This is a genomic window from Candidatus Kuenenia sp. (assembly GCF_027493735.1).
In the GTDB taxonomy this organism is placed as follows: Bacteria; Planctomycetota; Brocadiia; order Brocadiales; family Brocadiaceae; genus Kuenenia; species Kuenenia stuttgartiensis_A.
This window is the reverse complement of the sequence record NZ_JAOSKF010000006.1, coordinates 212,534-270,204: the sequence shown is the minus strand read 5'-3', so window position 1 is coordinate 270,204 and position 57,671 is coordinate 212,534. Positions and strand designations below refer to the sequence as shown.

40 protein-coding genes and 2 pseudogenes (1 of these 42 cut by a window edge) are annotated in these 57,671 nt (G+C 41.7%); 30 read left to right on the top strand and 12 right to left on the bottom strand.

Going from position 1 to position 57,671, the window contains the following annotated elements:
* The 6 genes and pseudogenes from zwf to cysC all read left to right on the top strand — a co-directional run.
* Window positions 1-128: the final stretch of a glucose-6-phosphate dehydrogenase gene (gene zwf, locus M5U24_RS05470; protein ID WP_099326833.1), read on the top strand. Its footprint begins 1,402 nt before the window's first position; only the last 128 of its 1,530 coding nucleotides appear in the window; its start codon lies off the left edge, out of view; its stop codon occupies window positions 126-128.
* A gap of 378 nt (window positions 129-506) precedes the next feature.
* Window positions 507-731, top strand: a pseudogene (locus tag M5U24_RS05465) (6-phosphogluconolactonase); the annotation flags it as partial.
* Entirely contained in the window at window positions 728-1,120 is a 393-nt protein-coding gene (locus M5U24_RS05460; protein ID WP_099326830.1) for a hypothetical protein, read from the top strand. The pseudogene M5U24_RS05465 and the gene M5U24_RS05460, both read left to right, overlap by 4 nt.
* Before the next feature lie 415 nt (window positions 1,121-1,535).
* Window positions 1,536-2,215, top strand: a pseudogene (locus tag M5U24_RS05455) (transposase); the annotation flags it as partial.
* Between the two features lie 752 nt (window positions 2,216-2,967).
* A complete protein-coding gene (locus M5U24_RS05450; protein ID WP_099326828.1) occupies window positions 2,968-4,356 on the top strand; it encodes an alkaline phosphatase family protein in 1,389 nt (462 codons plus the stop codon).
* Between the two features lie 39 nt (window positions 4,357-4,395).
* Window positions 4,396-4,953 carry an adenylyl-sulfate kinase gene (gene cysC / locus M5U24_RS05445; RefSeq protein WP_099326827.1) on the top strand — a complete coding sequence of 186 codons (558 nt, stop codon included), beginning with the start codon at window positions 4,396-4,398 and terminating at the stop codon, window positions 4,951-4,953.
* 78 nt (window positions 4,954-5,031) lie between these two features.
* On the opposite strand, the gene M5U24_RS05440 is transcribed toward cysC, so the two are convergent.
* Window positions 5,032-7,527, bottom strand: a complete 2,496-nt coding sequence (locus tag M5U24_RS05440) for a glycogen/starch/alpha-glucan phosphorylase (RefSeq protein WP_164995001.1) — start codon at window positions 7,525-7,527, stop codon at window positions 5,032-5,034.
* A 188-nt stretch (window positions 7,528-7,715) separates the two neighbouring features.
* On the opposite strand from M5U24_RS05440, the gene M5U24_RS05435 reads away from it, so the two are divergent.
* The 5 genes from M5U24_RS05435 (at window position 7,716) to M5U24_RS05415 (ending at window position 12,129) form a co-directional block, all read left to right on the top strand.
* Complete coding sequence (locus tag M5U24_RS05435; protein WP_164995002.1) at window positions 7,716-8,540, top strand: adenosylcobinamide-GDP ribazoletransferase; 825 nt, start codon at window positions 7,716-7,718, stop codon at window positions 8,538-8,540.
* A 134-nt stretch (window positions 8,541-8,674) separates the two neighbouring features.
* The gene (gene cobU / locus M5U24_RS05430; protein WP_099326825.1) at window positions 8,675-9,196 is read left to right on the top strand and encodes a bifunctional adenosylcobinamide kinase/adenosylcobinamide-phosphate guanylyltransferase; all 522 of its coding nucleotides are present in this window, start codon (window positions 8,675-8,677) and stop codon (window positions 9,194-9,196) included.
* Window positions 9,196-10,188, top strand: coding sequence for a DNA polymerase III subunit delta (holA, locus tag M5U24_RS05425; protein ID WP_164995003.1), 993 nt, complete (start codon window positions 9,196-9,198; stop codon window positions 10,186-10,188). The genes cobU and holA overlap by 1 nt, the downstream gene beginning before the upstream one ends.
* Window positions 10,189-10,250: 62 nt before the next feature.
* The gene (gene fsa / locus M5U24_RS05420; protein ID WP_099326823.1) at window positions 10,251-10,898 is read left to right on the top strand and encodes a fructose-6-phosphate aldolase; all 648 of its coding nucleotides are present in this window, start codon (window positions 10,251-10,253) and stop codon (window positions 10,896-10,898) included.
* A gap of 208 nt (window positions 10,899-11,106) precedes the next feature.
* Window positions 11,107-12,129, top strand: coding sequence for a cache domain-containing protein (locus tag M5U24_RS05415; protein WP_099326822.1), 1,023 nt, complete (start codon window positions 11,107-11,109; stop codon window positions 12,127-12,129).
* Here M5U24_RS05415 and M5U24_RS05410 read toward each other — a convergent pair.
* Window positions 12,126-12,314 carry a hypothetical protein gene (locus tag M5U24_RS05410; RefSeq protein WP_099326821.1) on the bottom strand — a complete coding sequence of 63 codons (189 nt, stop codon included), beginning with the start codon at window positions 12,312-12,314 and terminating at the stop codon, window positions 12,126-12,128. The genes M5U24_RS05415 and M5U24_RS05410 overlap by 4 nt on opposite strands.
* Before the next feature lie 410 nt (window positions 12,315-12,724).
* Here M5U24_RS05410 and M5U24_RS05405 point away from each other — a divergent pair, with 410 nt between their 5' ends.
* Complete coding sequence (locus M5U24_RS05405) at window positions 12,725-14,143, top strand: replication-associated recombination protein A (protein WP_230405652.1); 1,419 nt, start codon at window positions 12,725-12,727, stop codon at window positions 14,141-14,143.
* A gap of 1 nt (window position 14,144) precedes the next feature.
* Here M5U24_RS05405 and M5U24_RS05400 read toward each other — a convergent pair whose 3' ends face one another.
* From M5U24_RS05400 to M5U24_RS05380, 5 genes are all read right to left on the bottom strand, one after another.
* Window positions 14,145-15,719, bottom strand: coding sequence for a DEAD/DEAH box helicase (locus tag M5U24_RS05400; RefSeq protein ID WP_164995004.1), 1,575 nt, complete (start codon window positions 15,717-15,719; stop codon window positions 14,145-14,147).
* Window positions 15,720-16,952: 1,233 nt separating this feature from the next.
* Window positions 16,953-17,831: a hypothetical protein gene (locus M5U24_RS05395; RefSeq protein WP_099326820.1), complete on the bottom strand. Its 879-nt coding sequence runs from the start codon at window positions 17,829-17,831 to the stop codon at window positions 16,953-16,955.
* 5 nt (window positions 17,832-17,836) lie between these two features.
* A complete protein-coding gene (locus M5U24_RS05390) occupies window positions 17,837-18,556 on the bottom strand; it encodes a metallophosphoesterase family protein (RefSeq protein ID WP_099326819.1) in 720 nt (239 codons plus the stop codon).
* A 778-nt stretch (window positions 18,557-19,334) separates the two neighbouring features.
* Entirely contained in the window at window positions 19,335-19,589 is a 255-nt protein-coding gene (locus M5U24_RS05385; protein ID WP_197705273.1) for a hypothetical protein, read from the bottom strand.
* Between the two features lie 731 nt (window positions 19,590-20,320).
* Window positions 20,321-20,698, bottom strand: coding sequence for a hypothetical protein (locus M5U24_RS05380; RefSeq protein WP_164995005.1), 378 nt, complete (start codon window positions 20,696-20,698; stop codon window positions 20,321-20,323).
* A gap of 805 nt (window positions 20,699-21,503) precedes the next feature.
* Here M5U24_RS05380 and M5U24_RS05375 point away from each other — a divergent pair.
* A complete protein-coding gene (locus M5U24_RS05375; RefSeq protein ID WP_298201784.1) occupies window positions 21,504-23,510 on the top strand; it encodes an FAD-dependent oxidoreductase in 2,007 nt (668 codons plus the stop codon).
* A gap of 161 nt (window positions 23,511-23,671) precedes the next feature.
* The gene (locus M5U24_RS05370; RefSeq protein WP_099326815.1) at window positions 23,672-24,478 is read left to right on the top strand and encodes an enoyl-CoA hydratase/isomerase family protein; all 807 of its coding nucleotides are present in this window, start codon (window positions 23,672-23,674) and stop codon (window positions 24,476-24,478) included.
* Between the two features lie 108 nt (window positions 24,479-24,586).
* Here M5U24_RS05370 and M5U24_RS05365 read toward each other — a convergent pair whose 3' ends face one another.
* The 3 genes from M5U24_RS05365 to M5U24_RS05355 form a co-directional block, all read right to left on the bottom strand.
* Window positions 24,587-24,796, bottom strand: a complete 210-nt coding sequence (locus M5U24_RS05365) for a twin-arginine translocase TatA/TatE family subunit (RefSeq protein ID WP_099326814.1) — start codon at window positions 24,794-24,796, stop codon at window positions 24,587-24,589.
* Window positions 24,797-24,817: 21 nt separating this feature from the next.
* On the bottom strand, window positions 24,818-25,789 hold the full coding sequence (locus M5U24_RS05360) for a polyprenyl synthetase family protein (protein ID WP_099326813.1): 972 nt from the start codon (window positions 25,787-25,789) through the stop codon (window positions 24,818-24,820).
* Window positions 25,790-25,857: 68 nt separating this feature from the next.
* Window positions 25,858-26,952 (bottom strand): glycosyltransferase family 9 protein, encoded by a 1,095-nt coding sequence (locus M5U24_RS05355; protein WP_157820756.1) that lies wholly within the window; start codon window positions 26,950-26,952, stop codon window positions 25,858-25,860.
* A 379-nt stretch (window positions 26,953-27,331) separates the two neighbouring features.
* Here M5U24_RS05355 and M5U24_RS05350 point away from each other — a divergent pair, with 379 nt between their 5' ends.
* From M5U24_RS05350 to M5U24_RS05310, 9 genes are all read left to right on the top strand, one after another.
* A complete protein-coding gene (locus M5U24_RS05350; RefSeq protein ID WP_157820754.1) occupies window positions 27,332-28,180 on the top strand; it encodes a lipopolysaccharide kinase InaA family protein in 849 nt (282 codons plus the stop codon).
* A gap of 31 nt (window positions 28,181-28,211) precedes the next feature.
* Window positions 28,212-28,832: a glycerol-3-phosphate 1-O-acyltransferase PlsY gene (gene plsY, locus M5U24_RS05345; RefSeq protein ID WP_197705272.1), complete on the top strand. Its 621-nt coding sequence runs from the start codon at window positions 28,212-28,214 to the stop codon at window positions 28,830-28,832.
* Window positions 28,833-29,110: 278 nt separating this feature from the next.
* Entirely contained in the window at window positions 29,111-29,368 is a 258-nt protein-coding gene (locus M5U24_RS05340) for a type II toxin-antitoxin system HicB family antitoxin (protein WP_099326809.1), read from the top strand.
* A gap of 366 nt (window positions 29,369-29,734) precedes the next feature.
* The gene (locus tag M5U24_RS05335) at window positions 29,735-32,992 is read left to right on the top strand and encodes a BTAD domain-containing putative transcriptional regulator (RefSeq protein WP_157820752.1); all 3,258 of its coding nucleotides are present in this window, start codon (window positions 29,735-29,737) and stop codon (window positions 32,990-32,992) included.
* Window positions 32,993-33,254: 262 nt separating this feature from the next.
* Entirely contained in the window at window positions 33,255-39,521 is a 6,267-nt protein-coding gene (locus M5U24_RS05330) for an RHS repeat-associated core domain-containing protein (protein WP_099326807.1), read from the top strand.
* Between the two features lie 423 nt (window positions 39,522-39,944).
* Entirely contained in the window at window positions 39,945-41,126 is a 1,182-nt protein-coding gene (locus M5U24_RS05325) for an ATP-binding protein (RefSeq protein WP_172953504.1), read from the top strand.
* Window positions 41,127-41,486: 360 nt separating this feature from the next.
* Entirely contained in the window at window positions 41,487-41,726 is a 240-nt protein-coding gene (locus M5U24_RS05320) for a hypothetical protein (RefSeq protein WP_157820750.1), read from the top strand.
* A gap of 416 nt (window positions 41,727-42,142) precedes the next feature.
* Complete coding sequence (locus M5U24_RS05315) at window positions 42,143-42,448, top strand: hypothetical protein (RefSeq protein WP_157820748.1); 306 nt, start codon at window positions 42,143-42,145, stop codon at window positions 42,446-42,448.
* 86 nt (window positions 42,449-42,534) lie between these two features.
* Window positions 42,535-44,100 carry a M12 family metallo-peptidase gene (locus M5U24_RS05310; RefSeq protein ID WP_099326803.1) on the top strand — a complete coding sequence of 522 codons (1,566 nt, stop codon included), beginning with the start codon at window positions 42,535-42,537 and terminating at the stop codon, window positions 44,098-44,100.
* Between the two features lie 354 nt (window positions 44,101-44,454).
* Here the strand turns inward: M5U24_RS05310 and M5U24_RS05305 are convergent, their stop codons facing one another.
* Both M5U24_RS05305 and dsbD read right to left on the bottom strand, forming a co-directional pair.
* Entirely contained in the window at window positions 44,455-44,649 is a 195-nt protein-coding gene (locus tag M5U24_RS05305; RefSeq protein WP_197705271.1) for a DUF4926 domain-containing protein, read from the bottom strand.
* Window positions 44,650-45,159: 510 nt separating this feature from the next.
* Window positions 45,160-46,989, bottom strand: coding sequence for a protein-disulfide reductase DsbD (gene dsbD / locus M5U24_RS05300; protein ID WP_298201778.1), 1,830 nt, complete (start codon window positions 46,987-46,989; stop codon window positions 45,160-45,162).
* Window positions 46,990-47,288: 299 nt separating this feature from the next.
* Between dsbD and hemC the strand changes: the two genes are divergently transcribed.
* The 7 genes from hemC (at window position 47,289) to M5U24_RS05265 (ending at window position 57,280) form a co-directional block, all read left to right on the top strand.
* Window positions 47,289-48,239 (top strand): hydroxymethylbilane synthase, encoded by a 951-nt coding sequence (gene hemC / locus M5U24_RS05295; RefSeq protein ID WP_099326801.1) that lies wholly within the window; start codon window positions 47,289-47,291, stop codon window positions 48,237-48,239.
* Between the two features lie 653 nt (window positions 48,240-48,892).
* Window positions 48,893-49,996 carry an IS4-like element ISCku3 family transposase gene (locus M5U24_RS05290; RefSeq protein ID WP_099323887.1) on the top strand — a complete coding sequence of 368 codons (1,104 nt, stop codon included), beginning with the start codon at window positions 48,893-48,895 and terminating at the stop codon, window positions 49,994-49,996.
* Between the two features lie 491 nt (window positions 49,997-50,487).
* Window positions 50,488-51,816, top strand: coding sequence for a dicarboxylate/amino acid:cation symporter (locus M5U24_RS05285; RefSeq protein WP_298201775.1), 1,329 nt, complete (start codon window positions 50,488-50,490; stop codon window positions 51,814-51,816).
* 38 nt (window positions 51,817-51,854) lie between these two features.
* Complete coding sequence (locus M5U24_RS05280; protein ID WP_099326799.1) at window positions 51,855-52,919, top strand: DUF362 domain-containing protein; 1,065 nt, start codon at window positions 51,855-51,857, stop codon at window positions 52,917-52,919.
* 385 nt (window positions 52,920-53,304) lie between these two features.
* Window positions 53,305-56,388 carry an SBBP repeat-containing protein gene (locus tag M5U24_RS05275; RefSeq protein WP_298201773.1) on the top strand — a complete coding sequence of 1,028 codons (3,084 nt, stop codon included), beginning with the start codon at window positions 53,305-53,307 and terminating at the stop codon, window positions 56,386-56,388.
* A gap of 160 nt (window positions 56,389-56,548) precedes the next feature.
* On the top strand, window positions 56,549-56,782 hold the full coding sequence (locus tag M5U24_RS05270; protein WP_099326797.1) for a DUF433 domain-containing protein: 234 nt from the start codon (window positions 56,549-56,551) through the stop codon (window positions 56,780-56,782).
* 252 nt (window positions 56,783-57,034) lie between these two features.
* Window positions 57,035-57,280 (top strand): hypothetical protein, encoded by a 246-nt coding sequence (locus tag M5U24_RS05265; RefSeq protein ID WP_164995010.1) that lies wholly within the window; start codon window positions 57,035-57,037, stop codon window positions 57,278-57,280.
* The last annotated feature ends 391 nt before the right edge of the window (window positions 57,281-57,671 follow it).

Genomic DNA, 57,671 nt, shown 5'->3' with positions numbered 1-57,671 from the left:
CTCCTAATTTCCCAACCTATGATGCCGGGTCACACGGGCCACAGGATGCAGACGCATTGATAGCGGTAGACGGCCACAATTGGATCACAATACCTTTTGAAAAAAATGAAATTGCATCAACAAAATAATATAAGCGTTTTTCAGACTTCAGCGGCATTGGCACAGGCAGCCGCTGATTTAATGATTAAAATTTCGAAACAGGCCATCGAAAGTCGTGGAAAGTTTGTTTTGTCCTTATCGGGAGGCACTACCCCCTGAATGTCTGTATTCTCTTTTAGCAAAACCACCTTACCGGGATCAAATCCTCTGGAACAAAACCTTTGTTTTTTGGGGTGATGAGCGTTTTGTACCCTTTAATAATAAACTAAACAATGTCAATATGGCAAAAGCTTTATTGCTGGAGCACATTATATCCCATCAATAAATATTAACCCAATTCCTGTTGATTTAGAGCCGGACGAGGCTGCAAAAAAATATGAAGACGTCATTACAAAGGAAAAGAGACTCCTCGCTTTGATCTCATTTTTCTTGGCCTTGGCGAAAATGGCCATACGGCGTCATTGTTTCCCGGAAGTGATGTTGTTTTTGAAAACACACGGCTGGTAAGCGAGGTGTATGTAGCGGAACAACGGATGTATCGCATTACTATAACGCCACCTTTAATTAATAAAGCACATATAATTGATAAAGCACATAATATTGTTTTTCTTGTAAAAGGAATACCGCTATGACTACACTCCGGACAACGCTCGCCGAGATGGTGAACCGGACGGTTGAGCGCCTCTCCGGAGAAAAGAAGATATTCAGGGATACGCTGATAGGGAATATCAGGGAGTTTATTGATAACTTCGGTACGATGAATATCAACGACGATGCCGCGCTTGCCGCGGCGGTAGAGAAATGCAACAGGGCATTGAACGGCGTCTCTGTGGAAGCCATACGCAGCGACGATCAGTTCCGGCACAGCATAGCAAATAGTATGAAGACGGTGCAGGGGCAACTGGCGGGTATGATGATAGGTGCGCCGATAAGGAGATTAAGGAAGGTGGGGTCGTCCATAATTGATAATTACAGAAACAAAAAAATGACACCGGCGTTTAGCGAATGTCCTTTTTTTTAGCTATTACCAATTAACAATTTCGTTTGTTAATAAAGCAATTAGTTTTGGGGTAGTAAAGGAAGGAGAGGCATTAGTAGTAGACATAAAGCCGAGGGTAAATGCCAAGCCTGAATGTTTAGTGTGCGGGAAGAGAGTACCTGGGTATGATACACAGCCGTCCCGGTTATACGAGTATCCGTCAATATGGGGGGTTTCGAGTATTTTTCCGATATTCTCATCCCGACGCACTACCTGTCCTGTTGACGGCATCCATGTAGAACTAGTATAGCGTTTCGGTAAAACATCGACATATTGTTTTCCATTATGAACAAAGACTGAACAGTCTTAAATCTTGTATTTACAAGGGATTGAATTTTAGATGCCCTCATAGTAATGATGCTATTTTATTTGTATATTTTAATGAAACGTCATACTAGTTCCCTGGTCAGAGGGTAAGGATCAGATGACCACCACCTATAAGGTATTCCTGTCCCGATGGGCGAAACGCCTGAGCTGAAAAGAGACAGCCGAGATATTCAAGTCCAGTTGGGACAGCGTATATCGAGCCGTGCAGTTTGTGGTTGCCTACGGCCTCTTGCCAGCAGGGACTTGGAGAATGTAACAGAAATAGAAATTGACGAGATACAAGTCTGGAGTGGTCGCAAGTATTTAACCCTTGTATATCAGCTTGATTCATATGCCAAAAGGCTTTTATGGAGTGGTCATGAGCGGAAGGCCAAGACCCTGCTGAAATTTCTCAATGAGTTGGGTAAAGAACGCTGTCTGAGAATCAAATTAGTTTGCAGCGACATGTGGGCGCCGTACCTGAAGATGATAGCGAAGAAAGCACCCCAGGCGCTTAATATTCTTGACTGTTTTCACATCATGAAGAAATTCAACGATGCCATAGACCAGATACGGAAGGAAGAGGTCAAAAAGCTCAAGGAGGAAGGCGCTGATAATGTTCTGGAAAAGAGCTGTTGGTTACTGTTGAAAAGTCCCGAGAACTTGACGGAAAAGCAAACGGTACGGTTGAGCCGGATAGTTAAGATCAACCTGAGTTCCGTAAAGTCATATTTAATGCGTGAAGATTTTCAGCGTTTTTGGGAGTATAAGTATCTGGTATGTGCAGATAACCCAACTTAGACAGGCAGAAATAGTATCTCTTTTAATATCAATGCAATACGACTTTAGCCCTTTATTTTTCGGCAATACATCTTTGAGTTTTCATGTTTTATATCTCAAAGATTCAATATTTTGTGTTAAATTACTGTATAGTTTTTGTATAGTTCCCAAGAAATAACAAGGGATAACACCGTTTAGGATGTTATCCCTTTTCGTTTTCCCCACTGTAGTCAAAACGTAGTCAAAACGTAGTCAACTCCATCGGAATGGACAGGAATCTACAGGAATCAACAGGAAATTAATTTGCGATGCAACTTGTTTTGTGGTAAATTATTACAGTCATAAAAGACACACTTTTAGTCACTTATAAAAAATGGCAAAAAACTCAAAAATATCATTCATATCGCGGGCTTTTTATACACACAAAGGCGTATCAGGAAGCTTATGTTTACTTGCTATAATGCCTTGAGGGCGCTAAGCCTGCATAGCCAGAACAAAACAAGCACGAGATAAAAAATCTTACGAAGCACGAAGCACGGAACAAATTCCAAAATACAAAATCCCAATGAAAACCACCCGGGTTTTGAACATTAATACTTTCGCTCCCAAGCTGGATCTTGTGAACAAGTGTTTATTGTCCCTTCTACAGTCAGCAGTCTGCAACTGACTAATGACCAATATATTTTTTGTTAAGAAGTGATTAATTTTTTAAACGGTTAGAAGATTAACAATGCAATAATGCCATGGTTATTAATAAAAAAAAGGTGTTTGTTTTAGGTTTGGACTCAATACCACCGGAATTGCTTTTTGACCGGTGGCTGAATCAATTGCCCAATATTAAAAGATTGGTCTCTGAGGGGCTCTATGGGGGATTGGAAAGCACCATTCCCGCTATTACATGTCCGGCGTGGCCGTCAATGATGACAAGCGCCAACCCCGGAAGGCTTGGTTTGTACGGTTTCCGAAATCGTTCAAACTACAATTATGACGGATTATGTTTCGCAAGTTCAAAAACAATTAAAATTGATACTGTCTGGGATATTTTATCCCGGATAGGGAAGAAAGTTGTTTTGATAGGCATTCCCATGACCTATCCTCCAAAACCCGTAAACGGCTGTATGGTTACTTGTTTTATGACTCCGGACACAAAGAGTCAGTACACATACCCTGCCGGATTAAAGGCTGAGGTGGAGGGTATAACAAACGGATATATACTTGATGTTGATGAATTCAGGAGTGAAAAGAAAGAGTATATATTGAAAAAAATATATGATATGACCGAAAAGAGATTTAAGCTGACAAAAAAATATATCCATTCCAGGGAATGGGATTTTTTTATGATGGTTGAAATGGGGCCTGATAGGATACATCACGCATTTTGGAAATATTTTGATGAAACACATCCGAAACATCCGTCGGGTTCTGAGTATAAAGATGCTATTTTAAATTATTATAAATACCTGGATAAGGAAATCGGGGAAACACTTGCGCTTTTAGATGAAAATACAATGGTGCTTATAGTATCCGACCATGGCTCAAAAAAGATGGTTGGCGGTATTTGTATTAATGAATGGCTTATACAAAACGGTTATATGAAACTGGTTGAGTATCCGAAAACAACAACTCCCTTCAATAAACTTATGGTTGACTGGAAGAATACCTCGGTGTGGGGAGAGGGGGGCTATTACGGCAGGGTATTTCTGAACGTACAAGGCCGCGAACCACATGGTGTAATCCCCAAACATAATTATGAAAATTTCAGAAATGAATTAATACGAAAACTTGAAGATTTGCGGGACGAAAACGGAAACAATATAAATACAAGAGTATTTAAACCTGAGGAGATTTACTCTGAATGTGCAGGTGTTCCGCCTGATTTAATTGTCTATTATGGCAACCTTGATTGGCGGTCAATTGGCAGTGTTGGTAGCGGTTCCATTTGGGCAGATGAGAATGATACCGGCCCGGATGATGCGAACCACTCTCAACAGGGTATTTTTATTTTGAAAAAAAATGGGCATTTGGGTGGCATCAGAAAAAATGGCACTACCCTCTATGATGTTTCTCCGACGATTTTACAATATTTGGACGTTAAAATACCTGAAAATATGGAAGGACGGGTTATCGCATAATCAATGCCACAGCATCGGATTATTCAGAGGAGTATTCGGGTGAATAAAGGCTTTACCGTATGGCTTACCGGTTTGCCTGGGGCTGGCAAGGCAACAATAGCTCATTTGCTGAAAAATAGGTTAAGTGAAAATTATCAAATAAATGTTGAAGTACTTACAAGTGAATTAATCAGAGCAAACCTGTGCTCTAACCTTAAACATGCCAGGCACGACCGGAAAATCAATATCCACTGCGCTATTTTTATCTGCAAATTATTGTCACGGAATGGAATCGCGGTGATCTCTTCATTAGCATCCCCCCATCGGACATCAAGGGAAAAGGCTCGCAGGGAAACAGGCAATTTCATTGAAGTTTATGTCAAATGTCCCCTTGAATTATGTGTAGCAAGAGACGTGGAAGGTATCTATCAAAGAGCCTTAAATGGCAATATACTGCATTTCATGGGAGAATCTGATCCCTATGAAGAACCATTAAATCCCGATCTTGTCGTGGAAACAGACAAAGAAACCGCTGAAGAATCAACCGGTAAAATATTGAAAAAACTGTTGGAATTACAGTATATAGTCAAACAAATAGAATTTCCGAAAGGTGAATAATAAGATTCATTGTAAGGGTGGAATTATCCTGATAAAAAATTTAAAGACTTCCCCGCTTTTTACCTAATCAGCCATCAGCTACGTTTGCTTGCCATTTAACCGAATAGGAACAGATTTTACATTCCAAATATCCTCGGCATACTCATGAATGGTTCTATCACTGGAAAATTTTCCAATACGGGCGACATTAATGATTGATTTCTTTGTCCATTCATCCTGGTCACGATATAACTTGCTTACCAACCCCTGACAGTTGACATAACTGGCAAAATCTGCAAGCACCATATACTGATCGCTTTTTAGAAGTGAATTGGTAATTGGCATAAAGAGTGAAATATCGGAAGATGAAAAATATCCATTCGCAATCATGTCAATTGCCGTTTTAAGAGCGGTATTGTTACGATAATATTCATACGGATTGTAACCCACACGTTTGATATGATCGACCTCTTTCTCGGTAAGTCCGAAAATAAAGATATTATCAGATCCTACCTCGTTCATAATTTCAATATTAGCACCGTCAAGCGTTCCGATCGTTAAGGAGCCGTTAAGGGCAAATTTCATATTTCCAGTACCTGAAGCTTCCATACCAGAGGTGGAAATTTGTTCGGAAAGGTCTGCTGCGGGAATGATGCGTTCTGCCAGAGAGACCTGATAATTCGGCAAAAAGACGACTTTAAGCTTATCGCCAATATCGGGGTCGTTGTTAACGACTTCAGCGACAGAGTTTATCAGTTTAATAATGAGCTTTGCGATAAAATAACCGGGAGCCGACTTTCCTCCGAATAGTATGGTACGCGGCACAAAGTTTTCAATGGAATTGTTTTTCAGTGAATTATAGAGAAAAATAACATGCATAATATTCATCAATTGTCTCTTGTACTCATGGATGCGTTTTATATGGCAGCAGAACAATGAATCTGTATTCACCACAATACTGGTAGTCTGCTTTATGTATTCAGCAAGCCGTATTTTGTTCTCTTTTTTAATATGCTGCCATGTTTCACAAAATGCTTTATTTCCGGTAAACGGCATCAATTTTTTTAAATCCGCAAGATTTTTGAGCCAGCCTTCTCCTATAGTATCCGATATCAGTTGAGAAAGCGCAGGATTACATTTTTTCAGCCATCGTCGCTGGGTAATGCCATTTGTCTTGTTGTTAAAACGATCAGGGTAAAGTTCGAAAAAATCCCTGAAAACGGTTGTTTTTAAAATTTGTGTATGTAAAGCGGCTACGCCATTTGTTGAATGGCTTCCTACAATTGCCAAATGGGACATTCTTACCTGTTTTTCATTGCCCTCTTCAATTAATGACATACGGCGTAACCGATCGGCATCGTCAGGATATTTGGTTTTTACACTTTCAAGAAACCGGGAGTTTATCTCATAGATAATCTGAAGATGTCTCGGCAATAATTCGCCTATCAGGGGGACACTCCACTTTTCCAATGCTTCTGGAAGGATGGTATGGTTTGTGTATGCAAAAGTACTGACGGTTATATCCCATGCTTTTTCCCACGAAATACCTTCTATGTCAATAAGGATACGCATTAGTTCCGGGATTGCAATGGCAGGGTGGGTATCGTTCAGTTGGATAGCTACTTTATCGGGAAAAAGATCGAAGGAGGTATGTGTTTTTTTGTATCGGCAAATAATATCCTGAAGGGTTGCCGACACAAAAAAGTATTGTTGTTTCAGCCGTAGCTTCTTCCCCGTATGGATTTTGTCGACAGGGTAAAGGATTTTTGAAATTGTCTCGCTTCTTTGTTTTTCCTCCACAGCCTTAAAATAATTTCCCTCATTAAATGAATCCAAATCAAATTCACGGCTTGCCCTCGCAGACCAGAGGCGTAGGTTGTTGACAGTATTGGTGCGGTATCCGGGAATCGGGGTGTCATATGCCATTGCCATAATTGTCTGGGTGTCTATCCATTCACTTCTTGATATCCCTTTTTCGTCAGTATATTCCCTCACATGCCCATAAAACATTACCGGATATAAGTGCTCTGGTCGTTCGAATTCCCATGGGTTGCCGTAGCGCAGCCAGTTGTCAGGCAGTTCAACCTGATAACCATTGAGGATACTCTGGAAGAAAATCCCATACTCATAGCGCATGCCATAGCCATACGTCGGCAGTTCAAGAGTAGCCATAGAATCAAGGAAACAAGCCGCAAGCCTCCCAAGCCCACCGTTGCCAAGTCCTGCATCCCATTCTTTTTCACAAATTTCTTCTAACTCATACCCTAATTCATGCAGCGCCTTGTGGCATTCATCGAGAAAGTCAAGATTGATCAGATTGTTTCCAAGCGCCCTGCCCATAAGAAATTCAAGAGAAAGGTAATACACACGCTTTACGTCATTGTCAAAATAGGATCGTTGTGTGGCAATCCAGCGTTCCACGAGACGGTCACGAACGGTATAGGCAATGCTTTTATAAATGTCCAGTTTTGTCGCCGAATAGGTGTCTTTGGACAAAGAACATGTGAGATGATTGGCAAAGGATTTCTGAATCGATTTGATATCAGTGGCAGATATAGTATCGATAAGTTTTTTTAGTGTATTATTCTGGACCATTATGGTGTTACTCCTGGTTAAATACCGTTTAATGAAAAACCGGAAAATAGTTGACCGTTTGAAAGGCTGATGAATAAGAACACTTTACTCTTGCGCACGGACAATTAATTTTGGTAATGTTTGGTCATGACAAACTATTTAGTGTAATACGTAAAATTGTGGCCATCCCCACATTGTAATGGCAATTCATGAATAATTTTTTATGGGCGCTAAAGTTTCTCACCATCATTCCAATTAATAGCGGATCCGGGGAATTGCCCAAGAGCAGTTATGCCGTGTGCTGGTTCCCCATTGTAGGAATTGTCATTGGCGCTATTTTATCAGTTGTTTCTCTGCTTTTGCAAAATGTTTTTCCTCCGTGTATAACAAATGCCTTCATATTAATAACGTATATTGTAATAACCGGAGCGTTGCATCTCGACGGATTTGCTGATACATGTGATGGTATTTATGGCGGATGGAACAAGGAAAAACGGCTGGAAATAATGAAAGACAGCCATATTGGGAGTTATGGCGTTATTGGTTTGATTTGTATTCTCGGACTGAGATATGCCTGCCTTCTGCATACAGGAGAATGCCATGTTTTCTTGAATACAAAAGACATTTCAGCCGGGATATTACCATCATTTGGCGAGCCATACAGTAGAGACGCTTCTTCCGCAGTAGTGACAAAAATTATTGTGCTGTGTTTAATGCCTGCAGTAGGGCGATGGGCGCAGGTGTTTGCCGCCGGAGTATCAAATTATGCAAGAGATGTGCCGGGAACAGGAAGTTTCATCGTGAACGGAACCACGCAAAAACATGTGGCTGTTGCATCCGTTGTTCCCTTTGTTCTTATACTGTATTTATGCCGTTTAAAGGGTCTGGCGGAATGCGCAATAATTGTTGTTTTTACATTATTTATAATCTGGTATATCAAAAGAAAGATTGGCGGTATGACAGGTGACACATTGGGCGCAATCAATGAGGCGGCAGAAATTATTTTCCTCTTAGCACTGTTCGTTGTTTTTTAACGGTTAACCCCATTTCTTGTAAAAATATGGATTTTTATAAAATTCCATAGTGAAGCATTTTCTCTCTGTATTTTTAGGGAATGAAAAGTTGTTTAAGAATAAGAAATTAAAAAAAGAGGTTTTTACAGAGTTCTATGGCTAAGACTATCCTTGTGCTTGGCGGTGCCCGCAGCGGAAAATCTTCATTTGCGGAAACCATGGCGAAACGTTACAAAACAGTTGTGTATGTGGCTACCGCCGAAATCAAGGATGATGAGATGCGTGAACGCATACGGATACATCGGGAACGGAGGCCGTTGTGCTGGCAAACAATTGAATCGCCGTATAATTTGGAAAAAGTCGTTTTCGACCAGAGTAAAAAGGCAGACCTGGTTTTTATAGACTGCATTACCTTATATATTACCAATCTTCTTGTAATGCCGGCAAATCAGGATTCGTCACAGATAATTGATAAAATACATACACTGTGCCGCGTTTGTGAAGAAATAACTTCAGACATTATAATCGTCTCAAACGAAGTCGGACTTGGCATAATGCCGGAAAATGCACTGGCGCGGCATTTTTGCGATATAGCCGGTTCTGCAAACCAAATACTGGCGCAGCACGCAACAGAGGTATATTTCGTAATTTCAGGAATTGCACAAAAGATCAAGTAATGGATATTCAGGAACTCAAAACATCAATAGCGAAGAAGAAAGATTGCCCGGTCTTTGTTGTTTTCGGGAATGAAGAATTCTTTATTAAAGAAGCGGTAACGACAATAAAAGCCGCTTTAATTGCCGATAACGATACCGACCCGGTGGTGATTGAGGTCGGCGGAAATGATACGCCGGCACCGGTCATTTTTAATGAATTAAGAGGACGTTCCTTTTTCCAGAAAAATAAAAAGCTGGTTATTGTAATTAACGCAGACAATTTTGTGGAAAAAAACAAAGATTCATTAGAGAGTTATTTGCAAAAGCCATCAACGCATGCGCATTTGATTTTAATATGTGCCGGATGGGATAAAAGAATAAGGTTGTCAAAATTAGCGGAGAAAACCGGCATTGTCGCAGATTGTCAAAGGATAAAGGAATATCAATTGCCCACCTGGCTTATGTCCCGCGCAAAACATTACAAAAAGACGATGAACCCTAAAGCCGCACAGCGGTTAGCCGGGGACGTCGGAAACAATCTGGCTATATTAGACATGCATCTTGAGAAACTTTCTATTTATAAAGATAATAAAGCTACAATAGACGAATCGGACGTCGATGCATTAGTGACCGCCGACAGGAATAGAACGATATTTGAGCTTACCGACGCAGTTGCCCGGAAAAATTTTCCACAGGCGCTTAAGATTCTCAATCAGATGTTGACACACGGTGAGAATTCAGTGAAAATTATCACATTGCTGGCATGGCAAATCAGGAGGATTTGGAGAGCCAGGCAATTATTGGCGCAGGGAAAAGATGAAAATAGCATTTCTTCTGAGCTTCAAATAGCGCCTTTTTTTAAAAAAAAGTTTTTTGACCAGGTAAGGGATTTTACCGAAAATGACCTTATGAAAAAACATGCCTCCCTGCTTGAATCTGACATACAAAGCAAGACAAGCGCATTCAATAAACAACTATTGCTTGAACTCCTGGTACATAAATTGTGTGCATGATATTTTATGGCCGCGGATTTTTTTTGACACATTAATTCTATTTGCATTAGAAAGGAATTGTTATGAAATTTTTTATTGATACCGCAGATGTAAAAGAGATAAGAGAAGCGCATGACCTTGGAATTCTTGACGGTGTAACGACGAATCCGTCCCTCGTTGCAAAAACAGGCAGACCATTCCGCGAAACGCTTGAAGAAATTTGCTCCATAGTAAAGGGGCCAGTGAGCGCTGAAGCGGTAAGCCTCGATACACAAGGCCTCGTTGATGAAGCTCGTGAGTTATCGAAAATTGCCGAGAATATCGTAGTAAAAATACCCCTGATAAAAGACGGACTTAAGGCAGTGAAAATATTATCTGAAGAAGGAATAAATACGAATGTTACACTTTGTTTCTCTGCCAATCAGGCGCTGTTAGCGGCAAAGGCTGGGGCAACCTACATTAGCCCTTTTGTGGGGAGACTGGACGACATAGGGCATACAGGAATGGACGTCATAGAGGATATACGGGCAATTTATGATAATTATGGGTTTGCGACTGAAATAATTGTGGCAAGTATCCGGAACCCGAATCATGTTCGTGATGCGGCATTAATGGGAGCAGACATATCTACCATCCCTTTTAACGTTTTTAATTTGCTGGTGCAGCATCCGTTAACGGATGCCGGTATAAAAAAGTTTCTTGCCGATTGGGAAAAAGTTCCGAAAAAATAATAGTATAAGCCCGTTTTACCCACTCCCTTAGTCCCCTCCCGAGAAGGGATTTCTCAAATTCCCCTTTTGAAGAGGGGGTAGGGGTGAGTTAACGACATAATGAAAAACTTTGTAACACTTTATCAGGGGGACTCAATTGATGATTTTAACAGGCAAACAATAGATAAAAATTCAAAACGCTGTTTGCTATTTCCTGGAGTGCCGCGCATTGTTTAACTTTACAAAAAACAAACTCATTATATTTTTGCTCATCTTTTCGTTCCTGCCGTTATTTATCATGCGTCTTGTTGTTTATCCCATTGCTTTCAATGCATTAAGGGATGAAATTATTCGTAATTTGAGGCTTGCGGTAAATAAACAGGCTGAATTAATTGCAGCATGGATGGAAGGCCGCTTATCAAATGCCAGGTACATCGCAAATAATCCGTTCTTGATTCAAGCAATGCAAAAAACAGGGAATGCGCTTACCATAGAAGTTAACGAATATTTTAAATCCATTTGCAGCGATTTTGGCTATAAAGAGATTTTTTACGCTGACCGTAACGGAAAAATTTTATTTGCATCCAACAAGGCACTGTACGGTGAAAATATATTGGAACAGGATTACTATCGCAGGGCAATTGCCGGGGCATTTTTTGTATCGAATATACAATCCTCCCTGGAACTCACCGGCAATGTTGCCGGATTCCAGGAGGCAGATACACCGGCAATGATCATGTCCTTGCCGGTAAAAAACGCCCCGGATGCAATTTTAGGGGTGCTGGCTGTGTGTGTGGATGTTGCCGAAATTGACAGGGTGATGAAAAGTGTTCATTTCGGGAAAACGGGAGAAGCATACCTGATAAATAAAAACGGATATATGTTAACTACCTCAAGGTTCACTGATGAATTACTTCAGGCTGACCGTATCAAAAAAAGGGCATCATTGGAGTTAAAAATTGTTGATCCTTACACAAAAAAGCCGACAAAAGGAGCGCTTGAATGTATTAACGGCGGGGAAGGCTATGATGCGCATGGTTATCCTGATTACAGGGGAGTACGGGTACTTGGCTTTTGGCATTGGATGCCGGATTACGATTGGGGAGTAATCGCGGAGATAGACGTTAATGAGGGGTATGGAAAACTTTATACACTGCGTGATTCTGTCATGTTTGTTTTTGCATTTTTAGCAATGGGGATTGTTATTGTTGTTTTTCTTCTTGTAAAGAAGGTGACCCTGCCTTACCGTTAAAATATTTTTTCGCGGAGGCTGTTTAGCATTCTCACTCTTATGATTTCAGAATAATATTTCTCGATGTACCTTTCCATTTTAGCCCTGTGTGTTTTCATTGCACATTCGATTTCTTTCGGTTTTGCGTAAAAGCAGTACCAGCTAAGAAAATTTTGTTTTTCCATTTCATCATCTGTTATCATCATAATTACCTCCTGACTTTCTGTTTTTCTCCCCTATCCAGTTAAATAGCAATAATAATGCCAAATATGAATTTATTAAAGGATATTGTACTAAGTTGCGTATTACCATAACAATGTGACTATTACAAATAACCGTTTTATTTTTTTTGGTGTTATTTTTTTATAATTAAAAATGCAAAACCTGCACATTTTTCCCACACACACGTGGAGATATGTTCGCCTTTAAACTTTGCTCTACTATGAAAAGTATTGTAACACTTTAATCTTTTGAAACTGGAAATTGTCATTTGTAGTGCGACGAGGTTCGTCGCACTACATGTGAATTTAGTGGGCTTAGATTTCAAGTGAGGAAGGAACGAGCAGCAACCGTTTAATATATAGCAAATGCTTCGCCCCTGTTTTTGACTATACGTGTGAAACTTGTTGAAAAACAGTATTTATTTCCAAAAGCTTCGTTAAAAGAAAAGAGGAATGAGGCGTTGATTACAAAAAAAGTGCAAAGAAGTTTATTTGATACAGTCCGTGATGATACAAAAAAATCACCCTTGGCAGACAGGATGAGGCCGCGAAATCTCAGTGAATTTGTGGGACAGGAACATCTCGTGGGGGAGGGCAAGATTCTGAGAAGTTTTATCGAAAATAAAGAACTTGTTTCATTAATCTTTTGGGGTCCTCCGGGTGTTGGGAAGACAACGCTTGCCTTGATTATTGCAAACGCGATGAATGCTCATTTTATCACATTTTCAGCGGTACTCTCCGGTGTAAAAGAAATACGGGCGGTTATTGAGGAAGCAAAGGAACAGCTTAAATTCAATGGCAAAAGGACGGTTCTTTTCGTGGATGAAATTCATCGGTTTAACAAAGCCCAGCAGGATTCTTTTTTACATCATGTGGAGGATGGTACTATTACTTTAATAGGTGCGACAACGGAAAATCCCTCCTTTGAGGTCAATTCACCTCTCTTGTCACGATGTAAGGTACTTGTTTTAGAACCGCTCAGAAAGAGCCATATCACTGCTATTTTGTTGAATGCCTTGTCGGATAGAGAAAGTGGTTTGGGCGGTCAGAAGATAGAAATACCGCAAGACGTCATTGACTTTATAGCGGAGTTCTCACATGGTGAGGCAAGAGCGGCGCTGAATACCCTGGAAACTGCCATTATGCTTGTTCGTCCAAACGAAAAAGACATTCGCCCTGTCACCATGGAAATTGCCATGGAGGCAATGCAGCGAAAGGCATTACTCTATGACAAGGGGGGAGAAGAGCATTACAACGTGATTTCCGCTTTCATAAAGTCAATGAGGGGAAGCGACCCTGACGCCGCACTCTATTGGTTGGCGCGTATGCTGGAGGCGGGGGAAGACCCTCTCTTTATTGTGCGGAGAATGGTCATATTTGCAGCGGAAGATATCGGCAATGCCGACCCGGCCGCTCTTCAATTAGCCGTATCGGTAAAAGATGCGTTTCATTTTGTAGGTATGCCTGAAGGATGGATACCGCTCGCGCAGGGGGTCACCTATCTTGCCTGTGCGCCGAAAAGTAATGCGTCGTATATGGCATATTTAGCAGCGATAAAAGATGTAAGAGAAAGAGGGGCATTGCCTGCACCAATGCATGTAAGAAATGCGCCTACCACTCTTATGAAGGGGATGGGATACGGCAAGGATTATAAATATCCACACAGTTTCGGTGGATATGTTGAACAGTCGTATCTGCCAAAAGAATTGGATAGTAAGGAATATTACCATCCGACGCAGAATGGATTTGATGCAGAAATCAGGAAACGACTTTCCTTTTATAAGAGTAAGCGAAAAGGTCTGGAGGATGAATAGTCTATGTCCGCATTTTTTTCGCTTTGGTGATAAACAATCCGGATCCCTTTTTTCTTCTTTTAAAACTCGTTAATAATATTTCCGCTTCGCGAAAAGGGAGTGTTACAAAAGAATATTTATCAAGAATCTGCACGTCCCGTATTTTTTCACTCGCGATATTTGATATATCCTTGATGTATGTCACTAATTTTTTGTGTGTTAATCCTTCCTGTTTCCCCTGCGTTACAAAGAGCCTTGTTTTCCCTTTCTTGTCAACTACCGCCTCTTCTATTTCAACATAGCGTTTTTCATTAAGTTCATCAGGAAAGGAATACTGCAGTAATGCTGATATGATATCTTCTGGTTTCTTATGTTCGGTCAATTCTTTTGCCATTTCAATGTAGCAATTATGGGCATTTAAATCCACAATTTCATTAATATGGTCTTTTATTTTAAGTTTTTTTGTCCGTATAATATCCTCGATCTTTGGAAGTTTTTCCTTGCGAATGTCCGTCTTTGCCGCTTTTTGTATAAATTGCAGTTTCCTGTATTCTTCCGGGGTTATAAATGTTATAGCAATTCCCCCTTTCCCCGCGCGGCCGGTGCGCCCAATCCTGTGGACATATGATTCTGGGTCCTGCGGAAGGGAATAATTTATTACATGGGAAAGGTTGTGAATGTCTAATCCCCGCGCCGCCACATCAGTTGCGATAAGTATGTTGATCTGGCGTTTTTTAAATTTGGCAAGGATCTTTTCCCTCAGGCTTTGAGATATATCGCCGTGCAATGCGTCCGCATCGTAACCGCGTTCAATCAGATGGCTGGCAACGGCGTCAACATCAATTTTTGTACGGCAGAAAACAAGGCCGTAAAAATCCTTCTCGATATCTATTATCCTGCAAAGCGCTTCAAATTTATCCGCCGCAAATACCTCAAAATAAATCTGATCTGTCTGACTTACGGTAAGTTGTCCGGCGTTGACCTTCTGCACGTCAAAGTCTCGCATATAATTTTTGGCTATTTGCATTATTTCAAAGGGCATAGTAGCAGAAAACAGCAATGTCCTTTTTTCATGTCCCGTGTTTTCCATGATTTCTCTGACATCATCAATAAAACCCATATTCAGCATTTCATCCGCTTCATCAAGGACAAGAAACGATATTTTGCCGATCTTTAATGTGCCCCGCTTCAGATGATCAAGGACACGGCCTGGCGTGCCGACAACAATATCAATCCCCTTTTTAAGGCTTCTTAGCTGTAATTCCATGGATTGCCTTCCGTATATGGGAACAATGCTCAATCTTTTCTTTCCCTTCAGCGAATTGAGTTCTTCTGCCACCTGAATTGCCAATTCTCGTGTTGGAGTGAGTACAAGCGCCTGAACATTTTTTGATTTTTCCGGCAGGAGTTCAAGAACGGGAAGGCCGAATGCCGCTGTTTTGCCAGTACCCGTCTGCGCCTGCCCCACGATATCTTTAGTTCCGCTCAGTATTGCCGGTATGGTTTTTTGCTGAATTGGCGTAGGTTCTTCGTACCCCTTTTCCTTTAACACCTTTAGTGTTGATTCTGACAGTCCTAAACTTTCAAATGATTCCATAGATTATTTCTATCCTTACATTATTTAAATAGGTATAAAATTTGTAACTATCACAAATGATACACGTTATCTGCTACTTTAACAATAACAATCTCCATAATAAAGACATCAACTATACAAAAATTGCATTGATCCGGCGACCTGTTTTCCTCTTTTTTATCGGTGCTACAAATAGAGAAAACATTGCTTTTTTATCAAAAATCTTAAACCGTCTTGTCTATCTTCTTTTACCCCCCATTTGTCCATTCTTTGTGTAAGAGGGTCGCGGGGTTGCTATACTGTAGGAGTTCACAAAATGTGATTCCAGAAATGCTATAATTATTTATGTTGGCAGAAGTTAAATTTTTCCTTAGAAATCCCTATTTGTGAACTATTACAGTATACATCTGATCACAATTTTACAAAAAAGGGCCCGAGAAAATAAGGGAAGGGGCTTGGACTTTTTTTATTAACGGTGGCAGAAAAACCACAGAAAGAAAATCTGTTAGAGTATTTTATCATAAAACAATTGTTGATAACATGTCGGTATAGTGCTAGTATTACGTTTTTAAATAATATGGTAAGTATAATATTATAGATAAGATAAATGTTTTTTTACTTATTTATTAATAATGTTTATAATAAGTAAATTACAATAACTATTCAGCGTAATTTATTAAACTACCGGAGATCAGAGCGCAACTCGTTCCCAAACAGATACTTCACTATGTTCAGTACAAAGTTTGGGAACGAGCCGTGTATCGTTTACGCTGAATAGTTACGTGATTCCCTTTGAAAAGTGCTGATAATATGTCTGTGTAGAGGAGTGATGGTTGGTGTATGGTTAGTCATTATCTCTTGATCTCTTGAAAAGCTGCTTCTATCGAGAACCAATGTTTCTATATCCTCAATATCTTTTGGTGAGAGGTCATCGTATACCAGAAAGGCAAGCGAAAGGATATCTGTCGGTTCTTAGTTGTTATCTTTAATGATAAGGGAGACCTTTTTTGGTAAAATGAGTAAAAAACAGATCAGCTTACGGGTAAAAATGACAGGTTATCGCAAAAAAATCAAATGTTTTGTAATACTTTAATTTTTTGAAAAATACGTTCACGTATAGGAATTTCAATGTGCATAATGTAAGAGACGCATTGCATGCATCTGGAAACTGCTGCACGTAATAAAAATGTTGACACAACAGATAGACGCATGCAATGCGTCTATCTGATTTAATGCGTTAATCCTGAAGTAATGTTAACCCCATACTGCAAGCTGTGATAAGGCGGTTAAGGTTAAATACATGGGGAACGACGATTGGTTTTGCGACAAAATTCTTTGAATTTCCGCGCTCAATCCCTTCCGCCATTCTAAGTATTTTCGCGGGAAAGGCTGTTTTTTTTTCAGCATATTAAACAAATAATTAATCCTTGACTCCACCATTAATTGCGCCAATTTTGTATTGTCATGCACATATTTCCCAATCAAATTCAATATTATTTTTTTATTTTTGTAAAATGTTTCTATCAACTCCACAACGTGGGGAATATCGGTAATAGTTTTTTTATTAAAAAAATCAATTATCGCATCCGGAAATGCAAGAAGATCTTCATCTTTACCAATAACAAGGCATGCGTTATTATCAATAGCGTGTATTTTGTCATCACTGGTAAATAATATGTTTCCCAGGTGTCTGTCGCTGTTGCCAATTATAAAATCGAAGATTAGCAATCGTTGGTAATCCTCTCTTTCTTTACGGGTCATTTTATCTATTTGATATCCGTCTTTCGCATTTTTTACCCATTCCTGAATGGAACCGTTATATCGTATATTGTTAATGGTATCGTCAATTACCATCGTTTTCGGGACTAATCCAAGTCCTACTATGGTGTCAATTTTATAAACAATAGTTTCCCTGATAGGAGTATCCGGGTTATCAGCCATCCAGTAGTGCCGGATATCGCATTTAAACATTGCGATACTTCCATCTCTAAAAGTTATTTTCTCAGGTCCGCGGGGACCGCCCATCCATCGTTCGCATTCCACGTTTTCTATTTCTTTATCTTTTATGCTACCGAAGATATCACGTTCCAGCTCGTTTTTAGAAAAATTATCAGTATGTTTGTGAGAATCCATAGACTTTAACCTCCTAACCGTAATGCATTTTCTCCAGGCAGTCCAGCCTTATAAATTTTTTCCATTGCAGAGATAATATTGTATTTGACCCGCTTGATATGTACGGTTTTTTGTTCGGTGTTGTAAATAGCGTAAGATGCCCTCAAATCCCAATCGCGCGGCTGTCCAACACTCCCCACGTTTATGAGTGCCTTTTCTACATTATTCAAATCAAAGACATGTCCTTTATCCAACCGGACAGAACTCTCGTTTAGAAATAATGCCGAGGGCACATGGGTATGACCGTAAAAGCAAACAGATGTATTTAGTTTATCAAAACTCAATTGAGCGTCTGCGAGGGTTGTTATGTAGTCAAAGAATTCCGGCCTGTTTAAAGAAGCATGCACAAGGGTAATGTCGTTCCATTTCTCAATCAGGGGCAAATTTTTCAAATAATCTTTATAACTTTGTGAAAGTTGGTTTGACGTCCATATGGCCGCTTCTTTTGCGGATTTATTGAAATAACTTACGGGGAATTTCCCTACCACCGCACAGTCGTGATTGCCTGCAACGGTTTTACAACGTAGTTGTTGTACTAATTCAATGCACAAAATTGGTTCTGCGGCATAACCAACAATATCGCCTACGCAGAATATTTCATCGACACGTTCTTTTCGTATTTCATCTGCAACGGCAGTAAACGCCTCATAATTACTGTGTATATCACCTATTATTGCATAAATCAATGATCACTCCCTTGTATCTTAGTCGCACTATCGAGTAGACCTTCTTCCTTATCGCACAACTTTTTTTGGTGCGGCGAATCCCGTCACACTAAATTGTTGGAATTTTTTAAAATACTAAATTGTTACGAATTTTATTGTTCTTCTTTTGAAGACCTTATTTGTTTGACTATATATAATGACAGGGCCAGACCTTATCTATTGACAACTTCAGTATGATTTGTCTGGTTATCTACATTACAAACTCAATAATAGCTGTTGCCTGCTTTAAGCTGGCAGTAATTGACACTATGTGTCATCCTTTTATGGTTTGTATACCAGAGGATACTTTTCTGGATTTTCCAGAGAGTCTATTTCCAGATCGATGTCCAGGTCAGGCCAATGTAAATGCGAGTCGTGGATGAGCTGTACATTCTGAATCTCCCTCATTTTTGCATCTTGAAACCAAGGGTACTCTTAGTAAGTCAAAAAATACTCCTTCCCATCTGTATATAGCCAAATACCGACTGTATATAGCCAAATATCGAAATTGGATATATTTACAATTTCGGCTTTCAAAAATGCTTCTTCCACTTTTTTGCAAGGTCGTTTTTTTCTCCTCAATGATTTTTTGTATTTCCTGTCTCGAAAATAAGACTACAAAAAATAACTCAAGCACAGGTGCCGCAATATGATATGGCTATAAAACCATTTTCATCGTTTCCGGGTGTTGCTGATGCAACATGATGACTGATGACTTATTTTGTCATTACAAGGGTATCCGCTTGTCATTGCAGGGGTCTCAGCTTGTCATTGCGAGGGTATTTTCCGAAGCAATCTCATAAACCGTCATAGAGATCTTCCATCCCGCATTCATTCCAGTAATTAATTCTATTTTTTTAGCCCTTGAGCCACCCTTAATTTGCTTTTCTCGCGATATGGCGTTTCTTACGTCACGAAATATCTCGTAGTATACTGATTGCTTCGGAAAATACCCTCGCAATGACAAGCAGAAAAAGACCCTTGCGATGACAAGCCGGGCCTCCTGCAATGACAAGCTGATACCTTTTGGATGGCCCTATACATTAGAACCGGTACAGAAACAGAAATGCCAGATGTTCCCAACTCGAAAGTAAGACTGCAAAAAATAGCTTAAGTACAGATACTACAAGATGATAGGGTTATAAAACCATTTTCATCTTTCATCGTTTCTGGGTGTTGCAAATGAAACATGATGACTGCTTTGTAGATAGTCCATAATGCCTTGCAAGTGAAACCAGTGATTCTCACCAGAATTTTGTTTCTCCGTCGAGATATTGAAAATGTATGTGGAGACTGGATTCTTCTCCCGAAAAGAAACAAAAATGATAGTTCTTATGCCGAAATACGGAGGGACTTACCTCCTTACTCTTTCATGGTAAAATGTTTAGCTTAATAATTACTATTCCTCGTCCACATAATCAATCTATCAATCTTTTGCCAAAAAGTTAAGTCTTTTTTCTTAGTCTTAACCTCGGCAGCCTTCGTTCCTGTTGCTATAAGTCAAACAAATCGTAACACTTTGGTTTTTTGGAAAAGTAGGGGCGAAGCATTTGCCCGTTTGGGTATGAACTTATTTATAACAATTTATGGTAAATGCTTCGCCCCTACACTATGCGGCAAACATTGCCAATATTGGAATTTTTAAAAAAAATAAAGTGTTACAAAAAAGTAGCAAATGAAGTGAATGGTAGGAAGTGAATGGTAGTATTCCCATGGATTACCCATTGAGAATTATCTCAACCGATTTTAGGGTAGTTTTGTGTTGTTTATGTTTTTTGCTGTGTTTGTGAAAAATTTCTGTATATTTGATAAGACCTCTTCCCATTTCTTTTCTGCATAAAATTCATAGAATGATGTTTGCTCATCCTCAGCAACCCAGTTTTTCGTAAACGCCGCAAATTCGCCATTATGCATGTGCAAAAACTCCCGCAACTTCAAATCAATGTTTTTATCATAGTCCAGGAACCACTGTACAAAATGGTTCCATGATTTTGTTTCCTTTTTAATCCACATGCGCCAAACTTCCACAGGACAGTTCCAGTCCATTTTATCCCTGAATACAAGTTTGACAATGTTAAACAAGTCATCTGATATTTTTGATTCGTCAACTTTAATTATTTTCATAACAATTTTTTTCTCAAGAATTATTTCTAAAATTGTTCGTATTGTTTTTATTACAAAGTACCCATTCCTGCAAAACAATGCCCCATTTCCTATGTGTGAGAGCTTCTTATCTTCACAATTAAACAAATAGTATGCCAGCACGAGAAAGGGTTTTTTGTATTAAATATAACTATTTATATTACAACCATTAACGCTAATTATTTGATAATTAATAAATAAAATACCCAAGGAAATGAAACGAATAAAGGATGCCGCTTTGCAATATCTGCAATCAACGCATAAGAATACGTTTATCAAATACTTACATACTTTATAGATATATGATGGAAAACGTATGCCTTTGATTAAATACACACAAACAAAGTATTCGCGCCTAACCCTATGCATATTTTATTTAATTTTTTGCCTATGCAAATTTTGCATTTTTGGTAACAATTTGTAACACTTTAGTTTTTTTTGAAAAAGTAGGGGCGAAGTATTTGCAATAAATTGGCATAAATGCGTTCATGCCCAAACTGGCAAATGCTTCGTCCCCTGCACTTTTTTTTGATTACCTTGACAAAAAGTTAAATGATTTTTATAATCGTAACGTTCCTGAATGTGAAGAATTAGAGCAAATGTGTCTGTTTTTTTAACGGTAAACGAGTATTGCGTGTTTGATTAAAAATATGTCTCCTGCCAACAGTTTTTGGTTTCCACTCCCCCTCTTATTTATATTCAACACGTAAAGGGGCATTTCATTCCATTACCACGGTAATTATCTTTATTGCTGCGGTTTTTGCTATTTTTTACAACAAATTTTATTATGAATAAACTATTCCAGAAAATAAAAATCGGACGTATGCAGGTAAAAAACAGGCTTTTCATGTCTGCCATGGACTTGGGTTTTACTACTGACGGCGGTATTAATGACCGCATCATTCAGTTCTATATTGAAAGGGCAAAGGGGGGGGTTGGCCTTATTGTTGTGGGCGGTTGTTATCCCGAAATGAATGGCAAGGTGTGGAAGAGCATTATAGGGCTTGACAAAGATGAATTTATTCCCGGACTCAAAAAACTGACCGACGCTGTTCACGCTTATGGAACGTGCGTTGCCGCTCAATTGCTTCACGGGGGAAGGAGCGCCTCTTCATTTTTCACGAAAATGAAACCCGTTGCCCCGTCGCAATTGGCACACAGAAATATCAGACAGGAACCTCATGCATTGACAATAACGGAAATAAAAAAGGTTATTGACGGATACGTGAGCGCAACGATCAGGGCAAAGAAATCGGGGTTTGACGCAGTGGAGCTTCATGGCGGTATGGGATATCTCATTAATCAGTTTTTTTCCCCTGCGACGAATAAACGTGATGATGAATACGGTGGAAGTCTGGAAAACAGAGCGAGGTTTGCGAAGGAATTGGTAATTGCAATAAAGGAAGAGGCAGGGGGGGATTATCCCGTTATTTTCAGGTTATCCGGGGAGGATTTCGTGGAAGACGGCATCAGGATCAACGATTCTGTTGAAATAGCTGGAATATTAGAAAAGGCGGGGGCTGATGCGTTTAATGTATCTCCCGGCTGGCATGAAAGCAGGATACCTATCATGTCAATGGTAATTCCCAGGATGACATATGTCTTATTCTCTGAAAAAATTAAGGCACACGTCAATGTGCCGGTGATTTCTTCCGTCAGGATTAACGATCTTTCACTGGCGGAAGAAATACTTGATAATGACCGTGCAGATGCTGTGTCTGTTGGCAGGCCGCTTATTGCAGACCCGGAGTTGCCCAACAAATATCAACAGGGACGTTATGATGATATCAGGACGTGTATTGCCTGCAATCAGGGGTGTTTTGATTCGCTGCTCAATTTTAAGGCCGTTTCCTGCATTTACAATGCAATGGCCGGGCATGAGGGTGAATATGCGGTAACAAAGGCGGAAAGTATAAAAAAAGTTATTATAGTAGGAGGCGGGCCTGCAGGCATGGAAGCTGCCCGTATTCTGGCATTACGGGGACATGATGTTTCTTTGTATGAAAAAAAAGATATCCTTGGGGGACAATTGCAATATGCCTGTATTCCTCCGGGACGTAATGAGGTGCGAAATATTATACACTATCTCAAAAAACAGTTGAAAAAACTGCATGTCAAAATACATACGGGCGTTGAAGTTGATAGTGTTTTTATTGAAAAAGAGAATCCAGATGTCGTTATTCTCGCAACCGGGGGGGTGCCAATCTTGCCTGATCTGCCGGGCATTAACTCAAAAAACGTTTGCCTTGCAAGTAGTGTTTTGGAGGGAAAGACGCCGCTGGGAAGCAATGTAGTAATTATCGGGGGGACTGTTGGTAGCGAGGTTGCGCTCTATGCGGCTAAACAGGGGGCAATGAGCCCGGAGGTTGCCTGTTTTTTGCTGAAACATAAAGTGATTAATGCGGATGAGGCAGTGGAATGTACATCTCATGGAAACAGAAATATCACACTATTGGAGATGAAACGGAAGGTCGGGGGCGGGTTTGGCGTTTCAACGCGATGGATTATGCTCAATGAGCTTAAAGATGCCGGGATACTCGCCGAAACGGGAGTAAAGGTAAAAAGAATTGTTGACGACCATGAGGGTAGTGGCATTGTGTATGAAAAAGACGGGCAGGAGCATTTCATAAAGGCGGATACCATAATTGTTGCGGCAGGTTATCGTCCTAACGCGGAGCTGCAGGATGAAATATCCCGTAAATTTTCAGAGAGTTACAGCATAGGCGACTGTGTTAAGGTGCGAACGGCATTAGAGGCTATTCATGAAGGATTTCAGGTAGCGCTGAAAATATAAGCCTTTTCGGAAGAATACTATGATGGAAGAATATTCTCCTTTTAAACCCAGGTTTCCTGTGCCAGCGGTGTTACACGTTTTTAAACAAACCAAATTTTGTAAGTATGTTAAGTTTATATGTTTAATAGAAAATCAAACAGGTAAATAACCGGGCTATTATTATGAAAGACATCCGTATGAATCGTGGAGATACCTCAGGGTACGACCACATTGAATTTGAAGAAATAAAAGCGAAAAATGGCAAGGCGATCGGCATTATTTACATGAAAAAACCGCCAAGAAATTCTATTGGTTCATGGTTGTTGGATGCTATTTACGACAAGATGGATCAATATGAAGGGGACGACTCTATCGGAGCGATTATTATTGCAAGCAGGATTCGTGGGGTTTTTAGCGACGGGGCAGATCGTGACGAGCTGTTTGGGTCATGGATTTCCGGTCTTGTAGCGGAGAAAAATTACGAAAGATTCCGCAAGGCGCATGAAATATTTGTTGAAATAGAGAATTGCAAGAAACCCGTTCTTGCCGCGATAAATGGCGTTACCATTGGTGCAGGGCTGGAGCTGGCAATGTTGTGCGACCTGCGTATTGCGTCTGATATATCCTTTTACAGTCTGCCGGAAGCCAAACCGGAGCTTGGAATTATTCCGGGTTTGGGCGCTACTCAAAGACTCCCGAGATTGGTTGGGGTAGCGCGTGCAAAGGAGATGTTGTTCCTTGGAAAACTGATACGGGCTGATACTGCGCTGGAATGGGGGCTTATTAATCAGATCGTGCCTCATAAGGATGTTTTAAAACATACGATTGAAATTGCAAAAACTTTGCTGGAACGGGATGCAAGGGTGTTGAAGGAAATGAAAAAATGTATCAACTACGCAATGGAAAACGATCTTCAGAAAGGAATCGAATATGAGGTAAGGCTCTTCGCAGAAATGATGCGGTTGAAACTTGTTGGAAAGGGCTGCTGACTACAAGTTAATTATTACTAAGACGTCAGGCGTGGGTGTGTTTGAGGATTACTGAAATCTTCGTGATTATTTGTGTGAAGATGCAGTCAATAAAATACCCGGCAAGTATCAATTAATCTTAAATTTAGTAATAGTATCGATATTGCCTTTTATTTCTTTCACTTCGTTTATTTCTTCTTCAACGTTTTTAAAGCCCTTCCTGAACTCAGCAATACTTCTTCCGACATTTTTCATAATGCCAGGCAGTCTTTTGCCAAATATGAGAAAAGCAATTAACGCGATTATAATCCACTCCCAACCACCTGGTATGGAAAACATAAAGCAGTCCTTTCTTCTTTTTTATTTTTTCCTGGCAATGATATAATCTGCCAGTTCAATAAGCGCTGTCTTGTATTGAGAATCGGGAAGCGGTGCAATCACATCCTGCGCCTGTTTAACAATGCTTCTTGCCCTGTCAAATGCGTACTCTACGGCATCGTGTTCGGTAAGCAACTCTACGATGGCGTCCTTTTTTTCATCTAAATGACCTTTAAAGATCAACTCCTTTGTTGATTCCCTCTTGCTTACGGGGAGTTGATGCACCAGCCGGATAAGCGGTAAGGTGAGTTTCCCTTTTTTAATATCCGTATTCAGCGATTTGCCAACCTCATCTTCATCTCCCATAAAATCAAGGCAATCATCTATTATCTGAAAGGCGGTACCGATTTTTAAGCCGTAATTTGACATCATCTCCGAAAGCTTATGGTTTGCCCCGGCAAAGGTGGCGCCTAAACGGCAACTTGTGGCGCACAATGAAGCGGTTTTCTTTTCGATAATATCAATATAATCTTCTTCACTAAGCCCCACATCATAGCGTCTTTTCAACTGAATCAACTCGCCTTCGCACATCGTATTTACCGTTTGAGAAAGCAGCAGAGTTGCTATTTGAGAATCAAGGGCGGAAAGGATGGTAAAGCCGCGCGAAAACAAATAATCACCAAACAGAATGGATATTTCACGTCCCCACTTTGAATTCATACTTTCGACATGCCTTCTCATGGCAGCCTCATCGATGATATCATCGTGCACCAATGTCGCGGTATGCACCATTTCCACAACAACAGCAAGGTCTATGTGCTGAGGTGCCGTATCGCTTATACATTTGCCTGAAAGCAGCGTTAAGGCGGGCCGCAGCCTTTTTCCTTTATATTTACTTATATGTACAACGAGGTCTGCCAGTGAGTTATTCTGTGGTTGTAATTCTTTGTAAAACCGGGCTTCTACCTCATCCATGAGTGGTTCGATTGAAGCGAAAATATCCTCTGTTTCCAAAACAAAATCTCTCCTAAATATCGGCTTCTATTAATAGTAAAGCGAAGCGATATGTTATCAGGCAATATTTAAAAAGTCAAACCTCTTTTCTTCCTTAATTTACAGATTTCGCTGTATACATCGTCAGGGGTTATTGAGTGAATGCACGTAACATGTTCACACCTGCGTTTTTCACAAGGACTGCAATGAATGTCTTTTCTCACCACCGACGCATTCTCATCAAAGGGTGCGTAAACAACCGGGTCCTTTGGCCCGAAAACTGCTATTGTAGGAATCCCAAGGCATGATGCAAGATGGGTAGGCCCGGTATCCCCTCCAATATAAATATCCGCACGTTGCAATAACGCAACCAACTGTTTCACCGATGCGGTCTTGCATGCAATTATCGCCGGGAAATGCATGTGCGACCGGATATCCTCTGCAATGTTATATTCCGGGCCGCTCCACGTAAAAATCACTGCATATCCGAAATCTTCTATCAATTTGTCTGACAAACGCGCATATTTTTCCGTCGGCCATCTCTTGTATTTGCCAAACAGGCTTGTTCCCGGATGAATAATCGCCATGGATTTCTGACCCAAATGGTTTTTGAGGATAAAATCGTCAATATAATTATTGTCTTGTTCCGGAACAGAAAACACCGGTTTTTTATAATATGCTTCGATGCCCAATCCCTGAACGAGCGACAGGTATTTTTCAATTCTGTGCATGGTTTTTTGCCGCGGAGTAATATGCACATTCGTAAAAATATAATTGAATTCTTTACAATATCCCATGGAAAACCCCACCCGTATTTTTGCGGCGCTTAGATATCCCAAAAGGCCGCTTTTAAAATTACCATGAAAATCCAATACAATATCATACCTTTTCATGTTTAATTGTTTAAAAAAGGCAAACATTTCTGAAATGAATTGAAAATACCGTTCCGGACGCAATAACCATGATTGCCATCGCTTCCGGGGGAAGACAAGCACTTCATCCACTTCGGGAACCATTTCAACCAAATCCTTAATATTATCCTCAACAAGCCATGTAATTTTGCTGGTGGGCAATGCTTCTCTTACATTTTTTACGGCAGGAATCACGTGAATAATATCACCCATAGCACCCAGGCGAACAATTAAAATATTTTTCTGGTTGATGCTGTTTTTCCCTATTTTCATATTTGAAAACCCTATCTCCGTCCTTTTACGATATTTTCTGCGGCAGTTCATCTTTCGGGTTAATGTACCCGCCGAAATGTGTATTTGCAACTCCAATTTAACCCGTTATACGCCACCGTTTATCACAATGCAGGAATAGCAACTTTGCGTTTGTATTCATGGAATTCGTGATATATAATGAAACACCCATGCAGACTTCTATAAGATTTACGAATTACGATTTGGGATTTGGGATTTGGGATTTAAATCGTACCTCGCAAATCGTAATTCGTACATCATAATCGATGGTTTAAATCACCCCTTTTTTCACTAAGCTTTACCCCGACAGTATATGAACTGTATGCCGCATACAACAAAAATACCCCCGCATTTTTCCATAATGAGAAGCAATAAGACTATCATATGTGTAAAAGAAGATTATAAAGAATTTATTGCAGACATAATTTCCCCTCCATTGGTGTCAGAAGCAGGCAATCAGGATTCTTTTCAAATAAAGCAGGGAAGGGGCCGCTATCCGACCATTCCTATTAAAAAAAACGGCGGTGAAAGACTCATTGTCAGAAACTATAAACATGGCGGTATGTTGGGCAGGCTTTTAGGAAATGTATTCTTTTTCGGCGACCGGCCATTAAATGAAATCTATGTACATGAAGTTGCCCGAAAAAACGGCATAACCTCCGCGGAAGCCATCGCCGTAACAAAAAAAAAGAGATGGGGCATTTTTTATTCGGCCAATTTCATATCGAAGGAGATTGCAGGCGCCGTTGATTTAATAGACTTTCTCAATGAACAACCTGCAGTAGATGTCCACTCAAAAAAATCTGTTATTTTTACCCTGGCAAAATTGATAAGAAAAATGCATGACGCGGGAATATACCATGCGGACTTACATTTAAAAAATATGCTCTTAAAGAAGATTTCCGGGGGAACATTTGAAGCGTACATAATTGATTTGGACAAATCAACGGTTTGGCGTCAATTAACTATCGGTAAAAGAATGAAGAATTTGCTGCGATTAGACCGTTCCCTTGAAAAATATTATTGGCTGCAAGGTAAAAAAACAGAAAAGCCGCTTTCCCATGTATCAAAAACAGACAGGATACGATTTTTCAAAGCATACATGACGACCGACCCGGCGATAGACAGAGATTGGAAGGTATACATTCACCGCTATTATTCGCCGTACACGTTTCACAAATTTTGGTGGCATTTTTCGGGGTTGTCCTAAAACATTTTTTAAAAAAGGTTCTTCCATGTTCATGATAAATATAATAAGTCCGGTTATTTCATATTTTATTGGGAGCATTCCGTTTGGGTTTATTATTGCCAGGGTGGCAAAAGGCATCGACATTCGTGAGGCAGGAAGCGGCAATCCTGGAGCAACCAACGTGTGGCGGGTAATGGGGAAAAAGTATGGGATACTGGTTTTCATTCTTGACATGATGAAGGGTTTTCTTCCGGTTTTAATTTTTGATTACGTGACGTCAGGACAAAGCCGCAGCTTATATGCTATATTGTGCGGCACCGGTGTTATATTGGGGCATACCTTTCCGGTCTTTTTAGGTTTTAAAGGAGGCAAGGCCGCCGCAACCGGGTGCGGTGTATTTCTGTGGTTAGCTCCCTTACCTCTGTTCATTTCAGTAGCCGCATGGTTATTAACCACTTTTATTTCACGCTACGTATCATTAGGGTCAATGGTCAGTACCGTTGTATTGGTAATCAGTATAATACTGTTAAATAACGAACCCTTCGGCAGCGGGTTGTCTTTAACATTATTTTCCATCTTTATCTCATTATTTCTCATTTTCCGGCACAAATCCAATATCAAACGCATCATCAACGGCACAGAAAATAAAATCGGCAGAAAGACAAAAAACTAAGCTGGCATAGCCAGAACCGAACAAGCACGAAATACGAAAGAGGAACCACAGATTTCAGTAGAGTAGAAACAGACGACGAGAACTTAGGCAGAAGTTTGTTTTCTCTGTTTGCTGGCTGGTTTCCCGCCAGTGCCACCATATCTCCGCCATATACTTATCACCTGCCCCTCGTCAAACCGTGCATGCGATTTTCCCGCACACGGCTTTCCGACAGCCTTCTTAAGCTTTCACAGGTTGTCTGAATTGAAAAATATAATCTCTTAGAGGAAAGCGATTGAATGTATAAGTATGCAATTGAAATATTCTATAGTGAAGAGGACGAGGGATATATTGCTGTAGTGCCGGAATTGTCTGAATGTTCGGCTTTTGGTGAAACGGAAGAAGAAGCCCTGGAAGAAGTTAAAACAGCCAGGTACCTCTGGCTGGAAACGGCAAAGAAGGAACGGAGAAAAATACCAAAACCTCAAGGGAGGGAAATGCTTAAAGCTGTTTATAAAGATATTCTTTTGTCCAAAACACCCTCGGCAAACAAATGAATATCACGGTAACACTTTAGTTTTTTGAAAAATTACAATAATTGCAATGTAAGGGCGAAGCATTGGGGAGAATATGGACACTTCCTATATTTCTTGATTGATCTGGTGGGATAATAAGGGAAGTGTCCCTATTCTCCTATATTATCCCATCAATAATTTCTGAAAATCCTGAAGACATTTCTCACGGAATTGTCTTGATAAAATACCTCCAAATGCCTATAAACGCAAAAAAGACGTAGGGGGGATTTTGGAAAGGCGGAAAGTAAAAGGATAAAACATGGCGTGATTTTTCTCTGTTTCCTCAAATTCTCTTTCCTTTCCCTTACGGACCGTTTTGATCCGGTTATTTATAAAACAAGTCGCTGTATGGAAAAAATAAATACTTTTATAGCAAAAATAACCCGCCCCAAGATTGCGGGTATCTTTCCCAGAGAAAGACTGTTCCGCTTGATGGATAAAGGCAGGGACAAGCCTGTAATCTGGATATCGGCGCCTGCCGGTTCCGGAAAGACAACCCTTGCGGCAAGCTATCTGAATAGCCGTAAGCTCTCCTATCTGTGGTACCGCGTGGATGAAGGCGATGCTGATATTGCAACCTTTTTCTACTCTATGGGAATAGCGGTAAAGAAGGCTGTTCCATCGCATAGGAAACCCCTCCCCTTGTTAACGCCTGAGTACCAACAGAGTATTCCCCTGTTTACCAAACGGTATTTTGAAGAGTTGTATAGCAGACTGACGTCACCATGGATAATCGTTTTTGACAATATACAGGATGCGCCTGTTAATTCTTTATTTCATAAAACGCTTACCAGCAGCCTCGATATAATCCCTGATGGTATCAGTATTATAGCCGTCAGCCGGAATGACCCGCCTCCCCACTATGCCAGTATTAGTGCAAACAATAAATCCCATCTTATTGGACGGGAAGAGGTCAGGTTTACCATGAAAGAGTCTAAGGAGATACTTCTGGTAGGGGCAAAAAAGAGAATAGCAAACACATCCTTAACCCGGTTATACACACAAACAGAAGGCTGGGCGGCAGGTCTTGTACTTATAGCGGAGCACATAAGAACAAAGGGTCTTGATGATACGCTACGAAGCGGATCAATATACGAAAAGGCATTTGACTATTTTGCAAATGAAATCTTTATAAAGACAGATAAGAAAACGCAGATATTCTTACTTAAGACAGCCTTTTTGCCAAGAATGACGATACACATGGCAGAAAAACTCACCGGCGTCAGCGAATCGGGACGCATCCTGCACGAACTGACCCGAAAGAATTACTTTACCACGGCACACTATCAGAAGGAGACTATTTATCAATACCACCCGCTTTTCAGGGAATTTCTGCTCTCCAGGGCAAGGGATTCTTTTGACACCGGAAGATTGTCTGCTATGCAGCGAAAGGCTGCCGCACTTCTTGGAAAATCAGGGCAAATAGAAGATGCTGCCCTTTTATTCATTAATGTTGGTGACTGGGATGGTCTTATCAAGCTAACCTGCAGCCATGCATCGTCCCTCATAGCGCAGGGGAGAACAAAGACGCTTGTGGAATGGATTACAAATATTCCTGAAGAAACAAGAGATAATGAACCGTGGATCCTTTACTGGCACGGTGTTTGTAAATTATCGTACAATCTTACAGAAAGCCGTGGTTGTTTTGACAGGGCATTTATGCAGTTCCGCGCCTGGAATGAACAAACGGGCATGTGGCTGTCCTGGTCGTATGCGGTAGATACTATTTTTCACGAATTTGAAGATTTTCCCCGTCTTGACAACTATGCTTCATTATTTGATGACATATTTCAGAAAAGAACACCCTTCCCTTCATTTGAAGTTGAATTGAGGGTTCTTCCCTGCAGGTTTTTCATTATGGCGATGAGGGAACCAAATCACCCTGAGATTGATAAATGGGCTCACCGCGTTTTTTTGTGTCTGCAGGAGTGCAGAGAGGTAAACCTTCGTCTCCAGCTCGGATTTCATCTTGCGGTACATTACTTGTGGATGGGTGATTTTGCAAATGTCGGCATTGTAATAAACTCGATCAGCGAAGGGTTACGATCCGAAACAATCCTTCCGATGGAGCGCCTTTTGTGGGAAAATACAAAGGCCATGTATGCATGGCTTACAGGTTCCGTTGAGTCGTGTCTTCGTACTGTTTCTGAGGCGTTAAAGCTTTCTTGCGAAACGGGCATACATTTCTGGGATCACCACCTCCTCTCATTTGCGGCTTGCGCAGCACTGAGCGACGGAGATATTGAAACAGCCAATGGAATGATTCGTAAAATAGCGTCCGGTCTGACACATGCACGAAAAATCGACATTATCTTCTATCACTTCCTGTGTGCATGGAGAGATCTGACCAGTGGAAATTTGTCATCTGCCGCAGAACACATGAGAATACATACCAGCCTGGTCGCAAAGATAGGAGCGTATCTCCCTGTTGCGGTAAATCATGTTGCAGCGGCACATATCTTTGCGGCAAGGGGAGAATACCGTGAAGCAATATCCTGGCTCAATCGTGCCCAACAAATTGGACGGCAGACAAAGAGCAAGCTTATCAAACATATGTGCCTCCTGACGAAAGCCTGGTTAGCATTGGAGTGTAGCGGAAAAGGAACTTCAGAGGAAGAGGGGCTGGCAGCGTTGCGCAAGGCAATGTCGTTTGGGAGGGAACATCGTTTCATCAACTGCTTCTTATGGCGGCCTGAAGTCGTCTCACGATTGTGCATAAAGGCGCTTGAGGCAGGAATCGAGGCCGAGTACGTCCGTGAACTTGTCCGCACACGCAAACTGGTTCCCGATACGCCGCCTCTGGGGTGTGAAAACTGGCCGTGGCCGTTAAAGATATTCACGCTGGGGAGGTTTACCCTGCTGAAAGAAGACAGCCCCGTTTCCATGTCCGGAAAGGTACCGCGCAAGCCATTGGAACTTATCAAGGCGATTATTTCACTGGGAAGCAAGGAAGTATCTATAGACCGGGTAACAAATATGCTGTGGCCCGATACAGAAGGAGACATGGCGCATCATGCCTTTGAGAGCACATTGTACCGGTTGCGCCGCCTCATTGGCAATGATGCGGCAATCAAGCTACAAGGCGGACATTTATCGCTTGACAGCCGGTATTGCTGGGTTGATGTATGGGTATTTGAAAGGTTACTGGAGGAAATTGCCGGTGCATCCGTATCTGAAAAGCCCGTCCCCCTTGTGCGACCCGATGTTTTAAAGTTGTTTGAAAAGGCCTTTGATCTCTATAAAGGGTGTTTTCTGCCGGCGGATATATCATGTTTATGGACTGTATCAATCCGGAAATCCTTACAGAAAAAGTTTTTCAGGCTGGTTATGTTATCAGGGAATTATCTGGAACGTGCGAAACAATGGCAAATTGCAGTGGAATATTATGAAAGGGCGATTGAGATAGATAATCTTGCAGAGGAGTTTTACCAGCGGCTTATGATGTGTCACCATAGGCTTGACAAGCGTTTGGAAGCAGTTAAGGTTTATCACCATTTAAGGAATGCACTCTCTTCGGTTTATCAGATTACACCTTCACCGGAAACAGAAGCTCTGTACAGATCGATACTATCCGGTACTCACAAGCCGGAATGCAAGAAATTTTAAAATATTGAGAATCGGTGAGCTATCGGTGAGTTTTCTTGTGTTAAATATTTGGAATGTGAAATTTTCATCCTATTGAACAAGGAATTTTAAAATTGCGGCTGTAGGGCGAAGAGACTCTTCGTCCTATATAGGGAGGACCGTTGATACCTGATTTAAATAAACCGGAAGAAAAATAGAGAAAGAGAACGGCGGAGAAAATCCAAATTGTTTTTCCACGTATTTCTTGGGCATAAATATCTTTATATCACAGAAAGGAGCATGTATGTATTTACTATTTGACAGGAAAACAGTGCATTATAACCGGACACTAATTTTAGCCACATTGATTACTCTCGCTTTTTTAATTCTTCCCGCACTCACAAAATTGCCCATTGCCCAGGCACACGATTGCGGCCCTGTTGCAGTGACAATGAACGTCGGGGAAACCACCACCTGGCAGATCACGGCTGATTTGACGGAAGATGTGACCCATTATCGGCCGGTATATACGGGAGATACCAGCATAGCAACACTATCTCCTGATACGGAGTTCTATAGCCACCATGGCGTGTTTACCATTACCGCCACAGGGGCTGGGCAAACGAGCTTTGCAATTGAGTGGTATTATGAACAAACCGATACAGGCGGCATTTGTGAGGTGGTTGTTACCGTGAAAGAGGCTAAACCAACGCCAATCCCAACGGTCTCTCCAAAACCGACACCGACAGTTACGTCACCAACCGGGCTTATGATCAATGACGATCAGTATGTTACACCCTTAAATAATGCGTCTACAAACTATAAAAAACTCATGAGAGCAAATGGCGGCGTTTTTATTGATGCTGCCTGCACTATATGTCCACCACCTGATGAAGCTTTCATGATTACAAGTCCTGGTCTTATCAATGACGCACCCGACCCCATAACGCTCCATAACGGTGAATTCGTCTTACAGGCAACAGACCTCAAGATACCCGGACGCGGATTCGACTGGGCGTTTACCCGCACCTACAAAAGCCGCATTACCTATGACGGGACGTTGGGACATAACTGGGATTTTAACTATAACTCCAGGCTAATTGAAATTACGGAAGATAATCAGGACGCCATTTCAACGGATACCTTTACCCCTGTATTCAGTAGTTCGTTTACAAAAGTCGGGAGTGTTGTCGTTATGGATGGTCACGGCAGGTCAGACCTCTATGGTTTACAATCAGATGGCGCATATAGCACTCCATTAGGAGCCTATACCCGACTAACAAAAAATGAGGACGGTTCATTCATACTAAGAGACCGGCAGGGGAGTAAAAAGTCGTATGATAAAAATGGCTTCCTTAATAATCTGGAAGACAGACACGGAAATTCCATGAAGTTTAAAAGGGATGACAACAGCAGACTCACAGAAGTTACCGACACACTTGGCAGGAAGATTTCGTACAATTATAACAGTGACGGACGACTCACCGGGGTAAAGGATTTTGCCGATAGAACCATTAAATTTGAATATGACGGCAACGGCGATCTCGTCTCTGTAACCTCTCCATCAGTCACCGGTACCACTAATGGAAATGACTTCCCTGATGGCAAGACCACTAAATATACCTATTCATCAGGGTTTGATGATGAAACGTTAAACCACGGCCTTTTGACCATAACAGCCCCGAACGAAGTGGCAGTCGGTGGCTCACCGCGCGTGATTAATGTATATGAGACAGACTCCACATCGTATGCCTACGGTCGCGTTATAAAACAGACCTACGGAGGAACTAATGCCGGCGGAATTGCCGCAGGAGGTGATGTCACGTATGTATATGAGGAACTTACCTCAAACCCTTCGGGTACCAATGAACCGGCCAATCGCGTAACGGTGACAGACCGCAACGGTAACAAGACGATATACGAGCACAATAAACTGGGGAATGCCATATCCATTAAGGAATATACCAAAGGCCTGCGAACGGGTGAACCGGCATATTTTGAGACGGGCTTTGAATATAATGCAGATGGAGAAAGGGTAAAAGCCACGCTGCCAGAGGGAAATGAGGTTGAAAATACGTTCGCCGCAGGGGATGCAAGTTCAACCGATTATACAAAGGACAGGTTTAAACAGGGGAATCTCCTTGAAAATAAGCAGATACCAGACAGCGACCGCGGGGGCGACCAGCAGCAAATCACCCCGACTTTTACCTATGAGCCGATATACAATCGTACCAGAACAGAGACTGACCCGCGGGGAAACGACGCCGGCTATGCGCCACCCAACGGCGGCACGCATTCAAAAGCACGTTATACTACTACCTATTATTTTGACTATCAGGAAGGCAACAATCTGAATGCGATAGCAGAGGTCTTGGGTGTTTCAAGTGCTGACGTTCAGTCGATGCTTGATGAGGCAGGGGTAAAAATTGGTCTGGGCGATCTGAACGGCGACGGCGTTACCAACGGCGTTGCAGGCAATGTGGTCAAGATTGTTTATCCGACGGCAAATCTGTTGAGTGATTCCAATCAGGCGAAACTTGAAGGCGATACATCACAGGAAATTGTGGAGTTGTTTACCTACAATAAATATGGCCAGATTACATCAAAGACCGACACCGAGGGGAATGTTACTGAATACGACTATCAACCTGAGAACGACCCCGACGGCGATGGAAAGGATAAGATTAATGGCAAGGGGAAAGATCACTTTGGTTATCTGAAAGAGGCAGTAGCAGATACCACTTCCTCGTCAAAGCGGAATTCCGGTAAAAATTCAAAACCGGCAAAGATTAAGACTCAATATTTTTATGATGATGTGGGAAATGTAATAAAAGAAGTCAATGGCCGCGGCATTGCTACGGAATATGTGGTTAACGAACTCAATCAAAGAGTCAAAATCACCCGTGCTGCCTCTGTCTCTAAAAATAAAGGAAAAAAGAAAAAAACAAACTTAAAGGCATTCAAATATGTCACCTATATGGAGTACGATTATAATGACAATATCGTAAAGAAAGAGGTTGAAAATAGTGACAGCAATAACGGCGATCTTGCAGGGGATTTTGTTGAGTACACCTATTCCTACGACATTCTTGATCATTTAATTAAAGAGACAAAGGAAGTTAGCGAGAATGAAACATTGGTTACTGAGTATCATTACGATGCGAATGAAAACAGGATAAAGGTCATACAGCCGGAGGGAAATTATCAGGAGACGGAATATGACGAACGGGACAAGGTATTTCGCTCCACTAATGTGTGCGGATGCAGCGGAGGTTCTCCAAATACAACATACAATTATGATAAGAACGGAAACCTTGTTGAACAAATAGACGGAGAGGATAATAACGGTGACGGAGCGAACGACAGCATCCTGTATGGATATGACGGATTTAACAGGCTCGTTAAGACTACAGACCCTTTAGGGAATGTTGCAGAACAGGTGTATGATCCTAGTGGTAATGTTATAAAGGTATTACGCTATGGCGCTATCGGTGGTGAAAGCCCGAAAGACAATTCAGGTTCTGGGAACGTGTTGTTAAGCCAGGCAGAGTACTTCTTTGACGAGATGAACAGGCAGTACCAGCAGGATGAAATACTGTTTGTGGCTGACGGTGTGAGTACCGTCCGTACCACTGTCCTCAAAGATGGACCTTTGGGTACATCTGATGACGGCAGGGTAACAACACGAAACGAATTCGACCGCAAAGGACGCACGACTTTTACCATTGCGGACGATGGAGACGTGTTTGAATCACAATACGACGGGGTAAACAGATTGATAGCAAGGATTGACCCGGAAGGGAATCGTGCAGACTACACCTACGACGAAAACAACAATATGACAATGGTCAAAGAAACTGAGGTCACTCAGGAAGGGAACAGCCCTTCATTGACAGAGAAATTTACCACCATAAACGAATACGACGCACTGGACCGTTTAGTCAGGGTAACTGATAATATAGGGCAGACCGCCAGATTTACCTACGACAGCCGTAATAATCTCATTTATACCAGTGACCCAAATGGAAAAAAGACAAAGGACAAACAGGGGCTTTATGACGGCAAGATTAATAAGGATGGCAACACCGTGCATTACTACTATGATGGAATCAACCGGAAGATTAAAGAGGAAAGAGACCTCCGGAAGGGTGGACAGGGCAATGGGGCTATCGACACCTCCAATCCGTATAACCCCGATGGAAAGATTACCATTGCCTATACGTATGACAAAAATTCCCACCTCACTGCAATAACTGACGATAACGGAAATACCACACAATACGACTATGATGATTCAAACCGTCTTACACAACAGACCAATGCCGACGGGACGACAAAGACGTTCGAATATGATAAGGACAGCAATCTGGTAAAAGCGACCGACGAGAACGGCTCTGTGACAGAGTTCACTTACGATGCACTCAACCGTCTGACGCAGAAGGATGTAACCAGGGCATCAGGGGTTATTGGGACAACACAGCAGGCATTTGAGTATGACGGACTCTCAAGGCTCACCAAATCTCTTGACAATAACAACCCTAACGATACCGCGGACGATGCTACGGTTGCTTATGCTTATGATTCCCTTGGCAGGCTTCTTGAAGAGGTGCAGAACGGCAAAGCCGTCTCAAGCCAGTGGGATGGCTCTAATAACAGGCTGGCGTTAATCTATCCCAATGGAAGGAAGATAGAAACTTCCTACGATAAGCTTGACAGGATTGACACGATAAAAGATTCTGGTTCTGCTACAAACATTGTTGACTATGATTACATAGGACCCGGAAGGATTTTGGAACGGACATACAGTAACGGTGTTCGTATGACCTTTCTTAATGATAAGAGGACAAAAAACGAGGGTTACGACAAGGCACGACGTACGGTAAAGCTGAGACACCTTACAAAAGACAATGACCTTGTTGCCGGGTTTGAACATGGATACGACCGGGCGGGTAACAAATTGTACGAAACCAGATTGCACGAGTTCAGCGGGAAAAAGAACGTAGGCGATGTATATACGTATGATTCGGTGTACAGGCTGATAACCTTTAATCGAGACGTCATTGACCCCAAAAAGGCATCCAGTAATGCAGGGCGAAGCGTCGCTTCGCCTTACGAAGAGCGAAATAACACTTCGCTCTACAAAGATAAGAATGGTAAAGGGAAGGCCGGTGAGAACCAAACGGACTGGGGGTTTGACGGCTTAGGGAATTGGCTAACGCTTACGATTGGCACTGAAACCTTTAAAAATACCGCAAATGAAATGAATGAGTACGTTGACTTTAAAGGCGCTTCTCAGGCGCATGACAACAATGGTAATTTGACTGACGATGGAACAAACACTTATGTATATGACTTTGCAAACCGGCTGTACACTGTGAGCAGAAAAACAGATAGCGCCGTAATCTCCGCCTATACGTATGATGCATCGGGACGCCGCATTCGCAAAGTGGTGTCGAACTCCGGTGATTTAGATGGAACCACAAACTTTTACCTGGATGGATGGCGGGAGATCGAGGAACGGGATGATGCCGATAGCGTATTACAACAATATGTCTTTGGGATGTACATAGACGAACCTCTTGTGCTGAATCGAAATGTGGACAGTGACGACAGCGCTACCAGCGCCGGTGACGAGCAGTTATTTTATCATCAGAATACATTGTACTCCATATTTGCATTAACTGATAATAACGGCGAAGTTGTAGAAGGCTATCAATATGATGCCTATGGTCTTCAAACGGTATTTGAATCCGGGGCAAATGGCACAGTGGATTTTGACGGTGACGATGTGGTTACATCAGGCGGCATTGGCAGTATTGACAATCCGTATCTGTTTACGGGTCGCCGACTAGATCCGGAAACTGGAGTTTATTACTACCGTATGCGGTACATGAACGCGGATCAAGGAAGGTTTGTAAGCAGGGATCCGATTGGATACGATACGGGACTGCTACTGTATGAGTATGTGGGCGGACAACCTACAGTAAGGGTGGACCCGTTTGGATTAAGATCGCAAGACCCTTGCCCCTCCGGCTCCGGCTGGACACGGAGAAGTATGCCGTCGGATGACCCAAATGATAACAAATTTTTGAGGGCAGGTGATTACGAAATTGCAGGGCCATCATGGGGTGGCAAAAGGTATTGGAAACCAAGCTTTTCCCTTAATTATGAATGGGTCGAACCTCCTAATTTCCAGAGACCTCAAAGTGGTTGTGGAGAAGGGGTAGAAGGAAGCTGGTCATTATACTTTGAGGAAAGCAGTCAGCATTCGTTCCAGATTACGGGTGGAGTGGAAAAAGCACCATATCAGGTTCAGGGTTCTTATTCATATTCATTCGGTTCTACAATCGGAAACGCGACATCATGGAATGGAAAGAAGGAAGGAGAGGCGTGTAAGGAATTCCTGCTTATTGGTTTGATTGAAAAGGTGAGTGAAATGAAGAGTTACTATCACCCGTACTATCGTGGTTCTGCCCCACCACCTGAAGCGTCAAATGGCATATACACCAGATCTGTGGGTTACGCAGTTTGTGAACGTCCTTGCGGCACGCCACAAACCCGTAACAAATAAGAGGGAAAATATGGAGGTGTCAAATTTTTATTATTGACAAATTGCCATGAATAACCATTTTTAGGAACTGCCATTTTTACACTTTGTTCAGGGTAACGTCTGTAGAGGGTTGAGGGTCACGTCTTAAATATTAGCGTGCCCAGAGAAGAGTATTGCTTTCTAACGGGTGAAAGACCCGTCATGGTAAAAGCCGGAGCCATGTAGCTTGGATGGCAGGAGAGGACTGAGGGGCACGTCTTAAATATTAAGTAATTGTGTTTTTTTATTTACCTGTTTCGGTGAGCATCCGTACCGAAATAACTCATATGCGCTAAACAAAAAGAAAGGGTGGTAAAATCTTCAAAAGTGAGAATTTCCTTTCAATTTTTCCAGGCGGGTTCAGGCTTGTAACCTGAATCGAAACATTTTGGAAATATCTTGATATTGCAAAATAGAAATTGTATTCTATTTTGTATGATTATCGCAAGAAAGATAAAAACGCTGGTACAACAGCGCCTGAAATCGTATCCGGCGGTAGCTTTAATCGGACCACGCCAGTCCGGCAAAACCACGCTGGCGCGCTCTTTGTCAACTGACTATTTCGATCTGGAACAAGAACCAGAACAACTGCGTCTGGACGTCCAATGGCCTTCGTTGATCAAGACCAAACGCCTTATAGTCCTTGACGAGGCCCAGTCATGGCCGGAATTATTTCCGCGCTTACGTGGGGCAATAGATATGGAACGACAAAGGCTTGGTCGCTTCCTGCTGCTGGGTTCTGTTTCACCGGCGCTCATGAAACATGTTTCTGAGTCCCTGGCAGGACGTCTCTCCCTGGTTGAATTAACCCCTTTGACTCTCACCGAACTTCCTGATATCCCAATGACGGAATTATGGTTACGGGGTGGTTTTCCTGATGGCGGTGTTTTGACGTCCGACCGCTATCCACAATGGCAAAAGGACTATCTCGACCTCATGACGCAACGTGACTTACCAAGCTGGGGGTTAAGCGCCAAACCACAAGTGATGCAACGTTTGTTGAGAATGTTGGCAGCCGTTCATGGCCAATTGTGGAATGCCTCGCAAATTGGTCAAAGCCTCGGCCTTTCGTACCATACGGTCAATACCTATGTCCATTTTCTGGAAGGGACTTTTCTCATTCGGAAGCTTCAACCCTGGTTTGCAAATGTGAAGAAACGGCTTGTTCGTAGTCCGAAGTGTTATTGGCGTGATACCGGCATTCTTCACAGTTTGCTTGGTGTTCAGGACTATGAAACGCTTCTTAATCAACCATGGGTGGGCGCAAGTTGGGAAGGGTTTGTTATCGGGCAAATCCTGGACACCTTGAATATGACCGGATGGCCGGTGGATCCATGGTTCTTCCGTACGGCTGATGGCGCTGAGATTGATCTCATGTTCCGTTACAAGAACAAATTATGGGCTATTGAAGTGAAGTTGACGTCGAACCCTTCTTTGCAGGATTTTGACAGCCTCAACCGCGCTGCCGATCTGGTTGGAGCGGATAAACGTGTACTTGTCTCCCAGACAACACAGTCAGCAGTTGGAAAAATGCAGATTTCATGCTCGTTACAGGAGTTGTTGGAAATGTTCGTTAAACCGGAATAGTTCAGCTTACGGGGAATGGGGGTCTTTGATTTTGATGTAGCGAGTTCCTCCGGTTGGGCAGGAATAATTTTAATCATTTCTCCACATTTTCAGGGCTGGATCGGGCATGAATCGGGTTTAACGTATTTGATTTCTCCGTTTCTGATTGTTGTGTGAAAAAGTTTTAGTGAAGTTAACCTGAAGGTATACAAAAAGCGTTGCGTAAGGATACCGAATAGGGTCATGTGTTGGTATCAAACCTTGATCTGTGATTAAGTGTGGTTAGTGGTTAAGGGGGGAGCATTCCCGATTTTTTGTAAAAATGCCATTAGCGGGGGGAGGTGAAGGAATAGTAACACAAGCTTCCAGTTTGAGGGTAAAATGCCACAAGCAGGGTGCTTGTGTTACAATGTACAATTAGTTAACCAAAAATCGGGAATGCGCCTGTTGTTCAAACTATGTCCCCCGCTGGCGGGGGTGCAGGGGGTGGACTGGATTTCTCCATCGATTCAACTACCCCTTTATTATGAAAATAAATTTGACCCTCTTTCCCACGCTCCGCAGACTGGTCAAATGGACAATTTTATCCTGTTTCGTGACATGCATTCCCGCAGAACGTAGGAATGAGAAGAAAAATTTATGGCTATTCATGTTATAAACCTCCCAGATTTCCTCCGCATACAATTCCACCCCCTTAATCCCCCGCCAGCGGGGGGACAGGCTTGCCACATCCCTTGCAGCGTTGTTTTGCCCCAATCACACAAACGGTTACAAAAAATCGGGAATGCTCATGTTAAGGGGCAAATAGGGACAGGCACTATTTTGTTTAGTGATTATAGGTAGTGGAAAGGAGTTGAATTATATGGAGGAATCAAATCTTTATTATTGACAAATTATCATGAATAACCATTTTTAGGAATAGTCATTTTTGCACTTCGTTTAGGGCAACGTCTTAGTGTATATTCTGGTCGAAAACGACAGAAGAAAGGCTGCTGAATAAATTTCTGGGCATTTAATAAGGTCTTCGGCCAACTTTTTTGCGCAACCGAGACGGTCGCGCTACCAATTTGAAATTCTTTACCGGTAAATCAGGCATTTGGCAACATTTTTTTGTAGAGCGAAGTGGCACTTCGCTCTACAAAATTCTGCAATCATTAAAGTCATACATGGCAAGGGAAGCAAACAAACTCCTCAACCGCAGTGGCGCCTTCTGGCAGCACGAAAGCTATGACCATGTTGTGCGTGATGGAAAGGAACCGGAACGGATTGTAAGTTATGTTTTATACAATCCTGTAAAGACTGGCTTGGTCTCAAGCTGTGATCAGTACGTACATGTGGTATAAGGCGCATGTGGTGCAGAATGGAAAGCATGTAGAGCGAAGCGCCGCTTCGCTCTGCAATACAATGTGATTGAAAAGGAAATGGAGTTATGCCTAAACCCAAAAATACAATTTTGCAATTAAAAATGCTGTGGTATGTTGTTTTCCTGTTGGCTATGTCTCTAAATGTGCATGCCGGCAATGAAGAAATTGTTTCCCTCTTTACCTCTGCCGTGTCCGGGAATTTAACATCTGATGATGCAGTATTTGGCGTTGCAATGTCTGACAGTCAGCAGGAAGTTATTATCAACCTTATTCCTTTGAAATCAGAAATTGAAGCATATGAAAAGGTGCGCATGGATTTTCTGGAACATAGCATTGTTGTCAGACGCACTGCATTTCTTCGGGGGTTGAAGGAAAGCGTGACATGGATTGGAAAGCCTGAAGGTCGGGAAGGATCGATCATTATGTCGGTTTGCGGCGATGCCCTTTTTGGGCAGATTGAGCTGAAAGACGAGGTTTACAAGATAGTACCTGTCAGAGGCGCAAACACGCACCGGGTCTTTAAGCTCGATCCGGAAAAAGCCGCTCCCATAGACGACGGTGGCTCGATTCCGCATTATGATAAATTGAATGACAAAGAGATCAAGGATAGTTCTTCTTCCGAAAAAAGAGATGACGGATCGGTTTTTGACGTGCTTGTTTTATATACGAATGGTTTTGCGGAGGCATATCCGGGTGATGAGCTTATTGCCCAGATTAGTTATCTGGCCGGTGTAGCAAACGCTTCCTATGTAAACAGCGAAATTGGCCTTACTGCACGGGTTGTCGGAATAGAGGAGGTTGATTATGAAGACAGCGGAACAACGGCGGACGCCCTCAGTGATTTAACGTACGGGAGTGGCGTTTTTTCAGACGTGGCGGACCTGCGCAATCGTTTGGGCGCTGATCTTGTTGTTTTGTTGAGGGTTTACACGTCCGGTAACGATGTTTGTGGCAGAGCATGGCAAATGACGTCACTGAGTAGCTCGTTTGAAAATTGGGCATTTTCAGTGGTACAGGTAGGCGAAATTAGTTCTGGCAGTGGTTCTTGGTATTCGTATTCGTATTGTTCAGACCAAACCCTGGCCCATGAAATGGGACACAATATGGGGTGCGGACATGATGACGCATACTCGGCTACGGGTGTATTTGAATATTCATACGGCTATTGCTTTTATCCTTATAGGTCTGTCATGGCTACGTGCAATGGCACGAGGGTCAACTATTTTTCGAATCCGGATGTATCCTATGAAGGATTTGCTACCGGCACTGATAATGCCAATAATGCCCGTTCGATAAACAAAGTCAAACTAACGGTTTCTCAATTTCGGGATTCGAAATGCCTGGGGTCGATAACAATATCTCCTAAAGAATTGACACTTGCCAGGCAGGAAGGTAGTGAAGTGACGGTAACGATAACAGGCGAATACGATTCTCCGTCCGAAGGCGAGACAATAAATGTAACAGTAAATAAGGCGGGCAGGAAGCAGGTATCGGTTTCACCGTCCAGTGGTATCACAGACTTCAATGGTCAGGCGGCATTTACCATAACCGCAATGAAAAAGAAAGGAACTGCAAAGGTCAAATTTAAGGTAGGTTGTTTGAAGAAATCAATGACCGTGAAGGTTAACTAAAGCTATTCCACGGATGTCGCAGAATTTGTCGTAAGGAGACATCAATAAAAAAGTGTTGCGCAGTTCGCAGATATAAAACGGGGGAGCATTCCTGATTTTTTGTAACAGTTTAGATTTTTGAAAAACAAAAATGCTCGTTCCCAAGCTCCCAGACTGAGTCAAATAAAAAACATTTATGACCCAGTCTGCGGAGCTTGGGAACGAGCGTTTTTTTTCATAGGACTAAAGTATTACAATTCTTTGTAAAAAAACAAAATGTGTGAAGATATACAAAAAATCGGGAATGCACCCTATAAAACAATAAAACTCAAATAAAACGAAAGTGTTACGAATTATGAAGATTTACCCTGTCTCTTAATCTTTTCCTTCTACCACCAATGTACGAATACTAAAAATCTCGTTTTCTGCTAAAGGCTCAATTGCCGACACAGGTACCGTTATCACAGCTATGGTGTCTCCAGGTGCATTAAATACTTCTAAAGAATATCCATCTTCACCCTTAGAAACAGGGTGATACTCAACAATAGTAGCAACGTCGCCTTTCTGCAATTTTTTTCAGGGATATCTTTTAATAAAACAATTTCTTCAAATAATTTATATGTACTGTCAAATTTTTTCCATTCGGCCCGGTTAATGTGCCTTTGGTTTTATACATTTGACCGTATTGTGTATTTTCAATGGATATGGCATCAAGCGATAAAATCTGATTATGCAAGCCATTTTTCAGCAAATACCAGTTTTAAAGAGTGTATCCTGCCCTGGATAACCATTGTGATTTATCATTTCGTTTTCCCGGAACTAATAAATATTGTATCATCTTATCACGAGAAATCAGAGTATTTCCAGCCAGTGTCATTTTAGTAGTCTGTTTATAAAGCAGTATTCATATTGGCCTAAAATGTTTGGTTTCTGCAGTGCAGTTTTTTCCGTTTGTCCCGTTTATACTACTTCGGAGTTCGTGTTTTTAAATAAATTACATTTTGAGAGGACATTAAGCATACTATTTGCCAAAGATTATAAAAAATTTCAAAATAAAACCTATCCGTTCGCCAACTAGCGCTATTCCACACTTTTTAGCGCTTGCAAATATTTTTTTGCATCGACAAAACCCGTTATTGTTTTGTCCTTCAGGACTACGCCGTCCTTATTAACGAACACTATCGTTGGCAAACCGACAACCTTGTATTTTTTCCAAAGTTTTTTTATTTCCGGATCTTCTGCGTTTGTAGCATCTATCTTAATATTGACAAATTTCTTCGACTCCTCTATTACCTGCGGATCAACATACGTGATTTTTTCTAATTCCATGCAGGCAGAACACCACGACGCCCAGAAATCAATTATTGCCGTCTTCCCTTCCTTTTTTGCTATTTCCAAACCCTCTTTTTCATTTGTAATCCAATGTATTTCCGCGTTGTTCACACTGCCAATTCTGGTATTTGTATCAGTGAATAGCGGCGGTAAAATGAAACCTTTGTTTACCATATATCCAAGTAAAAAATATACTCCGAAGATAAATGCTAACAGACCAAATGATTTCCTGGTACGCTGAAAACGAGAGCTGTCAAATGTTAATTTATCAAAACCCCCCGAAAAAACCGAGACAACAATCAGGAAAATGCCGAGTAAAGTAATAAAAGCGCCTTCGGGAATAATGAGCCGCAGGTAATAAAAAGCAGCTCCTATCAAAAGAAAACCGAATATCCGCTCAACGGTTTCCATCCACGCGCCGGACCTGGGAAGCGCCTTTACTGCGCCTGAAAAAGTCCCCAGCACGATAAGGAGAACGCCCAATCCCCACGCAAAGACAAACAGCATCCAGAAACCTAAAAAGATATTTCCCGTACTCGCAATATATACCAGTAAACTTGCAAGAATAGGGCCTATACACGGCGAAGCGATAATCCCTGAAATCAAACCCATGACAAAAACACCGGCAACGCCCCTTCCTGTTCTACCGCCAAGCCTGTCTGAAATAAAAGACGGGACACGCAAGTAGTAAAATCCAAACATACTCATTGCGAGCGCTACAAATACCGCCACAACAAAACCAATAACCCACGGGCTTTGTAATGCGGCGCCGAACAGTGCGCCGGTTGATGCTGCCGTTACTCCCAACGCAGCATATACAATGGAAATGCCCAGCACATAAATCAATGACAGTAGGAATGCCCTCAGGGAATTTCTTCTTCCCTGCTGCTCGCCGGAAGCCTGTCCGCCAATTACCGCCACGGTAATGGGAATCATTGGATATACACATGGGGTAAAGCTTAAGCCTATTCCTGCCAGGAAAATAAAAATAAATGATAAAATAAGCCCCTTATCCTCGATGGTTTTCTGTATATCGCTCACATCCGACGTTACTTCCTCTTTTTGCAATACACGCGAAACATCTTCGGTTTTCCCCGTGAATGTCATGTTCTGAGAGGAATTGATTTTTAACGGCAAGAGTAATTCCTCTGTCTTTGGGGCGAAACAAATTGTCTCCGAACACCCCTGATAGTTTACCTTCAGGCGAATCGTATAAGGGCCTTCAGGCACATTATCCGTCAATTGTACATACGCAGCTATCGCGACCTGTCCTTCGTAAAAACTTACCTCTTTCTCCAGAAAGGGATCTATTTTTGTTTTTCCTTCAGGAAGTTTTGTAAAGAAAACCTCATAGAGATACGGTTCGCTGCTTACCATTTTTACCTGATCCTTGTAAATGTAATGGCCAGTATCAATGGCAATGATTAGAGTTATGGGGATTTGATCTCCAACGAAAACCTCACCCGGTACGTCCTCCACATATACTCTGAAGGGAAGAGCGTCTGCAAACGAAACCTTTTGAATAACGATACATAATAACAAACTATAAAGAATTCTTTTGAATATGCTGGTTTTCATAAATTCCTTCCTTTATCGAAAATGAAAAGACGACTGACTTTATCATTTCCCGGTAACAATTTAGTTTTTTGAAAAATTCCAATAATGGAGCTGTTTTGCCGCATAGTGTAGGGGCGAAGCATTTGCTACAAATTGACATAAACGCGTTCATACTCAAAGCGGACAAATGCTTCGCCCCTACCGTTAACAAAGGAGTTTGACTCATACACTATATTATGCTATTATCGGAACACTAAATAAAGTTAAAAATACATGTGCATGTTATTACTATTTAACCTTTTAAATGGAGCGTGTTTGCATTGCCAAAAGGAAAACCTATTATCGTTGGATCGCGGGGAAGTAAGCTTGCATTGACCCAGACAAATTGGGTTATTTCAGAGCTCAAGAAATTAAACCCCGGTGTTGAATTTGAAATAAAAAAAATATCTACCAGCGGAGATAAGATTACCGATGTGCCGTTGTCACGTCTGGGAGGCGTTGGCGTTTTTACCAAGGAACTTGAAGTTGCCTTGATTAAGGAGAAAATTGATCTTGCGGTGCATAGCGCAAAAGACATTCCTACAGAGGTGTCTGAGAAATTAACACTCGGTGCAATGCCAAAGCGGGTTGATCCCAGCGACGTTCTCATAAGCGCGAAAAACGTCACCCTTGAAAGACTGCCTGGAAATGCGCGTATCGGCACCAGCAGCCTGCGCAGAAAGGCACAACTCCTTGCGTTAAGGCCAGATTTTGAAATTGTAGATCTTCGGGGCAATCTTGATACCCGTCTAAAAAAACTCGAGGCTGACGATTTAGATGGTATTATCGTTGCCCATGCAGGTTTGATAAGGATAGGCTATACCGGACAGATCAGCGAAATCATTCCTTTCGAAATTATGTTACCCGCCGTAGGACAAGGGTCACTCGGAATAGAAATACGCAAAGATGATGAACGGATAAATAAAATACTATCGAAAATGGATGATCTGCACACCAGGATTGCAGTAGAGGCGGAACGTGCTTTATTGGCGAAACTCCAGGGTGGATGCCAGGTACCTATTGGAGCACATGCAAAAGTGCTTAATGATGAAGTACACCTCGAAGCGGTTATCTGTACGCTTGACGGAGAACGTACTATACGGGACAGTCACAAGGGACCTGCTAATCAAGCGGCTGCGGTTGGAAACGAACTTGCTCAAAGGATGCTGGACAATGGCGGTGATAAAATTTTACAGGAAATCAGGCAGAACTTCCCAAAACAAATGCCTTAAATGTATAGGAATTTTAGTCCGAAAATCTTTTTTTTAGTAACATTTTAGTCTTTTGAAAAACGTATTACCTATAAGCTCCGTAGGAGCAGCCTGTTTGTAGCAAAATAGGATATTATAAAAAATTACCCGGTAGGAGCGACCTGTCTCTTGTAAATCCATATTAAACAGGTCTGCCTGAATATGGACAGGCCGCTCCTACGGAGCTATTTACTCTATTGAATTTTATTGTGCTACAAACAGACCGCCCCTAACGGGGCTACATGGTATTTTTTCTATACCGGGAATTTTTCAAAAAACTAAAGTGTTACTTTTTTTACACAAAGGCACCGAATAGGCAAGGGGGAGTTTCACCCCCCAAGCCTCTCACAAAACGGGAGCATCCCCGATTTTTTGTAAAAATGCCATTAGCGGGGAGGGAAAGAATAGTAACTCAAGCTTCCAGCTTGAGGGTAAAATGCCACAAGCAGGATGCTTGTGTTACAATGTACAATTAGTTAACCAAAAATCGGGAATGCCCCTGTTGTTCAAACAATGTCCCCCGCTGGCGGGGGTGCAGGGGGCATAAGCGCTAACTTGTTTTATTGACAAATTTTATTCATCATGGTATTTTTATGTTAATTATCCCGCTAATCACTCTATAGGAGGATAAAGCCATGATGAGAGAAGATTGGGATCTTCTAAGAACTTTCTTCCCAAACGATTGGAAAAGTTTAGCCGTTGATACAAATGCTTTAAAAGGCTTGCGCAAGGATAAATCTGAAGAAAAGCTTCTTCGAACATTATTAATTCATTTAGGATGTGGCTATTCATTGCGTGAAACAGTAGTTCGAGCCAAGCGTGCTAACTTAGCAGATTTATCCGATGTTGCCTTATTAAAGCGATTAAAAAAGAGCAAAGAATGGCTATATAAATTATGTTTATCTTTATTCCGTGAGCGTGGCCTCCAAATTAATAAACGGAATAATTTTCATCTTCGCTTATTTGATGCAACAACAGTAAAGGAACCTGGGAAAACAGGAAGTCTTTGGCGCATTCATTATAGTATTGAGGTTCCTTCATTATCTTGCGATTTCTTTAAACTTACGGGAACTGAAGGAGAAGGCACAGGAGAATCTTTTCGGCAGTTTCCGATGAAAAAAGATGATTATATTATAGCTGACAGAGGTTACTGTACTGGCCAAGGAATTCATCATGCAACAAGGAAAGGCGCTTATCTTAGCGTTAGAGTTAATTCGCAATCTCTACGGATATTCGGCGAAGAAAAGAAACCCTTTCCTTTATTGAAAGAAATCCAATATTTAAAAAGACCCCTTGCTATAAAATCATGGAACGTTTTTATTCCAAACGTTGATAATACTGAATATGTCAAAGGTCGTCTTTGTATAATACGCAAAACAGAAGAAGCCATTAAAATAGCTCATAAAAAACTTAAAAGACATGCAAGCAAAAAGGGCATTGAACTAAAACCGGAGACCCTTATTTATGCCAAGTACGTAATAGTATTCACAACGTTTCCTGAAAATCAATTTACCGCTTTTGATATCTTAGAATGGTATCGAGTTCGATGGCAAATTGAACTGGTCTTTAAAAGATTTAAACAAATAGCACAATTTGGACACTTACCTAAATACGATGATGATAGCTCAAAAGCTTGGCTTTATGGCAAACTATTCGTTGCTCTTTTGACAGAAAAACTAATAGATTTTGCTACGTCTTTTTCCCCCTGGGGATACTTCATTGTCAAGCAAGAAGACTAAAAGCAAATGGCGTGAATTTGCTTTTATGCTTAATCAAGTAAAACGGGCTATAGAACCAGCGTTATCATTACAGGAAGTTCTTAAGTGCTGGAATGACATTGCTTGTTCTTTAGCAGAAAATACAAGAATCCGAAAAACACAGATATCAAAATACTTCGAGCATACCTAAAACAAGTTAGCGCTTATGGGTGCAGGGGGTGGACTGGATTTCTCCGTCGATTCTTAAAGTCACACCTGATGGATTTTCTTCCACCTTTTCTCTATCCGTTCACTACAGCAGCTTTGCAGCTTTTGCAGCGTAGAGCGGTTTGGCAACCCCACCTGTATGGCGTTGCTGATACTTCGCAATGGGTAGCACTTCCATTGTTGTATCATCTTTATTACAGCATGTTAAAGAACTTCGTTATTCCTTAACTTCACGGCACAAACAAAGGGCACAAGGAAAAACTTACGAAAAAAATAGGTTTTTACAGAATAATACTATAATTACCATGTCACAAATCATTCCAAACCGTGAAGATTCCCCCTTGCAGACAAAACCGGCAAACAAGCGTTCAAAAATAATATTGTATATTATTATTGCGGTAGTTGCAGGTATGGTAACGGGGGGATTCGTTCCTGACATAGCAGTCAAATTTTCCCTGCTGGGCGAAATATTCATCAACGCATTAATGATGCTTGTAATTCCCATTGTTATTTTATCGCTTATTGTTGGAATAACAAATCTCGGCGATCTTAGCAGTCTTGGGACACTTGGCTGGCGCACAATAGTTTACTACCTGACAACGACATGTATTGCCGTACTGATCGGTATTGCCCTGGTAAACATTATTCAGCCTGGAAAAGGGTTATCGACAGGTGAAATCTATCCTGACGCATCTTACACAATACAGGAAAATAATCCCTATGGTGTCAATGAGGATACGATGGGAGGCGTCTTTCGACAAATACTAATAGGTGACAAAGAAAGCGGGAAGCAGGGGATGTTGCCACATAATATTTTTGCCGCAATGGCTCAAATGGAGATTCTGCCCTTAATTGTCTTTTCCATCTTAATTGGTCTGTCATTATCTGCATTGGGGCCAAAAGCCCAATCTGCGGTTAATGTCATTTCTATTCTCAATGATGCGGTTATGAAAATAACACACTGGGTGCTGTATATTGCGCCTATTGGTATTTTCGGTTTGATTTCTTCCAGGGTTGGACAGGCAGGGGGATTCAGCGGATTCATTCCTGAATTGTACTTACTGGGAAAATATTCTTTTACGGTTTTAATCGGTCTTGCCATTCACGGTTTCGTTATTTTGCCCCTCATACTAAAAATATTCGGGAAAAGGAGTCCTGTTATTTTTGGAAAAGGCATGAGCGCCGCCTTGCTAAATGCATTTTCTACAGCGTCCAGCTCGGCGACCCTTCCGCTTACCATGCAATGCGCTGAAGAAAAAAATAAAATTTCAAATAGAACGGCAAGTTTTGTTCTTCCGTTGGGAGCAACAATAAATATGGACGGAACGGCTCTCTACGAAGCAGTTACCGCGATATTTATCGCCCAGGCATATGGAATAACCATGACGCCCGCAATGCAAATCATTATATTTGTTACCGCAACACCTGCAGCCATAGGCGCTGCAGGCATTCCGGAGGCGGGATTAATTACTATGGTAATAGTGCTTAAGTCCGTTGGCTTACCCATCGAAGGCATTGGATTAATCCTGGCAATTGATTGGATTTTAGACAGATTCCGTACTGCAGTAAACGTGTGGGGCGATAGCGTTGGCGCCGGTGTGATTGAAAGGTATGAATTAAATAAAAATATATAGGTTCCTTAATTTCTTGACATTTTAAAGAGGAGGATGTTATGGACTTAAAAAACAATCATTTTTCTCGTAGGGATTTCTTAAGGAATGCCGCGATGGGCGCCGTTGGGGTTGGAATAGGCGCTATGGGCATTAATGGCTTCAGAGAAACCTTTGGCGCAGATTCTGATACCGATATGCTATCAAAGAGCAGGGTTATTGCCGTAAAAGACATCGGGATTATAAGCAAGAGTGCCCCTGATCAAATAAGGGTTGATAAAATGGTGGACGAAGGAATGTTTGCGCTTACCGGCAAAAAAACCACTAAAGACGCCTGGCGCTGTTTTTTTACATCGGAGGATGTTGTAGGCGTCAAGATCAACCCGATAGGCGGCAAATTGCTTTCTACCAGACCGGAAGTGGTAAACGCCATCATAGCCGGGTTGCTTGCTGCAGGCGTTAAGGAAAATAATATCATCGTCTGGGACCGTTTTGAAGAACATCTGGTCAGCGCAGGCTATGAGGTAAACAGAGGAACCGCCGGCGTACGGTATTACGGCACGGAACATACGGCAGGATACGACAGGGATGTCTATTACGAATCGCACGACGATGACCCGAAATTACGCCAGGATGACGGCGCAAGGTCTCTTTTCAGCAGGATTGTCACGCAGCAGACTACTGCCATTATTAATGTGCCGGTAATGAAAGACCATGGCATTGCCGGCGTAACCCTGTGTCTCAAAAATATCGGATTTGGCGTAATAAATAATACCCCGCGGTTTCATTCTTCACCCTATTACTGCGACCCTGCTTCTGCGGAGGTTTGCGCCCATCCTGCCATTAAAAATAAACTGCGCCTGCATATTGTTGACGCATTACAGGCATGCTTCTCAGGAGGCCCCAGACCCAAGGCCTCCAACACTATTTGGAATGAAGAACAGTTGTTTTTTGGAACAGACCCTGTGGCAATAGACCGGATAGGGCTTGATATAATAGATGCAAAACGCAGAGAAAACCGCTTAATGCCTGTATCGCAAAAAGCAAAACACATCGTCAATGCAGGGAAAAAGGGATTGGGCAAGTATGAAATGAAAGATATTGAGTACATAAAACTACGCAGGTAAAAAAACCGGGTTTTTGAACATTAATACTCTCGTTCTCAAACCTTGTACTGAACATAGTGAAGTATCTGTTTGGGAACGTAATTGTACTGGAAACTACATTCGCGGGTTCAGGCCTTATGCGGTTTTTTAAAGAGAAGACCGAACCGCAGAACAAGCTGTATAATGTTCACGCTGAATAGCCACAAGTAGAGCTTACCATTTTCTGTTACGTGGCAAATCAAATCAAGGGTTATCCTTTTGAAAACCTTCTAATGGGCTGCCCCCACATTGCTTCTCCCATGCGTGGTTGGTCTTTTTTAAATATTGACGATGGAATTGCGTTGTCTATAATGCACGCACAATTTTACCCTATAAACTTTTACCTTAATTTAAAGGGACAATACTTATGAAAAAAAGGACCCATATTTTTAACTTTTCGATAGTGCTTTTATTGTTATTTGGTTTTGCTTTTCCGTTATTTGCGCAAGAAGGCACAGGTAAACCGTCAAACAAGGCGGTTAACCAAAAGATAGGAAAACTCCAGATTCCCTTTATTTCCAATGAAGGACAGATGGGCGAAAAGGTTAAATTTTACGCTAATACCTTTGGCGGGACGGTATTTGTCACGAATGAGGGGGAGATTGTTTATTCACTGCCAAAAAGATCGGAAGCTAAGAATGCTGACAGTAGTGGTGAATGGCATTCGCCCGGTGTGATACACGATGCGGGATGCGAGATACATGAAAATCGTGATTCATGCATCAAATCGTGTAGGCTGGATGAAGCTTGCCCTGCGCTTGTCGAATGGGCGGAGCGCACCCAACAAATCAGCGATTTACATTCCCCAACCCCAAACTCACAAACCCTGAATCCTAATATGTTATTACAGGGCGTTGCATTAAAAGAAACGCTTGTCGGCGCAAAAGTAAAGGGAATAAAGGGAGAAGGTACGTCGGTAACAAAGGTAAATTATTTTAGGGGAAATGACCAGAAGAAGTGGAAAAGCAATATTTCCACGTATGATGTGGTTGATCTTGGAGAAGTCTATAAGGGCATAGAATTAAAACTGAAGGCGTATGGAAACAACGTAGAAAAACTCTTTTATGTAAAACCGGGTGCTAATCCCGACCAGATAAAAATAAATCTGAGCGGCATACAACCTCCTTTATCCCCTTTTACAAGCTCCGTGAAGGATTGTCCCCCGCTGGCGGGGGGAGGGGGTGGATTAAGGGCAAGCGGGTTGTGGGTAAACGAACAAGGCCAGCTCGTAGCAGAAACCGAACTTGGCCCCGTAACATTCACCAAACCAGTGGCATATCAGGAAATAGAGGGTAAAAAAGTCAACGTTGAAGTTGAATACAATATTCAGAACAGAGAAGAACCCGACATTTCCCCTCTAAAAAGAGAGGTAAGGGGTGTGTTGAATTCCAAAACTCATAACTCTAAATTAATAAACCCCGAATTCCAGGTACCTGATTCCCAATCCCTGATTTATGGTTTTAAGGTTGCTTCTTATGACAAAACAAAGGAACTTGTCATTGATCCGTTGCTGGCCTCTACCTACTTAGGAGGTTCTTCTAATGATTATGGCGTGGCTATTGCGATTGATGGCAGCAATAACGTCTATGTAACGGGCAACACCTCTTCAACCGACTTTCCCGTCACCAGCGGGGCCTATGATACCCCCCTTGGTGGTGACAGAGACGTTTTTATCACCAAGCTGGACAGTTCATTATCTACCCTCCAGGCTTCCACGTATCTCGGAGGTTCTGATAGTGATCGCGTTTATACCATAGCCTTTGACGGCAGCAATAACGTCTATGTAACGGGCAACACCTCTTCAAGCGACTTTCCAACCACAAGCGGTGCATATGATACATCCTATGACGGTGATGATGCCTTTATTTCCAAGTTGGACAGTTCATTATCCACCCTCCAGGCTTCCACGTATCTCGGAGGTTCTGATAGTGATTACGCTTATGCCATAGCCCTCGACAGTAGTAATAATGTCTATGTAACGGGCAACACCTCTTCAAGCGACTTTCCCACCACCAGCGGTGCATATGATACATCTTTTAATGATGGTTTTGATGTCTTTATTTCAAAGCTGGATAGTTCATTATCCACACTTCAGGCTTCCACGTATCTCGGGGGTGGTTCTTATGATATCGACGAGGCATCTGACGACAGGGCAAATTCGATGGACATAGATCCAAGCGGAAGTGTCTATGTGACTGGATATACAAATTCACCAGACTTCCCTGTTACCTCAGATGCATATGATACCTCTCATGGTATATATGATGATGCATTCATATCAAAGTTAAACAATGATCTCAGTAGCCTGCTCGCCTCGACCTTTCTGGGTGCAGAAGATGTCATTGAGTATGATAAAAGGTCAGGTAATGATTCTGCAGGTTCATTGGCCTTGGATTCGAGTGGTAATGTGTATGTGACTGGTGATACAAACGGTTTATTTCCCACAACCTCAGGCGCCTATGACATAAGTGCAGATTTTGATTATGGTAGTGTGAATATGGAATATGAAGTATTTATATCAAAAATGAGCAGCAATCTGAGTAGCCTGCTTGCCTCCACTTACCTTGGTAGCTCTGAGGGTGAGGGGGCAACGTCATTAGCCATAGATTCAAGCGGGAACGTCTATGTGGCCGGATATACATATTCATCAGGCTTTCCCACTACCACTGGCGCATATGATACCTCTTTTAGTGGTGGTTCTGATGTCTTTATATCCAAACTGGATGGCGACCTCTCGGCGGATACGACATCGCCGTCACCGACTCCCACAGTCACCACAACTGCACCATGCGATGGAGGGATTATCTTAGAAACATATAAAGCAACGGATGTAACATCGGATTCTGCCACTTTAAACGGATTGGTTGGAGGGGAGTTTTCAGTAAGAGGGGAATTGGGTTTTGAGTGGGGCACTTCTAGTGAATCATATACCAATAGAATACATATCGAAGGTGACGATTCCAGTTCTGCATTTGTAGAAGCAGGAAGTAAAAGCGTAAGGGTAAGTGGGCTATCTGCTGGGACGACTTATTATTACAGAATATATAAATACAGGATAGAGATTATTCCAGACTTTACACCTTGTTATTCATATGGAAACGAAGAAGTTTTTACCACAACAGCTACGCCAACACCCACCGATGAAGCCTGCAAGGCTGAGACGATTACGACAGATCCTGAGAAGAAGTTGGTAATTATGAGAAATCAGTCAGACACGGTAACCGTATCGGTGCTGGGTACTGACGGATGCCCGGTTGAAGGCACGGTAGTTAAAGCAAGGCTTAACCGCCGAAGTAAGAAGAAGGTCAGTGTTACTTCCAGCGCAACAACCGATGCGTATGGTAAAGCGGCATTTACTGTAACGGCATATAATAAAAAAGGCGCCGCCGGGATTGTATTTTCCCCAAAAGGCTTGAAAAAGAAGGCGAAATTAATGGTAAAGGTGAAGTAAGAAGCATTGACAACCATAAGAACCATGGGTGGTTTGCAACCCGAACCCATAAGTTTATATGGGTAGTAGCGTAATATGTAATCGATGTTTTATAAAAAAAGAGACTATGTTTTTCTAAGCCGGATAGTATTATTTACCTTTCCGATTAAGGAGGCATAAAATGTTTGTAAGTACCCAACATCGATATATCGAAAAAGACCCTGGCAAATATGAGGGTAAAGCCATTATTAAAGGCACAAGGATCCCCGTTGCATCAATTGTAAATCACTACCGTTCAGGCATGGGGATAGAGGAGATACTTGATGGCTATCCAAGCCTAACCCCCGCGCAGTTATTTGATGCCCTTAGCTATTATTTTGATAACAAAGAAGAGATAGATAAGAAATTTGAATAATGGCAAGGCATGCCTTGCACTACAAGGAAAATGTTTTATTCCTGTTATATAACGGGAATACGTGAATATCTTTTTCAAAAAACTAAAATGTTAAGATTCTTTAGATTCAATAACACAGCCAAAAAAAGAACATAGAACGCAAAGGCGTAGAGACAGGTTTTAACCTGTCTCCACTTACAAAAAAAGTTTTTACATTGTAATACTGTAGAATAAAAAAGCCTGTTTGCAGACAGGCGGAAAGAGGCAGAAATTATGAAAAAGGGATTATTTATTACATCGGCAATAGTGTTGTTACTGGTATTTCTTGCCCAATACACAGTTTCAGGTAGCCAAAAGGCAGAAGCAGTATCAAAGGAACATATCAGGCAGAACATACATCGCATCCAAATTCCCTTCATTGCCAATAATGGCCAGGTGGATGGACTGGTAACCTTTTACGCCAATACCTTTAAGCCCAATCAGACAAATGCTTTACCCTGGTTTTCTGAAAAAAGATAAAATTGTTTATGAGGAATGTTATTTATTGTAACACTTTAGTTTCTTGAAAAATTCCCGGGATAGAAAAAATACCATGTAGCCCTGTTAGGGGCGGTCTGTTTGTAGAGCAATAAAATTCAATAAGGTAAATAGCTCCGTAGGAGCGGCCTGTCCGTATTCAGGCAGACCTGTTTAATATGGATTTACAAGAGACATGTCGCTCCTACGGAACTTATAGGTAGTACATTTTTCAAAAAACTAAAGTGTTACTATTTATTTGAATGATATGAATGTGAACCACAGAGGTTTCGCAGCTACGCAGCCATTCAAATAGTACGATGCCTTCTGTCTTCTAACTTCTGTTGAATTATCGAAAGGAGTGTATTTATGTGTAGGGTAGTACGCTTGTGGT

Bases quoted from the DNA above. Each gene is read 5' to 3' on its own strand.
- M5U24_RS05435 (WP_164995002.1), top strand. From the start codon at position 7,716: ATGAATAATTTTTTATGGGCGCTAAAGTTTCTCACCATCATTCCAATT.
- M5U24_RS05320 (WP_157820750.1), top strand. From the start codon at position 41,487: ATGCCACAAGCAGGGTGCTTGTGTTACAATGTACAATTAGTTAACCAA.
- M5U24_RS05285 (WP_298201775.1), top strand. From the start codon at position 50,488: ATGTCACAAATCATTCCAAACCGTGAAGATTCCCCCTTGCAGACAAAA.
- M5U24_RS05270 (WP_099326797.1), top strand. From the start codon at position 56,549: ATGTTTGTAAGTACCCAACATCGATATATCGAAAAAGACCCTGGCAAA.
- dsbD (WP_298201778.1), bottom strand. From the start codon at position 46,989: ATGAAAACCAGCATATTCAAAAGAATTCTTTATAGTTTGTTATTATGT.
- cobU (WP_099326825.1), top strand. From the start codon at position 8,675: ATGGCTAAGACTATCCTTGTGCTTGGCGGTGCCCGCAGCGGAAAATCT.
- fsa (WP_099326823.1), top strand. From the start codon at position 10,251: ATGAAATTTTTTATTGATACCGCAGATGTAAAAGAGATAAGAGAAGCG.
- holA (WP_164995003.1), top strand. From the start codon at position 9,196: ATGGATATTCAGGAACTCAAAACATCAATAGCGAAGAAGAAAGATTGC.
- M5U24_RS05290 (WP_099323887.1), top strand. From the start codon at position 48,893: ATGATGAGAGAAGATTGGGATCTTCTAAGAACTTTCTTCCCAAACGAT.
- M5U24_RS05400 (WP_164995004.1), bottom strand. From the start codon at position 15,719: ATGGAATCATTTGAAAGTTTAGGACTGTCAGAATCAACACTAAAGGTG.
- M5U24_RS05395 (WP_099326820.1), bottom strand. From the start codon at position 17,831: ATGGATTCTCACAAACATACTGATAATTTTTCTAAAAACGAGCTGGAA.
- M5U24_RS05330 (WP_099326807.1), top strand. From the start codon at position 33,255: ATGTATTTACTATTTGACAGGAAAACAGTGCATTATAACCGGACACTA.
- M5U24_RS05280 (WP_099326799.1), top strand. From the start codon at position 51,855: ATGGACTTAAAAAACAATCATTTTTCTCGTAGGGATTTCTTAAGGAAT.
- M5U24_RS05380 (WP_164995005.1), bottom strand. From the start codon at position 20,698: ATGAAAATAATTAAAGTTGACGAATCAAAAATATCAGATGACTTGTTT.
- M5U24_RS05355 (WP_157820756.1), bottom strand. From the start codon at position 26,952: ATGAAAATAGGGAAAAACAGCATCAACCAGAAAAATATTTTAATTGTT.
- M5U24_RS05410 (WP_099326821.1), bottom strand. From the start codon at position 12,314: ATGATGATAACAGATGATGAAATGGAAAAACAAAATTTTCTTAGCTGG.
- M5U24_RS05310 (WP_099326803.1), top strand. From the start codon at position 42,535: ATGCCTAAACCCAAAAATACAATTTTGCAATTAAAAATGCTGTGGTAT.
- M5U24_RS05335 (WP_157820752.1), top strand. From the start codon at position 29,735: ATGGAAAAAATAAATACTTTTATAGCAAAAATAACCCGCCCCAAGATT.
- M5U24_RS05440 (WP_164995001.1), bottom strand. From the start codon at position 7,527: ATGGTCCAGAATAATACACTAAAAAAACTTATCGATACTATATCTGCC.
- M5U24_RS05265 (WP_164995010.1), top strand. From the start codon at position 57,035: ATGAAAAAGGGATTATTTATTACATCGGCAATAGTGTTGTTACTGGTA.
- M5U24_RS05450 (WP_099326828.1), top strand. From the start codon at position 2,968: ATGGTTATTAATAAAAAAAAGGTGTTTGTTTTAGGTTTGGACTCAATA.
- M5U24_RS05340 (WP_099326809.1), top strand. From the start codon at position 29,111: ATGTATAAGTATGCAATTGAAATATTCTATAGTGAAGAGGACGAGGGA.
- M5U24_RS05275 (WP_298201773.1), top strand. From the start codon at position 53,305: ATGAAAAAAAGGACCCATATTTTTAACTTTTCGATAGTGCTTTTATTG.
- M5U24_RS05370 (WP_099326815.1), top strand. From the start codon at position 23,672: ATGAAAGACATCCGTATGAATCGTGGAGATACCTCAGGGTACGACCAC.
- M5U24_RS05350 (WP_157820754.1), top strand. From the start codon at position 27,332: ATGAGAAGCAATAAGACTATCATATGTGTAAAAGAAGATTATAAAGAA.
- M5U24_RS05375 (WP_298201784.1), top strand. From the start codon at position 21,504: ATGAATAAACTATTCCAGAAAATAAAAATCGGACGTATGCAGGTAAAA.
- M5U24_RS05460 (WP_099326830.1), top strand. From the start codon at position 728: ATGACTACACTCCGGACAACGCTCGCCGAGATGGTGAACCGGACGGTT.
- plsY (WP_197705272.1), top strand. From the start codon at position 28,212: ATGATAAATATAATAAGTCCGGTTATTTCATATTTTATTGGGAGCATT.
- M5U24_RS05365 (WP_099326814.1), bottom strand. From the start codon at position 24,796: ATGTTTTCCATACCAGGTGGTTGGGAGTGGATTATAATCGCGTTAATT.